Annotated in this window: 46 protein-coding genes; 31 read left to right on the top strand and 15 right to left on the bottom strand. The window is 40.3% G+C overall.

Annotated elements, in window-relative coordinates:
* The 3 genes from H5154_RS24195 to H5154_RS17605 all read left to right on the top strand — a co-directional run.
* On the top strand, positions 1-95 hold a 95-nt coding region (locus H5154_RS24195; protein ID WP_404936147.1), incomplete at its 5' end, for an IS3 family transposase.
* Positions 96-1,138: 1,043 nt separating this feature from the next.
* Positions 1,139-1,675 (top strand): hypothetical protein, encoded by a 537-nt coding sequence (locus H5154_RS17610; RefSeq protein WP_182719126.1) that lies wholly within the window; start codon positions 1,139-1,141, stop codon positions 1,673-1,675.
* A 142-nt stretch (positions 1,676-1,817) separates the two neighbouring features.
* Positions 1,818-2,366, top strand: a complete 549-nt coding sequence (locus tag H5154_RS17605) for an alpha/beta hydrolase (protein ID WP_182831132.1) — start codon at positions 1,818-1,820, stop codon at positions 2,364-2,366.
* Between the two features lie 243 nt (positions 2,367-2,609).
* On the opposite strand, the gene serA is transcribed toward H5154_RS17605, so the two are convergent.
* From serA to H5154_RS17580, 5 genes are all read right to left on the bottom strand, one after another.
* Positions 2,610-3,839, bottom strand: coding sequence for a phosphoglycerate dehydrogenase (gene serA / locus H5154_RS17600; protein WP_145241268.1), 1,230 nt, complete (start codon positions 3,837-3,839; stop codon positions 2,610-2,612).
* Positions 3,840-3,852: 13 nt separating this feature from the next.
* Positions 3,853-4,506 carry a ribose-5-phosphate isomerase RpiA gene (gene rpiA / locus H5154_RS17595; protein ID WP_145241270.1) on the bottom strand — a complete coding sequence of 218 codons (654 nt, stop codon included), beginning with the start codon at positions 4,504-4,506 and terminating at the stop codon, positions 3,853-3,855.
* A 53-nt stretch (positions 4,507-4,559) separates the two neighbouring features.
* Positions 4,560-5,156, bottom strand: a complete 597-nt coding sequence (locus H5154_RS17590) for a 5-formyltetrahydrofolate cyclo-ligase (RefSeq protein ID WP_182719125.1) — start codon at positions 5,154-5,156, stop codon at positions 4,560-4,562.
* 20 nt (positions 5,157-5,176) lie between these two features.
* Positions 5,177-5,734 (bottom strand): hypothetical protein, encoded by a 558-nt coding sequence (locus tag H5154_RS17585; RefSeq protein WP_182719124.1) that lies wholly within the window; start codon positions 5,732-5,734, stop codon positions 5,177-5,179.
* A gap of 107 nt (positions 5,735-5,841) precedes the next feature.
* Positions 5,842-7,359, bottom strand: coding sequence for a S10 family peptidase (locus H5154_RS17580; RefSeq protein ID WP_182719123.1), 1,518 nt, complete (start codon positions 7,357-7,359; stop codon positions 5,842-5,844).
* 265 nt (positions 7,360-7,624) lie between these two features.
* Between H5154_RS17580 and H5154_RS17575 the strand changes: the two genes are divergently transcribed.
* From H5154_RS17575 to H5154_RS17550, 6 genes are all read left to right on the top strand, one after another.
* Positions 7,625-8,857 (top strand): diguanylate cyclase, encoded by a 1,233-nt coding sequence (locus H5154_RS17575; protein ID WP_149982055.1) that lies wholly within the window; start codon positions 7,625-7,627, stop codon positions 8,855-8,857.
* A gap of 176 nt (positions 8,858-9,033) precedes the next feature.
* Positions 9,034-9,372 (top strand): P-II family nitrogen regulator, encoded by a 339-nt coding sequence (locus tag H5154_RS17570; protein ID WP_149982054.1) that lies wholly within the window; start codon positions 9,034-9,036, stop codon positions 9,370-9,372.
* A 9-nt stretch (positions 9,373-9,381) separates the two neighbouring features.
* The gene (locus H5154_RS17565) at positions 9,382-10,611 is read left to right on the top strand and encodes an ammonium transporter (protein WP_182719122.1); all 1,230 of its coding nucleotides are present in this window, start codon (positions 9,382-9,384) and stop codon (positions 10,609-10,611) included.
* Between the two features lie 176 nt (positions 10,612-10,787).
* A complete protein-coding gene (locus H5154_RS17560; RefSeq protein ID WP_145241282.1) occupies positions 10,788-10,949 on the top strand; it encodes a YqaE/Pmp3 family membrane protein in 162 nt (53 codons plus the stop codon).
* A gap of 411 nt (positions 10,950-11,360) precedes the next feature.
* Complete coding sequence (mrcB, locus tag H5154_RS17555; RefSeq protein ID WP_182719121.1) at positions 11,361-13,709, top strand: penicillin-binding protein 1B; 2,349 nt, start codon at positions 11,361-11,363, stop codon at positions 13,707-13,709.
* Between the two features lie 168 nt (positions 13,710-13,877).
* On the top strand, positions 13,878-14,138 hold the full coding sequence (locus tag H5154_RS17550; protein ID WP_182719120.1) for a hypothetical protein: 261 nt from the start codon (positions 13,878-13,880) through the stop codon (positions 14,136-14,138).
* A 399-nt stretch (positions 14,139-14,537) separates the two neighbouring features.
* On the opposite strand, the gene hemL is transcribed toward H5154_RS17550, so the two are convergent.
* The 4 genes from hemL to H5154_RS17530 form a co-directional block, all read right to left on the bottom strand.
* A complete protein-coding gene (hemL, locus tag H5154_RS17545; RefSeq protein ID WP_149982051.1) occupies positions 14,538-15,818 on the bottom strand; it encodes a glutamate-1-semialdehyde 2,1-aminomutase in 1,281 nt (426 codons plus the stop codon).
* 29 nt (positions 15,819-15,847) lie between these two features.
* Positions 15,848-16,864 (bottom strand): aspartate carbamoyltransferase, encoded by a 1,017-nt coding sequence (locus tag H5154_RS17540; protein ID WP_145241288.1) that lies wholly within the window; start codon positions 16,862-16,864, stop codon positions 15,848-15,850.
* Between the two features lie 136 nt (positions 16,865-17,000).
* Positions 17,001-17,435, bottom strand: coding sequence for a CopD family protein (locus tag H5154_RS17535; protein ID WP_145241290.1), 435 nt, complete (start codon positions 17,433-17,435; stop codon positions 17,001-17,003).
* Positions 17,436-17,454: 19 nt separating this feature from the next.
* Positions 17,455-19,137 carry a chloride channel protein gene (locus tag H5154_RS17530; protein WP_145241292.1) on the bottom strand — a complete coding sequence of 561 codons (1,683 nt, stop codon included), beginning with the start codon at positions 19,135-19,137 and terminating at the stop codon, positions 17,455-17,457.
* Positions 19,138-19,300: 163 nt separating this feature from the next.
* Here H5154_RS17530 and H5154_RS17525 point away from each other — a divergent pair, with 163 nt between their 5' ends.
* The 3 genes from H5154_RS17525 (at position 19,301) to H5154_RS17515 (ending at position 21,810) form a co-directional block, all read left to right on the top strand.
* Positions 19,301-20,395, top strand: a complete 1,095-nt coding sequence (locus H5154_RS17525) for a DKNYY domain-containing protein (protein WP_220493419.1) — start codon at positions 19,301-19,303, stop codon at positions 20,393-20,395.
* Between the two features lie 135 nt (positions 20,396-20,530).
* Positions 20,531-20,869 carry an iron-sulfur cluster insertion protein ErpA gene (gene erpA / locus H5154_RS17520; RefSeq protein WP_058560150.1) on the top strand — a complete coding sequence of 113 codons (339 nt, stop codon included), beginning with the start codon at positions 20,531-20,533 and terminating at the stop codon, positions 20,867-20,869.
* A gap of 701 nt (positions 20,870-21,570) precedes the next feature.
* A complete protein-coding gene (locus tag H5154_RS17515; protein WP_016708680.1) occupies positions 21,571-21,810 on the top strand; it encodes a helix-turn-helix domain-containing protein in 240 nt (79 codons plus the stop codon).
* Between the two features lie 66 nt (positions 21,811-21,876).
* Here the strand turns inward: H5154_RS17515 and H5154_RS17510 are convergent, their stop codons facing one another.
* The 4 genes from H5154_RS17510 to H5154_RS17495 are packed head-to-tail and all read right to left on the bottom strand — an operon-like array spanning position 21,877 to position 25,628.
* Positions 21,877-23,256, bottom strand: coding sequence for an AmpG family muropeptide MFS transporter (locus tag H5154_RS17510; protein ID WP_182719118.1), 1,380 nt, complete (start codon positions 23,254-23,256; stop codon positions 21,877-21,879).
* Between the two features lie 43 nt (positions 23,257-23,299).
* A complete protein-coding gene (locus tag H5154_RS17505) occupies positions 23,300-23,920 on the bottom strand; it encodes a peptidylprolyl isomerase (protein ID WP_182719117.1) in 621 nt (206 codons plus the stop codon).
* A gap of 2 nt (positions 23,921-23,922) precedes the next feature.
* Entirely contained in the window at positions 23,923-24,477 is a 555-nt protein-coding gene (locus H5154_RS17500; protein ID WP_182719116.1) for a YajG family lipoprotein, read from the bottom strand.
* 2 nt (positions 24,478-24,479) lie between these two features.
* Positions 24,480-25,628, bottom strand: a complete 1,149-nt coding sequence (locus H5154_RS17495; protein WP_182719115.1) for a methyltransferase — start codon at positions 25,626-25,628, stop codon at positions 24,480-24,482.
* A gap of 42 nt (positions 25,629-25,670) precedes the next feature.
* Between H5154_RS17495 and H5154_RS17490 the strand changes: the two genes are divergently transcribed.
* From H5154_RS17490 to H5154_RS17430, 13 genes are all read left to right on the top strand, one after another.
* Positions 25,671-26,264, top strand: a complete 594-nt coding sequence (locus H5154_RS17490) for an alpha-ketoglutarate-dependent dioxygenase AlkB (protein WP_182719114.1) — start codon at positions 25,671-25,673, stop codon at positions 26,262-26,264.
* Positions 26,265-26,337: 73 nt separating this feature from the next.
* Positions 26,338-26,649: a BolA family transcriptional regulator gene (locus H5154_RS17485; RefSeq protein ID WP_145241315.1), complete on the top strand. Its 312-nt coding sequence runs from the start codon at positions 26,338-26,340 to the stop codon at positions 26,647-26,649.
* 100 nt (positions 26,650-26,749) lie between these two features.
* On the top strand, positions 26,750-27,943 hold the full coding sequence (gene fabV / locus H5154_RS17480) for an enoyl-ACP reductase FabV (protein WP_145241317.1): 1,194 nt from the start codon (positions 26,750-26,752) through the stop codon (positions 27,941-27,943).
* Positions 27,944-28,319: 376 nt separating this feature from the next.
* Complete coding sequence (locus H5154_RS17475) at positions 28,320-29,663, top strand: Na(+)-translocating NADH-quinone reductase subunit A (RefSeq protein ID WP_145241319.1); 1,344 nt, start codon at positions 28,320-28,322, stop codon at positions 29,661-29,663.
* 4 nt (positions 29,664-29,667) lie between these two features.
* Positions 29,668-30,870, top strand: a complete 1,203-nt coding sequence (locus H5154_RS17470; RefSeq protein WP_145241321.1) for an NADH:ubiquinone reductase (Na(+)-transporting) subunit B — start codon at positions 29,668-29,670, stop codon at positions 30,868-30,870.
* Positions 30,863-31,627, top strand: coding sequence for a Na(+)-translocating NADH-quinone reductase subunit C (locus H5154_RS17465; protein WP_145241323.1), 765 nt, complete (start codon positions 30,863-30,865; stop codon positions 31,625-31,627). The genes H5154_RS17470 and H5154_RS17465 overlap by 8 nt, the downstream gene beginning before the upstream one ends.
* Complete coding sequence (locus tag H5154_RS17460) at positions 31,627-32,259, top strand: NADH:ubiquinone reductase (Na(+)-transporting) subunit D (RefSeq protein WP_145241325.1); 633 nt, start codon at positions 31,627-31,629, stop codon at positions 32,257-32,259. Before H5154_RS17465 ends, H5154_RS17460 begins: the two co-directional genes overlap by 1 nt.
* 10 nt (positions 32,260-32,269) lie before the next feature.
* On the top strand, positions 32,270-32,878 hold the full coding sequence (nqrE, locus tag H5154_RS17455; RefSeq protein ID WP_145241327.1) for an NADH:ubiquinone reductase (Na(+)-transporting) subunit E: 609 nt from the start codon (positions 32,270-32,272) through the stop codon (positions 32,876-32,878).
* A gap of 19 nt (positions 32,879-32,897) precedes the next feature.
* Complete coding sequence (nqrF, locus tag H5154_RS17450) at positions 32,898-34,127, top strand: NADH:ubiquinone reductase (Na(+)-transporting) subunit F (protein WP_145241329.1); 1,230 nt, start codon at positions 32,898-32,900, stop codon at positions 34,125-34,127.
* A gap of 97 nt (positions 34,128-34,224) precedes the next feature.
* Positions 34,225-35,256, top strand: coding sequence for an FAD:protein FMN transferase (locus H5154_RS17445; RefSeq protein WP_149982043.1), 1,032 nt, complete (start codon positions 34,225-34,227; stop codon positions 35,254-35,256).
* An 84-nt stretch (positions 35,257-35,340) separates the two neighbouring features.
* Entirely contained in the window at positions 35,341-35,553 is a 213-nt protein-coding gene (nqrM, locus tag H5154_RS17440; protein ID WP_149982042.1) for a (Na+)-NQR maturation NqrM, read from the top strand.
* A gap of 223 nt (positions 35,554-35,776) precedes the next feature.
* Positions 35,777-36,025: a TonB-dependent receptor gene (locus H5154_RS17435; RefSeq protein WP_182719113.1), complete on the top strand. Its 249-nt coding sequence runs from the start codon at positions 35,777-35,779 to the stop codon at positions 36,023-36,025.
* The gene (locus tag H5154_RS17430; RefSeq protein WP_182719112.1) at positions 36,025-37,164 is read left to right on the top strand and encodes a PepSY domain-containing protein; all 1,140 of its coding nucleotides are present in this window, start codon (positions 36,025-36,027) and stop codon (positions 37,162-37,164) included. Before H5154_RS17435 ends, H5154_RS17430 begins: the two co-directional genes overlap by 1 nt.
* A gap of 101 nt (positions 37,165-37,265) precedes the next feature.
* Here H5154_RS17430 and H5154_RS17425 read toward each other — a convergent pair whose 3' ends face one another.
* Complete coding sequence (locus H5154_RS17425) at positions 37,266-37,385, bottom strand: M14 family zinc carboxypeptidase (RefSeq protein ID WP_182719111.1); 120 nt, start codon at positions 37,383-37,385, stop codon at positions 37,266-37,268.
* Positions 37,364-37,726 (bottom strand): M14 family zinc carboxypeptidase, encoded by a 363-nt coding sequence (locus H5154_RS17420; protein ID WP_182719110.1) that lies wholly within the window; start codon positions 37,724-37,726, stop codon positions 37,364-37,366. The genes H5154_RS17425 and H5154_RS17420 overlap by 22 nt, the downstream gene beginning before the upstream one ends.
* Before the next feature lie 1,125 nt (positions 37,727-38,851).
* On the opposite strand from H5154_RS17420, the gene H5154_RS17415 reads away from it, so the two are divergent.
* The 6 genes from H5154_RS17415 (at position 38,852) to cyoE (ending at position 44,361) form a co-directional block, all read left to right on the top strand.
* Entirely contained in the window at positions 38,852-39,265 is a 414-nt protein-coding gene (locus H5154_RS17415) for a hypothetical protein (protein WP_182719109.1), read from the top strand.
* Positions 39,266-39,512: 247 nt separating this feature from the next.
* Positions 39,513-40,436 carry a ubiquinol oxidase subunit II gene (gene cyoA, locus H5154_RS17410; RefSeq protein ID WP_145241343.1) on the top strand — a complete coding sequence of 308 codons (924 nt, stop codon included), beginning with the start codon at positions 39,513-39,515 and terminating at the stop codon, positions 40,434-40,436.
* A 2-nt stretch (positions 40,437-40,438) separates the two neighbouring features.
* The gene (cyoB, locus tag H5154_RS17405) at positions 40,439-42,442 is read left to right on the top strand and encodes a cytochrome o ubiquinol oxidase subunit I (protein WP_149982038.1); all 2,004 of its coding nucleotides are present in this window, start codon (positions 40,439-40,441) and stop codon (positions 42,440-42,442) included.
* Positions 42,439-43,059, top strand: coding sequence for a cytochrome o ubiquinol oxidase subunit III (gene cyoC, locus H5154_RS17400; RefSeq protein WP_145241348.1), 621 nt, complete (start codon positions 42,439-42,441; stop codon positions 43,057-43,059). The genes cyoB and cyoC overlap by 4 nt, the downstream gene beginning before the upstream one ends.
* Positions 43,059-43,418: a cytochrome o ubiquinol oxidase subunit IV gene (gene cyoD / locus H5154_RS17395; RefSeq protein ID WP_149982037.1), complete on the top strand. Its 360-nt coding sequence runs from the start codon at positions 43,059-43,061 to the stop codon at positions 43,416-43,418. Before cyoC ends, cyoD begins: the two co-directional genes overlap by 1 nt.
* A gap of 46 nt (positions 43,419-43,464) precedes the next feature.
* The gene (gene cyoE / locus H5154_RS17390) at positions 43,465-44,361 is read left to right on the top strand and encodes a heme o synthase (RefSeq protein WP_182719108.1); all 897 of its coding nucleotides are present in this window, start codon (positions 43,465-43,467) and stop codon (positions 44,359-44,361) included.
* Positions 44,362-44,511: the final 150 nt, after the last annotated feature.

The following is a 44,511-nucleotide window of genomic DNA, read 5'->3' as shown; positions in this document are numbered from 1 at the left end:
ATTATATTCAGTTTTACAATTACAAACGTAGGCATTCTACGCTTAATTATATGACGCCACATCAGAAATATAATGAATTAAAAAATGCCGCTTAGAATCTCTACAGAATTTGTTGACCATTACAAGTATACCCAACCGCGTAAAGACTTCATGGATCTAGTATCAGTATTACTCTAAAGCGCAGCGTCTCTTAACCTCGTTTTGAATAATTCAATTAAAGAGCTTTTGCACAAAGAGCAGAGAAAGAGAAGTAAAAGAGGTTTAACTTGAAAACTAATTCGCACATGTAAAACACACTACATTAATAAGGGTAACCCTTTATCACCTCAAATAAGCCACTCAAACACCTGTCATACCTTTCAAAACGCCAATTAAAGCAACAGCAAATCCTCTTTTTATATTTTACGTAAAATAGAAGTAACCAATTGAATCAAAATAGGAACTCGGCTATGGTTAATACATCAATAAAAATAAATTAAAAACGAGTTATTCTACAGCCTCGTTAGCAGCCAAGTGGATAAAACTTTAGGAATTCAATTATTTTAGAACCGACAATCAGCACCTATTATGTCAGCAACATAGAAGGGCTAAACTCAGACCCCCTGTTTCTGGTTGGTTATATAATCGCCTCTGTAATTTTGTTTGTCGCGTTAAAATATACTCCTTTTATAAGTGCAATATCACAAGTCACAAAAGTTAAAGGCAAATACATCTTCCTATTTATTTCTCTGGTATTTGCGTTTGGTTTAATATCCACTTCTCTCAATTACATCGATTTATATACTGTTAAACTCGCTGTAGAAAATAATGAAGTTCAAAAAATTAAGGGTTGTATTGCTAATTATGAAGTCAACCAAAGTAATAGCCGTTCAGAGTCATTTTCTATTTCAGGTATTGCGTTTAAGTACAATGATTATGGCACTGAGAAGTATTTTTTTGCTAATAGGCAACACGATAGCTTTATAAAAAATGGTCGTTGTGTTGTTATTGCATTCATACCAAGCAGTTCAAATAACATTATAAAAATCGATAAGGTTTAAATATGCAGTTGGCTGCTAACAAACCAATCAATCCGACCTCAACTCGCTGTGCTCATTTCGTCGGCTTATCGGGGCGTTATATGCCAATAAGGAGAATTATGCTAAACCGCATTCTTGATAAAATAGCAATTCTCAGAGAGCATGAGGTTTACTATCAGCAGGTGCATGGTGTTAAGTACATTATGAAAGGGCTTGATTATCATTTTAAAAATTACATGCGTCTGCTATCAGAGGATGACGATATTCATTGGTTTCATGAGGTTGTTGCCTACCTAAACCGAATAGGCCAAATCTATTATTTCTTAAAATCAGATTTTATTGCTGCTCAAGATTCTGAGGTTCCTGCATTAAAGAGGGGGATTCCTTTCCGAATGAAGTACTCTGCCCACAGAAGTATTGATGCACCACGAAGAGATGATCTCCCACTCATGATGGATATTTCTATCCCAAACATGTATTACACAAAGCCAAGTGTAATAAATCCAGATGTTAACTCGAAAGCTATTGCCCTTCCTAAGCAAAATAGTGATGGCGAAAGAGAACCTTATGCCTTATTCATAGATGATGAGCATCGTAGTATCCTCACTGAAATAGACTCTGCTTTACTGAGGAAAATATCTGAACTTGGCATATAACACATATGAGCCTAAACTCTGTCAATAGGCACTAGTATTTTTTTGACCGTTTTTATACAGTGAGGGTCAATTCTAAATCAATAAACAAATTCGTTTACTTCGTCTGTCGATGTGGCTGTTAAGCAAGTAGCTTACGGCAGATATCAACGATGCGATTAAGTGGCTAAAACAACATCATAAATTATATATGATAGATACCAAAAAAATCGCGGTGTTAGGGGCGTCTTCTGGTGCTCATATGGCCACGTTATTCGGGGCCATGAGTACCAATCACGATACAAAATCGCCTTACGAAGCAGTGCAAGCAATCGTGAACATTGACGGCGTGGCTGATTTAACCTCAACAGCGGCTAGGATGTTTGAAGATAAACCTGGAAAGATTTCTTATGCAGCGCTTTGGTTAGGTGGGCGTTATGCACAAGAGCCAAAACGTTGGCATGCGGTTTCGCCGGTAGAATATTTAAGTAAACATACTCCAGCAACGTTATTTATTAACTCTTCCCATGACCGTTTTCATGTTGGCAGAGATGCTTTTGTAGCGCAGCTAATTAAAAACAACGTCCATCAACAAGTGTATACCATACCCGATACACCGCACACCTTTTGGTTGTTTCATCCTTGGGTAGACGAAATGCGCAGCGTACTTGCGTCGTTTCTCAATAAGGTTTTGGTAGAGGAAAACCCTAGCTAACGCCTCTATTGAGGCATTTAGTAATAGAGAAGTTTTTGACAGAGTTGTTGAAATATATACTTAAGAGTGAGCCGTTAAAGCAAATACAGTAAGATGTAACTTAAGTGAAGCTTGTTTAATACAGACAATAAAACTGGCAATATTTCATCGGCTAAGGTTGAAAAAACGTAGTATTCTTCATCCAAATAAAAGCCGTGCTTGATTTAACAAGCACGGCTTTTATTTTTTGACCGCTGACTGATATTAGTGAAGAATACGTGCTCTGATCGTGCCTTCTACTGCACTTAGTTCTTTTAGTGCTATTTCAGAGTGGTCGGTATCTACGTCTATTACTACATAACCAATCGCTTCGTCTGTTTGCAAGTATTGCGCGGCGATGTTGATGCCGTGCTGGGCAAACGCTTGGTTAATTTGGGTTAACACACCTGGGCGGTTGTGGTGTACGTGTAATAAACGGCTACGGTTAGCAAGCTCTGGCAGTGATACTTCAGGGAAATTAACAGCAGTAATAGTTGAGCCGTTATCTGAGTATTTTGCTAGTTTACCCGCTACTTCAATACCAATGTTTTCTTGCGCTTCTTGAGTTGAACCACCAATGTGTGGTGTTAAAATTACGTTGTCGAATTCGCGTAGTGGCGATACAAATTCTTCATCGTTTGATTTTGGCTCAACTGGGAATACGTCGATGGCAGCGCCGCTGATTTTTTTATCACGAAGTGCTTCTGCTAGGGCGTCAATATCAACTACAGTGCCGCGTGAGGCGTTGATCAAAATTGAACCTTGCTTCATCACTGAAATTTCCGCGCTACCAATCAGGTTTTTAGTCTGCGGTGTTTCAGGTACGTGTAAGCTAATAACATCAGCGCGTTGCAGTAGCTGCGTTAGGTTATGTACTTGTGTGGCATTACCTAGGGTTAGCTTGTCTTCAATATCGTAAAACTCAACGTTCATACCGATATTTTCAGCCATGATACCTAGCTGCGTACCAATGTGGCCATAACCAATAATACCTAGAGTTTTACCACGGGCTTCAAATGAGCCATTGGCGGTTTTTAACCAGCCGCCACGGTGAGCAATGGCATTACGCTCTGGAATACCACGGAACAATAGTAAAATTTCACCAAGTACTAACTCAGCAACAGAGCGGGTATTAGAAAACGGTGCGTTGAATACTGCAATACCGCGCTTGCGTGCGGCACTTAAATCAACTTGGTTAGTGCCGATACAAAAACAACCAACGGCAACCAGTTTTTCTGCCGCTTCAAGTACAGCTTCAGAAATATGAGTACGAGAACGAAGGCCTACAAAATGCACATCTTTAATGCGCTCAATTAGTTCGTCCTCAGGCAATGAGGTTTTTACATAATCGATATTGCTGTAGCCGTTACGTTTTAGCGTTTCTACAGCGCTTTGATGTACACCTTCAAGCAAAAGAATTTTAATTTTGTCTTTTGCTAACGATACCTTACTCATATCCTCATCCTATTTATCTAATTTGCGGCCCATTTTTGGTACCGATAATCACTTTATCTGCGCCACGGTGGGCAAATAAGCCGTTGGTTACTACGCCAACAATTTGGTTAATTGTCAGCTCTAAATCTTTTGCTTGGCTGATCGACAAGTTATGTACGTCTAAAATAACGTTACCATTATCTGTTACCACGCCATGGCGATAAACTGGATCGCCGCCTAGTTTAAGCAATTCACGAGCAACATAACTGCGTGCCATTGGAATAACTTCTACCGGCAGTGGAAATTCACCCAAGGTGTCCACTATTTTTGTTTCATCAACAATACATACAAATTGTTTTGCTACAGCTGCGACTATTTTTTCGCGGGTTAGTGCTGCGCCACCGCCTTTGATCATTTCGTTCAGCGCATTTATTTCATCTGCGCCATCAACGTACACGTCAAGGGCATCAACATCATTGAGTTCAAATACTTCAAGACCGAGTGCTTTTAGTTTTTCGGTTGAAGCGTCAGAACTTGATACCACACCGCGTATGGTGTCTTTTACTGAGCCTAATGCATCAATAAAATGGTTTACAGTTGAGCCTGTGCCAACACCCACAATGGTGTCTTTTTTTACAAATTCGAGTGCAGCCCAAGCAGCTGCTTTTTTTAATTCATCTTGTGTCATGATTATGTGCTCAATAGGTGAGAGGGATTGCCATTAGTATATAAATAAATTGCTTACCAATGGTAGATTTTCTGTGGTGTGATTATGTAATTTAATGGTACATCCCACGATTCAACCGGTAAACTTGGAACATGTTGGCATTGATGTGCAAGGCCAATCAGTTGTGGTTTATGCCAGTTTTCTTTTTCGTAGCGCGCCAAAGTTTTATCATAAAAGCCACCCCCCATCCCTAACCGGTTACCGTTATCATCAAATGCAACTAATGGCATTAGCAGATAATCAAGCTCAGCAAGTGGGCATATCTGACTACAATTTAACTTAGGCTCCAAGATACCATAGCGATTTGCCCTCATGGGTGAATTTTCTTCATAGCGCTGAAAGTATAAAGTAGTGCCGTTAAATGGGTGAATAACGGGTAGGTAAAGGGTGTGGTTTTTAGTCCAAAGGTCTTTTATTAACAATGAGGTATCTAGCTCTGCGTCATTGCTAAAATAAATGCCAATATGGGCGTTTTTAATAGTTTTTTGCTGTTTTAAGTGTTGAGTAAAATTCACTTTAAGCGATTCTGCGGCAATTTCTTGCTCAAATTTTGACAGTGAATTACGTGCTTTACGGATTTTTTGGCGGATCAGTGCTCTTTTTTCGCTCATATTTATTTTTGCTTTATCTGTTAATTATCCATAAAACTGAATAAATCAGGGAATGCAAACGACAATCCTAGTACTACAAGCAAGACAACAACCATAGCTATAAGTGAATACAGCAGCATGTTACTGCGTTTTTTGATCGGCGTTGTCAGCTCTTCATCTAGCAATAGGTCGTCAGTTTGCCACTCGTCGCCTTCATCAGGATCTGGTTGTTGGGTTGTGGCTGGTAAGCGTTGCTCTAGGTCGTCGAGTTTTTCTTCGATGCGAATTAAACTACTGGTGATGTAATCAAGGGCGTTAAAAATACGCTCATCTCGCTGGTTGGTTGTATCGCTGCTACTTACCGCTGGTGTGTTGTTGGTTATTGGTTGCAGTTTACTTTTGATGCCTACGCTGGCAAGTAGCTTTGCTTGCTTGAGTGCTTTTTCTTTTTCACAAGGCGCAAATAGGGGGTTGTTTTCAAAAAATGCAGCTACTTTACTTTCAGGGGCTTTGAGCTTTACAGCCAGTTGTTTAATTGCATTCGATTGCTCAATATCTTGAGCTAGACCTGCATACATAACACGGAAGTTTTCAGTCATCTGTGTTTTCCAAAAACGTAAAATCAATAGTTTGAGTATATCCGAATTATCGATAAACAAAAGCCCGTAAAAACGGGCTTTTTTAATCCAGTGGTTTTAAGCGCTGTTTAATACTTCGCAGCTTCACCTTCTTTTGGTAGTGACTGTAAAATAAAATCACGTAAATCGTTATTTGATGTTTCTAAATCTGCATGGCGTAAATACATCATGTGGCCACTGCGGTAGCCTTTAAAGCTTAGGCGATCACGCATTTTACTACTTGGATCTAGTTGCCATAAAGTGTATTTAGCATCAAAGTAGTTAGTGGCACCATCATAGTAGCCTGATTGGATCATCACATTGAGGTATGGGTTTTGCGCCATTGCTAAACGCAGATTTTCACCAGTGTTATTATTGCTGCGATCCCACGGGTGTACATTACCAAACAGGTTATATTTTACGTCAGTTTTATAGTTAAGCTCTTCACGTAAGTAGTGATTGATGGCTGGTGTAAATGAATGCAACCATGATGTTAGCTCAGCCCAGTAGTCTGGAGATTCGCCAGCGTCACGCTTGTCCATGCCTAAATAACGCGAATCTAGACGGCCTAACGTTTGACCGCGCTCACGTAGTAGTTCTTTCCAAAAAAAGTTGGTAGGAATATCAAGGTTGTTTTGCGCAACAAACTTTTCAGATACACCGGCATACAGTGCCATTTGTTTAATGATAGCGCGTTTTTCTTCATCATTAATAAAGCCACCTTTAGCAAGTGCAGGAATTAGCTTGTTAACGGTAAAGTCTTCAACTTCTGGTAGTAATTCATCTAAATCTTTAGCTTGCAATGCTGGGCTTAAAGCTTTGTGATACCACGCCGTTGCAGCAAAGTAAGGTAGACGGTTAGCTGCTTTTATCGGACCGTCGCGTTTAATACCAATGTCTGTTGGTGAAACCAGCACAACACCATTGATATACATCCATTGACTGTTTTGTAATTCATGGGCAAGCCCTGATACGCGGGTTGTGCCGTAGCTCTCACCAATTAAAAATTTAGGTGAGCGCCAGCGCTCAGTGCGATTTACAAAGGTGTTTAACCATTCTGCTAGGTATTTAATGTCGGCATTGACACCAAAAAACATGCTTTTTTGCGCTTCTTTACTTGGTAATTCACCCTTATCGTTTTCAAGAATACGCGAGTAGCCAGTGTTTACTGGGTTAACGTAAACAATATCAGCAACATCAAGCACTGAGTATGGGTTGTCTTTCACACCATACGGTTGAATAGGGTAGCCTTCGTCATCAATTTTTAATACCCGTGGTCCAGTATAGGCTAAGTGCATCCATACCGATGCAGAGCCAGGTCCGCCATTAAACGAAATTAACAATGGGCGTTTAGTGCGATCGTCAACTTTATCGCGTTCATAATAAGTGTATTGCAATGTTGCAACGGCATCGCCTTTGTCATCCCATACCGGTTGTGTGCCTGTGGTTGCGGTATATGAAAAACGCTCGCCATTGATGCGCGCTTTATGTTCGGTGACAACTTTACTATCGACATCGATACGACGTTGATTTTCTGCATAACTGGCTGTGCTTACACTCAAAGTAAGTATGGCCACAGAGACACTAATGATACTGATAAGCTTCATGGTGGATCCTTTAAACAATAGTTAACCTATTAAAGATAATTTTTTTGTAAATAACAAAGGGAATGAGACTAGACGACGATATTAATCGGTGAGCATTAGACATAAATATTATCAGTAACGTAAATACTCTATTTTATGCGTATATATTCAGCAATATATTTTGCTCAAGCTGATAATAAAGTATATTACTGCTTATTATGACTTTTAGTTTTTACTCGTAAAAAGTTTCCCCTCGCAATGTCCACCTGAAGTGTAGAGAAGATATATGCAAAGAGTTTTAGTTGTTGAAGATAGTAAAGTGGTCCAGCAGGTTTTGCGGCACTTATCAGCTCATTATCTTGATGTTGCTGTCGATTTTGCTTGGTCACTTGCCGAGACCAAAGAGTTCATTGCAAAACATCAGTATACGCTTGCTTTGGTCGATTTAACCCTGCCTGATGCGATGAATGGCGAAGTTGTTAAATATACTTTAGACCAAATGATCCCTACCGTAGTACTAACATCTACCATTGATGAATATAAACGCCAGCAAATATTAGAGCTTGGGGTAGTCGATTATGTAATAAAAGATAATCGTGATTCTTATCATTATGCGGTTAAATTAGTCGCTCAGCTATTACGTAACCAAGGTTGCAAAGCCTTAATTGCTGATGATTCTCGTTTAAGCCGTTCATTAATGAAACAAATGCTCGAAAAACAGCTATTTGATGTACAAGATGCGCATGATGGTGAGCAAGCTTTAAAAATACTGAAAAATGATCCAGAGATTAAATTATTACTAACTGATTATGCGATGCCGACAATGGATGGTTTTGAGCTTGTTAAAGCGGTGCGAAATTTTCGTGGTCGTGATGATTTAGCGATTATTGGCTTATCAGGTGCGGGTAAGCATGGTTTATCAGCACGGTTTATTAAATTCGGCGCGAATGATTTTTTAACCAAACCCTTTATGAATGAAGAGTTTCATTGTCGTGTATTACAGACTATGGAGCAGCTGTCACTGATCGCAGATATTAAAGAAAGTGCCTTTCGCGATGATTTAACCAACCTTTATAATCGCCGTTATTTTTATCAATTTGCTGAAAAACGGCTAAAAGAAACCTCGCGTAACAATAGTTTAGCATTACTTGATATTGATTTTTTCAAAGCAATCAATGATAAATTTGGCCATGAAGCTGGAGATCAGGCATTAAAGCAAGTGGCGTCTTTATTACGTAGTTCGTTTAAAGATTTTACCGTTGCACGCGTGGGGGGGGAAGAGTTTGCCATTGTATTAACTGATGTAGATTTAGATCAAGCTTACCAGTTACTTGAAGCGTTTAGAGTGCGGTTGTCTGAGTATGATTTTGTGATCAATGGTGATGCATTTACAATTACGGTGAGTATTGGTTTAACAAAATTTCAAAATGTTACGTTAACAAGTGCCATGCGCTTAGCTGATAAAGCTTTGTATCAAGCTAAAGAACAAAGTAGAGACTGTGTCGTCAGACAAAACTAGATTGCTGCACCAGTACAGTTAAGATGTTAAAAAAATGCACCTATATGGTGCATTTTTTATGCGGGTAATTTGTTTTTATTATGTAATTTGTTGTTTTTAAAACGTTAAAAATAGTGGCACAAAGGTTGGATTGTCTTAGCAAACAGGATAACAATAAGCGTCCGAAGGGGGCCACTATGAAAATGATTAGTGCAATAATAAAGCCATTCAAATTAGATGATGTGCGAGAAGCGCTAGCTGATTTAGGCATTGAGGGGATGACGGTTGTTGACGTCAAAGGTTTTGGTCGTCAACGCGGTCATACAGAGTTGTACCGTGGAGCTGAATATCAAGTTGATTTTATTCCTAAAATTAAACTGGAAATTGCTACTCGTACCGAAAATTGTCAACGGGTCGTTGAGACCATTACCAAAATTGCAGCAACAGGCAAAATTGGCGACGGCAAAATTTTCGTTTACGACTTAGATCAAATTGTCCGTATCCGTACGGGTGAATTAGATGAAGAAGCAATTTAAGGGGGCTTTATGGAAAACACGATCGTAGAACTCAAGTTTTCGTTAGATACATTTTATTTTTTAATGTCGGGTATTTTAGTAATGTGGATGGCAGCAGGTTTTGCCATGCTCGAAGCGGGCTTAGTGCGTTCAAAAAATACCACTGAAATTTTAACTAAGAACGTGGCGCTCTATGCCATCGCATGTACCATGTTCTTACTAGTTGGCTACAACATTATGTATGTAGACAACGCTGAAGGTGGCTTAATTCCATCTCTAGGTGGGCTTATTGGCACCCAAGCCGCTGATGCTAATCATTCTTTAGAATCTGACTTTTTCTTTCAAGTCGTATTTGTTGCAACCGCTATGTCGATTGTATCGGGTGCGGTTGCTGAACGCATGAAGTTGTGGGCTTTTCTAGCCTTTGCGGTAGTGTTAACTGGTTTTATCTACCCAGTTGAAGGTTACTGGACATGGGGTGGCGGTTTCTTATCTGAAATGGGTTTTGTTGATTTTGCAGGCTCAGCCATTGTTCACGGCACAGGTGCTGCTGCAGCACTTGCCGGTGTATTAATGCTCGGCGCTCGCAAAGGTAAATATGGTAAAAATGGTGAAATTTATCCAATTCCAGGCTCTAACTTACCATTGGCTACATTAGGTACATTTATTTTATGGATGGGTTGGTTTGGCTTTAATGGTGGTTCACAACTACTTATCTCTGATGCTGAAAACGCGACTGCAGTTGGTAAAATATTATTAAATACTAACGCTGCTGCGGCAACCGGTGCCATTGCTTCACTGTTTGTTTGTAAAGTGTTATGGGGTAAAGCAGATTTAACTATGGTACTTAATGGTGCGCTTGCTGGCTTGGTTGTTATCACCGCAGATCCATTATCACCGTCGCCTTTACTTGCTTGTTTACTGGGTATTTTAGGTGGTTCATTAGTGGTATTCAGCATTGTAGCACTAGACAAAGTTAAAATTGATGACCCTGTAGGTGCTATCTCAGTGCACGGTGTGTGCGGTATCTTGGGTATTATCTTAGTGCCAGTATCAAATACTGATGCAACCCTAGTTAACCAGTTAATTGGCTTAGTATGTATCTTAGGTTTTGTATTTATTGCTTCACTTATTGTGTGGACAATACTGAAGAAAACCATGGGGATCCGGGTAACAGAAGAAGAAGAACTAAACGGTATGGATCAACACGATTGTGGCATTGATGCTTACCCTGAGTTTGTTTCGGTACGCAGTAACTAAGTAAAAGTAAAAAGTTTTAAAATCATTGTGTGTTCAAAGCAAAGCCCTAATTTAGATTAGGGCTTTTTTTGTATATACGCAGAGGCTAAATTTTTTTAATTAAAGTTTATTAAAACAGCAAAAATCACAATAAGTAACTATGCTTAAAATCACTCCAACTACAAATAAGGTTAAGCATGGATAACAAACTATTACTGATTATTTTGTCTATATTTTTACCACCTGTTGCTGTGTTTTTGAAAGCGGGTGTGGGTAAAGATTTGATTATTAATATTGTCTTGTGCTTTATATTTTTTATACCGGCAATGATCCACTCATTGTGGTTGTGTACACGCTAAAATGAAGCCACCGCAACTGAGGTTAAAAAATTTAATGCCCAAAGTTCGGGGCAAGTAGTTTCAGTCAAGGTTAATTTTGCAGGTGTAATATACCCAAACCACCTCAAGAAGCGAGTTTCAGTTGGAATTAAAAGCGATTTAGGTAAGGCATTGATTGCAAGTAATAGTGGTTCTATTGCTAAAATCAATAACGCAGTATAAATCGCATTTAAACCAACCCCTTGGGCGTTTCACAGGAACTTACTCTCAGCGTTGTTACTTCTTAGAAGGGATTACCATTCTTGCAAAGTAACGCCTTGATATTAAGCCCCTGTGAAACGCTGAATTCTGCATCTTGAGGTGGCTTGGGTATATAGCTATATGCTAAGCTCGCACCTGTAAATTAAACTCTGGAAATAAATAGCAACGTCAATGGCTGATAAAAAAGACTCCCGCTCCACTAAAACTCCATCAAAACGCCCGGCAAAGAAAGCACCAAGCACAGCGTCTAAGTCGGTGAAAAAAACTTCGACTAAAAATACGTCTGCAGCGAATATAAAAAAACGTGGAATTGGTCGCAAAGTCTGGTCTATTTTTTGGAAACTAAGCTTAGCTGGCATTGTTGCGATGGGCTTATATTTAATTTATCTGGACGCCAAAATTACGCGTCAATTTGAAGGCAATAAATGGCAATTACCAGCACAAGTTTATGCACGAGCAATGGGTTTTTACCCAGGACAATTCTTATCTAGCCAAGAAGTGGTGTGGGAGCTTGATAGGCTAAACTATTCATCGGTCAATCAGTTAAGTCGAACTGGTCAGTATGTAAAAGCGGGCGATAGTATTAAAATCTTCCGTCGTGAATTTGAATTTTATGATGGCTTAGAGCAAGCACAGGTTATTGAGTTACGCTTTGCAGGACAAAAACTCGCGAGTATTAAAGATAAGTTTGGCAGGCGTTTAAACAATGCTCGATTAGAGCCAGTACAAATTGCGCGCATAGGCAATGATTCAAAACAAGATCGAGAGTTTGTGCCGTTGGATAAATTTCCGCCGATGCTTACCGATACTTTGCTAGTGGTTGAAGATCAGAACTTTTATCAGCACCACGGTGTATCCGTGTTTTCGATTATGCGGGCTTTATACAGCAATATTAAAGCAGGGCGTACAGTTCAAGGCGGTAGTACGTTAACCCAGCAGCTGGCAAAAAATATTTATTTAACCCGTGATCGTACGCTGGTCCGTAAATTTAACGAAGCGTTGATCGCGTTAATTTTAGATTATCGCTATTCAAAAGATCAAATTTTAGAAGCTTATCTAAACGAAGTATACCTTGGTCAATCGTATAACCAAGGTGTGCATGGCATGGGCTTAGCTTCTGAGTTTTACTTCTCTAAGCCTGTTGATGAGCTTGAATTCGATCAAATTGCACTACTCGTTGCGATGGTGAAAGGCCCTTCATATTATAATCCACGCCGTTATCCTGAACGCACTATGGAACGTCGTGATTTAGTGCTACGTTTGATGGTTGATAATAAATTAATTGATACCCGCGAATACCGTGCTGCATTAAAGCGGCCAATTGATATTGCACCTATGAAAGACAGCTTGCCTAAATCGTATCCTGGTTATTTAGAGCTGGTGGATCGTGAGCTGAAAAAATTACTACCGGACCAAGAAGTACTCGATGCGGGCGTGCGTGTATTCACTTATTTTGATCTCCAAAAACAAGCGGCAATGGAAGAGGCAATTGAAAAAAGCCTACCTTACCTTGAAAAACGCGCCACGACAGAGCAGCTTGAAGCGGCGATGATCTCAGTGAATGTAGAGAAAGGCGGTATATCTGCTTTAGTTGCGGGACGCGATCCGCGCTTTTTAGGTTTTAACCGCGTACTTGATACTAAGCGCAACATAGGCTCGTTAGTTAAACCTGCTGTGTATTTGACAGCTTTGGGTTTACCGCATTATAACTTAGCTACTTTGTTAGATGACTCGCCAGTACAAGTGACTAATGAGCAAGGCAAAGTATGGCAACCAGAGAATTTTGATCATCAATATCGCGGTATGCTGCCACTATATAAAGCGTTTAGTCAAAGTATCAATATTCCTGCGGTCAACTTGGGACTTGATGTCGGGGTTGATAAAGTCGCGAATACACTTAATAAACTCGGCGCTAAAGAGCAAATATCACATTATCCATCATTACTGCTTGGTGCCGTTGAAATGTCGAGCTTTGAAGTCGCACAGCTTTATACCACGTTGGCGGCTGATGGCGAATACCGTCAATTAACATCTATTTCGGCATTAACCGACTCTGTTGGGCGGGTGCTTTATCAGCACCAAGTTAGTTCTGAACCGCGTTTTGATAAAGCCGCTGTTTATATGACTAAATACGCGATGAAGCGAGTCACTAAAGATGGCACTGCTAAACGTTTAAATGCCCATTTCCCATCAATTCAGCTGGCTGGTAAAACGGGCACCAGTAATGATCTACGTGATAGTTGGTATGCAGGGTTTGATCAAAATACAGTAACCGTTGCTTGGCTTGGTCGTGATGATAATAAAAGTACAGGCTTAACGGGCAGTGTTGGTGCATTAGAAACGTATATTCGTTATCTTAAGCCGCTCAACCCTGAGGCAATAGCAGATACTCGTCCGCCTTCAATTCGCTGGGCTTTTATTAATGAATTAACGGGTAAGCAAGCGCCACCGGGCTGCGGTAAAGTAATTCAACTGCCACTTAGAGCCAGTGAATTTGAGCCAAGGCCAAGCTGTAACTAAGCTGCTCTTGATTACGATATTTAGGTTGTTTTAAATACATAACAAAGCAGGTGTTAAAACTAATTTGATTCTACTAGCACTGCAAAATTGAGTATTGACTAGTTTACGCTTTAAAGATATGTTCCTTAAACCTACACCGTGTAGGAATAAAACTTTTAGGGAAAAAAGATGAAAACGAGTATTTTACTTATCTTAGTAGCGTTAATTGCAGCTTGTGGTAGCACACCAAATAAGGCAGATAGCCAAAGTGCGAAAGAGCAAGAAATAGCAAGTACGAACAGTTACAAGTGTGATATGGAAGCTATCGCAGGTTCAAAGCTTAAAAGAAAACGCTGCACTACTGCAGCGCAACGAAAAAGAGAAAAAGAGCGAGCAGATGAACTTTTAAGAACGTCTGCTGCATCAGCAACGGGAATGAAGCAGCAATAACTTTCGCAGCTATTATCTTGCTATGATTTTAAATAGTTCATTGTTTTGGTGAATGTTTCTGACATTTCTTGGAGCTGTTTGACATTAATTAATATTGATTGCGCTGAGTTTTATGCTTGTTCTGCAAAGAGATTTACTTCTTTTAAATCACTTTTCGCTTCAAGTATAGATCCAGACTGTTACTTTAAAAGCTATGCAATACTTGTCTTTGGTTTGTAATATTTCTCATATGTTACTCTGCACTTTTTAAGATAGTATTTATTTCATGGGGTATGCCATTTTTAAACACTTGATCGCATATTATGAACTTAGGTCAAGCTGTCAGTAAAGTAATTACTGGAGCAGGTGTTTATTTTAGACATAAAAAAAGCCCTTGCGGGCTTTTCTATGTTTAATAGTTTAAAGCTTAGCAAAAGCTCTTTTTGCTGCTGCAATTGTATCGGCAATTTCTTGCTCAGAGTGTTCAGAGCAAACAAAACCAGCTTCAAATGCTGATGGTGCTAAATACACGCCTTCTTCAAGCATCAAGTGAAAGAACTTTTTAAAGCGTTCTAAATCGCACTGAGTTGCTTGTTGGTAAGTGGTTACTTTCTCTTGTTCAGTAAAGAAGAAACCATACATACCACCGGCATAGTTAGTTGTTAGGGCGATGCCTGCAGCTTTTGCTGCGGCTTCAAAACCTTCACAGATTGCTTTACTTTTTGCTTCAAGATCAGCATGTAGTCCTTCAACGCACAGTAACTCAAGCGATTTTAGACCCGCAGCCATAGCAATTGGGTTACCTGATAAAGTGCCTGCTTGGTAAACTGGGCCAACAGGAGCGATGTAATCCATGATCTCAGTTTTACCGCCGAACGCGCCTACTGGCATGCCGCCGCCAATCACTTTACCTAAACAGGTTAAGTCTGGAATGATGTTGTAATAGGCTTGTGCACCACCTAGGGCTACGCGAAAGCCGGTCATTACTTCATCAAAAATAAGCACTGATTTATATTCATCACATACCGCACGCAGGCCTTCTAAAAAGCCCGGTACTGGTGGAATACAATTCATGTTACCAGCAACTGGCTCTACGATAATACAGGCGATTTCGTCAGCGTATTTGGCAAAAATAGCTTTTACTTCATCAAGGTTATTAAACGAAACAGTTAATGTATGCTTGGCAAAATCTTCAGGGATACCTGGCGAGTTTGGTACGCCCATAGTCAATGCGCCAGAGCCCGCTTTCACTAATAATGAATCAGCATGTCCGTGGTAACAGCCTTCAAACTTTAAAATTTTATCGCGGCCAGTAAAGCCGCGAGCAAGGCGAATTGCACTCATGGTCGCTTCTGTGCCAGAGCTTACCATACGAACTTTTTCGATTGATGGTACTAGCTCTTTTACTTTTTCAGCCATTAGAATTTCAGCTTCTGTTGGCGCACCGTAACTTAGGCCATTTTCTACCGCATCAAGCACTGCTTGTTTGATAGCTGGGTGATTATGACCCATGATCATCGGGCCCCATGAGCCAACATAATCAATATAACGGTTGCCGTCAGCATCAAATGTAAATGGGCCTTGGGCTTTGGTAATAAATAGCGGTGTGCCGCCAACGCCATTAAATGCACGTACTGGAGAGTTAACGCCACCGGGAATCGATTGTTGTGCGCGGGCAAATAAATCTTGGCTAATTGTCATAAAAAATCCTATTAGTTGTCACGTTAAAATTAACTATCGCGTTTACGGCTAAACCAAGGCACAGCAACTTCGTATTGCTCTACTTTATCGGCAACATCGAGTGTCAATGCAAACAGCGCCATGCGAATTAACACGCCATTTTGTACTTGGCGGAAAATAGCTAAATTGTCATTAAGGTTTAAATCGTTATCAAGCTCATTGGCTTCTATACGACTATCGCGTGGTAATGGGTGCATTAACACGGAGTTTGGTTTGCAGTGGGTGTTATAAATTGATTGGCTAATTCTAAAACCACCACGGTATTTATTGGCTTCTTCTTGCGATGGGAAGCGTTCTTCTTGGATACGGGTTTGATAGACGATATCGGCGGCTAAGTTACCTTCCATTTTATCGACGATTTCAATTTTATGGCCCGCATTATCGACGGCATCAAGAATATAGCTAGGCATTTGTAAGCCATCAGGTGCCACCATCGAAAATTTTATATCTTTATAATGACATAATAATTTTGATAATGAATGCACGGTACGACCGTATTTTAAATCACCAACAAGGGCGATATGCATACCATCTATTTTTTGATCGAAGCGATGTAGTTCACGCTCAATTGTCAATAAATCAAGTAATGCTTGAGTTGGGTGCTCGTTAGGGCCATCGCCACCATTGATCACCGGCACTGAGCAGCCAGTAGCAAATTCAGCCACTGAGCCTGCATCAGGATGGCGCATAGCGACCGCATCGGCGTAAGCTGAAATAACGCGCGCGGTATCGTATAAAGACTCGCCTTTGGCTAATGCAGAGCTTTGCATCCCCGTTGTTTCACGAACCAAACCACCTAATAAATTAAAGGCTGTACCAAAGCTTACGCGGGTACGGGTACTTGGCTCAAAGAATAAGTTTGCTAAGATTGCGCCTTCTAATACATTGGTGCGTTTTTGCTTTTTAGCATACGGCTCCATTTTTTTGGCTACTGCAAAAATACGTTCAATACAGTCGCGATCGAGCTGATTGACAGAAAGAATATTTTCACCTTGGAAACTTAACATGGGGGCTGTTCCTATCACATTCAAAAGGGGCGCGATTAACCATCTTCGATGGGCACGCAATCGCGCAATATTATACCCAAACCACCTCAAGAAGCGAGTTTCTGCATCTTGAAGTGGTTTGGTTATATAGCAAATTTTACAAGCTGGGTTTAGTTATAGCTAAAAATACGATGACTAATAGCACTAATACCGGTAGTTCGTTAAAAATACGATAAAAGCGGTGGCTGCGAGTATTACGGTCGTGTTTAAAATCCGCCAGTAATTTAAAACAATAGCCATGGTAAATGTATAGCACGATCACTAATACTAATTTGTAGTGCATCCACATGCTGTATTTAAACCAGTCGCGGCCATATTCAACAATTGTCAGCACGCCAAACACCGCCGTTAGTACTGCAAATGGCGTCACAAAATACAGTAACCGTCGCTCCATCACTTTGAGCATGGAGTTACAGGACTTTTCTTCGCTCATAGCGTGATAAACAAAGAGGCGGGGTAAGTAAAATATGCCAGCAAACCAGGCAATCATAAAAAATACATGTAAGGCTTTGTAGATCAGTAGCGCGCTCATAATGTTCTCTTATTGTTAGTTACAGTAAGCTATTACGTATGGTAAGAATGTGGCGGATCTGATCCCAGCGCATTATTCCCATAATTTGTTGATTATCGAGTAAGTTATAAATATACACAGCTCCGCTGCGCTTATCTTTTAATACATCAAACACATCGGCCAAAGTAGCTTGACTGCTGATCCCTTGCAAGCTGATGTAGTTGATCGAAATATTTTGATCTGACATTAAACTTAAATCATATTCTGCAAGGCGATAACCATTTTCAGGATCATAAACAATTAACGGGGTTTGGCTATCAACAGCATTTAAGGTGCTTTCTATTTGTTCTTTATCATCTGAATAGAGTAGTTTGAAGTTTTCATCCATCTCGTCCATTACCCCGACTTTTTGCAGTGCTTCGGTGGCAGGGGAGACATGATAGGCTAAACCTTGAAAGTCGAGCTGCTGTAAAAATATCGACCGATTGCCAAATACTTGTAATGCGGTGACGTATGCCGCTGAGATAACTAACATGGCCGGCACGATTATTTCAGGACTTGAGGTTAACTCCATTACCGTAGTTAAAGCAGCCAGTGGAGCATGTAAGGTGGCTGCTAATAAGCCTGCCATGCCTAAGACGCTATAAGTACCAGAGATATCAACGCCGGGACTAATAAATTGTGCAAAAAAGGCCATTAAAGTGCCCATCAGTACGCCTAAACCAATCACTGGGCCAATGATCCCGCCGGGAATCCCCAAGCCAATTGCAAATAATGTCGCCAGTAATTTAGCAATTAAAATAGTGGTTAATAGTTGCACATCATCAGGGCTTTCTACGGCCAAAGTTATTGCACTCATACCAGAACCCATCGCTTGTGGCACCATATAAGCAATGCCGCCAGCAATCAGACCTGCCAGCAATAAACGTGGAAACATACTCAAAGGTTTGAAGGTACGAATGATCAACATTAGATTTTGGTTAAAAGCATAAGCAACCGCGCCCAAAGCCATACCAAACAGGATTAAAAATGGATAGTGCCAGCCACTTAATGCCGTCACTGTGATCAGTGCTAATTCTGATGCGTCACCAAATACAAACTGCGTCGCCAGTGCACCAGTGACTGCAGCGAGCATTATTGGCACAAATATATGTACTTTGTATTCCCTAAGCACCACTTCCATCACAAAAATAACAGCTGCAAGTGGTGTATTAAATGATGCGGCAATACCAGCTGCAACCCCGCAACCGCTGAGTGTCCGCATGGCGTTATGAGGCAAATGTAATTTATCGGCCAGCAAACTTGCACCGGTTGCGCCCATATGTACAGATGGCCCTTCACGGCCAACCGAGAAACCACTGATCAATGCCAGTGCACCACCGACAAATTGATTTACCGTGTTGTATAACGGCATTTGCCCGTAATGGCGTTTAATACGGTGAATAACAAAGGGAATACCTAATCGATAATGTTTAAAACCAGTCAAAGCAGCAAATAGCGCAATTAAGAAGGCAGCAATAATAGGCATTAACACCCGCTCAAGAGGCGGTAAGGTAGTAAAATCGTCAGGATTTTCAAGGAACAAACCTTGGAAAAATAGAATAGTTAAGCGAAATAGAATGATCAAAAACGCCGCAATGAGTCCAGCACTTACGCCGAGTAAGCACAATTGCACCGATGTTTTTGGCTTTGCCAAGCGACGCCTAAGCGTTTCAAGCCACATGCATATTTCCTCGCCACCTATTTCAGCGGGCAGTTTATCAAAATAGTTAATGGAAGTCCTTGAGATTTTTACTGGTATTTCACTTAAAGCAAATTGATATTTAGTAAGGCTTTGGGTAAGTTGCAAACTCATAGAAACGGATATTCAATTTTGGAAGGGTTTTATGCACCTACTATTAAGTATTATAACTACATTTGCATTAATGGCTTGGCCTTTAATGGTGATGATGTCACCGATGATGCTTGCAGCTCCTGGAGCTGTGGATAATAAAGCGGCAGTTTTGAGTGTAATGTTATTTTTGCTTTTCCCAGTAGGCATCTTCATTTTATTTGGGTTGTTTGGTATTAATTATTTAGGCATTAACAGTTTTTTATTAGCTAAAATAAGTGCCGTCGTTGTTTGCATTGTTTTTGTAGTTTTTGGGTATTCAAGTTTGTTTATTAACATGATTAAAGGGGTGCCAAATAGTGGCTATGCTGTTGTTAATAATACAGTGTATTTTAGTGGTACAGTGATTTCAGGTGCAGACCCTGATAGCTTCATTACTTATGATAGCAAAGACTATGAAAATGAACATTCAACGTCACTATATGCCAGCGACAATCATAGTTTTTATTATTTTGGGAAGCGGGTTTCTGATGTTGACCCTCGTAATATTAAAGGGCAATTAATCAGTCACAAATTATATTGGCTTAATGACACTCAAGTGGTCTTGAGAAATCAAATTATAGAAGCTGCAAATCCCCGAACATTTTCAAATTTTGATGATAACTTCCCACAATGGAATTATTCAGAAACAGAAGGGAAATATACAGTTTACTATGATGATGAAATATTGAAAGCTGTTGATTTCGACTCTTTTACACCGTTATTTAGCGGTTATGCCAAAGATAAAAACCACATTTTTTATGGCGAAAATATTATTGTACCGGAGGCCGACTTGCAGACGTTTGAAATACTCACTACAAGCTATGAGTTCGCTCGCGATAAAAGTAATATTTATTATTTATCTGGAAATGAAACCAGCGCAATAAACGGGCTTGATCCTGACTCTTTCGAGGAAATTGAGCGAAATTATATTAAGGATAAAAGTGGTGTATATCATTATAGCCAGTCTGATGGTGTTCAGCGCATCCATGATGCAGATGTCGAGAGCTTTGCAGTAACTGATTATGATGAAAATACAAATTCAGATGCGCTAGATAAAAAGCACTATTACATGCGAGGTGAAATTGTCAGCTCTAGAAGTGACTTTTGATCAAGCTTATTGAAGATGGATCGGTTTTCCTGATGACAACCTAGTTATAGAAGAAATTAGTAGTTGTTTACTATACTTGATTAAAACACTCGGGTATTAGATAATCAAAGCAATGTAGGTATAGAGGGTTATGGTATGTCAGAAGAATTACCCATTAAGTTCAGCGATGCAGCTGCTGTTCGTGTTAAACAGTTAATCGACGAAGAAGAAAATCCAGATCTAAAACTGCGTGTTTATGTAACAGGCGGAGGTTGTTCAGGTTTCCAATATGGTTTTACTTTTGATGAAAAAGCAAACCCAGGCGATTTAGAAATTGTAAAAAATGGCGTAACCTTAGTGGTTGACCCAATGAGTATTCAATATTTAGTTGATGGTGAGGTGGATTACACCGAAGGACTTGAAGGCGCACGCTTTTTTGTTTCCAATCCCAATGCAACTACCACCTGCGGGTGTGGCGCTAGTTTCAGCGTTTAAAGCAATTGATTAAAGCCGCAGCTAGCGGCTTTTTTATTACCTAAAAAATCTTCTTATCTAAAATTACTGCGTAGCTATTATTTCATTAACTGATGCTGTTGTTGCTGATCTGAGCTTTGTAACCTTGCTGACTTTAGCGCTTATTTTTTGTTTATAGATGCTAAGTGAACGTCAAATTGGCTTACTTTAGCTTAAGTCACTCATTTATGTAGGGTGAGTGACTTGGAGCATTAGAATAAAAAAACCTAACACTATTGCAGAAAACGCTAAAATATATATAAAGCCTTTCTTACCTTTTTTGATCGGTACGCCATTTGATTTAAGAAAAAAGTACCAAACTAAGCAGAGGATAATGGGTAGTAAAAACAATAATCTGAACATAAACGCTTGCTCCTAACAATAAAGGGACAGTTAATAATGTAACTATTTAATTTATAAGTCAAAAATAATTAATCATAAAAAAGGTTTATTTAAATTAATTATTTGTTACATTAAAAAGGAACTAATTATAGAACGTGCGTTTTGTTGTGAATTTAACAATAAAGCTACTCATCTATAATAGCTGATTCCTTAAATGGGTACTCGGCTGAAATTAGTTATTTCACATGAGTCTGAATAGTATATAATGTATCCAAGAGCGAGACGGGCAAATTTCACTCTTAATTAATTAACTTTAAATCATCTAGTAGGAGATGTTTTTTATGATGGGTAAAACAGTTTCTTCTGAAGAAAACTCAAAACTAACCAAGTGGCTTAAAACTAAGCGTCACGAGAAAGGTCACACAATGCGTAGCCTTGCTCAAGTACTTGGTACACCACATTCATTTATTGGCAAAATTGAAAACCAAGAGCGCCGTTTAGACGTAATTGAATTTTTACGTTATTGTGATGCATTAGAAGTCGACCCGTATGAAGGTTTAGGCTTATTAAAAGAAGACTAATATTTAGTTTCTTTTTGTAAGCGCAGGGAAGCGCTCTCATTGATGTGAAATGATTTCTTTCCCTTGTTAATTCCTACCGTGGTAACTATTTTCTAACTCATACAATTTATGCCGAATAAGATATAAAAATATCAGTGATGGTATTACCATCAAGGCAGTCAAAATAAAAAATAACGACCAATTCCCACCTAACCAATCATCAATCACCACACCACTGTAACTTGAAAGTAAGGTTCGTCCTAAATTCCCCAATGACGCTAATAAAGCATAATGTGTTGCGCTAAAAGCTCTGTCGCAAAGCATTGATATAAACGCTACCATAGCAACTAATGACCATGCTTGAGTAAAGCCATCGACGACAATTGCCATTGCGTACAAATGTTCTTGCGGGCCTGCGAGAGCGATCCAAGAAAACATTAAGTTAGATGCTGCCATTGCCACACCGCTAATAAACAAACCTTTAACGATGCCGTACTTGTGATTAAAAATACTGCCTAAAAATGCGAACACAATGGTGATAAGCCCCGTGCCGAGCTTTGAATAGTTTGCTATTTGAGTGTTTGAAAAGCCGATTTCTTTATAAAACACAATCGACATACGGGCCAGAAATGCTTCACCAATTTTAAATAAAAAGATAAAAGCGAGCAGCGCAAGTGCAGTCTTCACGCCATTACGAGCGAAGAATGTTTTAAAAGGATCAAGTACAGTAACAGCCAACCATGCTGCAACTTTAGTTAATTGTGTTTGCTTACCAAGCGCCAGCTTTTGCCGATAAATACGTTCTAGTTCTGCATGTACAACTTCGCGGTTAGATTCAGGTTCTTTTGCCCAAAATACACAACTCATAAGTAATAACATCACAATAGCTAAAAAGTAATACACTTGTGGCCAGTCAATACTTGGCATATCTGCCATATAAAACGGAATAGCACCTAGCAGAGCATAACCGCTCCACCAACCAGAAGTAGCCATCGCTGCTGCGGCGGTTGCTTTATGGCTTTCGTTTTCACTGAGGGTATCGATACGAAAAGCATCAATAGCAATATCTTGAGTCGCTGAGGCGATAGCAATTAATAAGCATAACGCAGCTGCGATGGCTAAATGCGCGGTGATATCTAATCCTGCCAGTAAAATAACTCCGAGCAAAATAAAGCATTGGCAAAATAGTATCCAACTACGGCGCTGGCCTAGCCAGTTATATAGCAACGGCAGCTGTATTCTATCGACTAAGGGTGACCATAAAAAATTAATGCTGTAAGCACCAAATACAATGCCAAATAAGCCAATCATGCTGCGACTGAGGCCTTCATCTTTTAGCCACGCAGACATCACGGAGCCTATGAGGACCCAAGGAAAACCGCTGCTCATACCAAAAATAAACACATTTATAAGTCGTTTATCTTTAAAGTACGAAAAATATTCTGATACCGACAAGCTTTTAGTCATAACGCCTTCATTGGCAATAGCGGTTTGGCCGCTATTTTTATTGTTATAGTGGGGTTGGCTCTAATACAGTTATATTTAAAATAACAACCGGGGTTTTTGGTACAAAGTCATAACCAATTTTTTCATTAAATCCCGTTTCAACTTGCATGATTTTATCAAGCGTTTCGTAGCCTTCCATTACCATACCGAACACGGCAAAGCCCCAGTCTTTACCTGGGTTTAGGTGGTCGTTATTGTCCATGTTAAAGAAAAACTGACGAGTACCAGAATGAGGTTGACGATCTTGATAGGCCATGGCGATACTGTACATATCGTTTTTTGAACCGTTACCGCTTTCATTAAAGATTGGATCGCCTTCATAAACGCCGTCGTAATTTCTATCGTAACCACCACCTTGAATGACAAAGTCTCGGTCGTTTTCTACATCACGTTCAACACGATGAAATACGGTGCCTTTATAGCTGCCATCCATCACGTAAGTTAAAAAATTATTGACGGTGATAGGGGCTTTTGAGCGATCCATCTCGACTATAATTTTCCCCATTGTGGTGGTTATTTCAACTCGTGGGAACATATTGTTTTTTTGCACAAAGCGTCCTTCGGTCGCTGCCATTACGGTTTGGCTAAGTTGCACTAATATAAATAATAAAAATAGACGTTTCATGGTTAACCTTCTAAAAATGCGAGTAATTCAGGATCTGATACCATGCGGGTAATTAACTGCTCAGTCAACTTATTGAGTTGTCCTTCAATTTTTGCTCTATCGTGACCTAGTGGTCCTTCAAGGCTTGCATTACCACGGTAAATTTTACTGAAGTTACTATCGCTGCGAATAACACGCACACCTAATTCAATCTTTGCATTGCTGGTATGCGACATCATTTTTTCAGTTACTACGGCTTGCAGTGTATGAATATCAACTTCAAAACGAGTAGTCGCAAGATTTGAAATGCTTGCACCGTTTCGGCTAAGAGCGCTATCAAGGGCACTTTTAATTGATTCAGTAAGGGCTTGGCTGGCAATTGTTTGGGTTTTGTCTGAGGTTATTAATTTTAATGTTGCTGGGTCACCTCTAAGATCAATAACACTGGTACTTAAACTTTGATTAATTGAGCTTAATTTGCCACCTTGATAGAGCGGATTTAAGATCAATTGATTAGGCTGACTACTGCAAGCCGACAGTGATAATAAAGCACAACAAGGTAAAACATATTTCATCATAGCTATAGCATTCCATTATTTTTAGTGGCACTTAATACTACAAACTTTTTATTTGAACCAAGTAATTCACAATTGCCAAACATACGTTTTAGTTTGTCATGGTAGTCCAGGTGGCGGTTACCAATAATACGTAATTCTCCGCCATTTTTTAATGTGTCTTTGGCTTGTTTAAACATTTGCCATGCAATGTGATCTGTCACGGCTTGTGCTTGGTGAAAAGGCGGATTACATAACACTACATCGACACTTTCACGTTCAAAGCCCGTTAAGCAATCATTTTCAATAAAGCGGCATTGCTCAAACTTATCTTCCATATTGAGCTCTACAGTTAATCGTGCTGATTCAACCGCCATATATGATTCGTCCACAAAGGTAACTTCAGCGTTAGGGCAGCGTGCGAGTGTCATCAAACCCACCACACCATTACCGCAACCTAGATCAATAATACTTTTTGCTTTATTGGTTTGTGGTAAAAAGTCAAAAAAGAACCGTGCACCAATGTCCAGAGAATCCCGCGAGAACACATTGGCGTGATTACTAATGGTAAAATCAGTGCCTTCAAGAGGCCAATTAACAGGAAAATCAGCAGCTTTATAACCACCTTCCGCTTGGCTAATAATTAGGCGAGATTTTTTCACTGCTAAACTAGTTTTAGTTTCACCAATAAATTGCTCGAATGCTTTAATTGTTGAATTATGTACATCTTTGGTTTTTGCTGCGCCAATAACCGGAGTGCCAGGTGCAAGTACTTCGCTGAGCTCAGATAATTGATATTGCAAGAAGCCCAATGTGCGTGGCACTTTTAAGATAACTAAATCAACGTGTTCAGGCAAAGCCGATAAGCTATCTAGCTGGCTAAATGCGGTGGTTGGTACTTTATTTTCTGCTAAGTTGTAAGCCGCCGCTTGGTGGCTAATATAAGAATCGTTTACTGAACAAACCGTTAATTGTTGTTTACTGAAATAACAAGACAAGGCTCCAAAACTATCATTTAAAATCAGCAAAGAGCGACAATCAGGATAATGTTCAGTAACATAGTCAATTAGGTACTCGTCTGCTGAATCCCAAGCTTGTAAGCTACGGTTTTTTTGATCCAATGGAAAACGTTCAAGAGTAAATGTTTTATCGCCGAACTGTGCTTGCGTGGTCATAATAGTTAGTGATCAGTAATCAAATGATAGGTAAATTCTAACATGCAACGGCAAAAGGCCAACCCCCATATGTTACCAAATGGCTTTTACTACCAAGCAAAAGCGTTAAGTGCGCAAAAAAGTCTCGATTTATTCTACTATTTACGCGACTCACTGACTTGGCAGCAACCAAAAACGACCGTGTTTGGGAAAACGAATCCCATTCCACGTATGCAATGTTTTATTGCTGATGCTGGTGTGCGTTACGGTTATTCTGGTTCGACATTAAATGTTGAACCATGGCCAGATGTATTAGATGCCATGCGACTACGATTAAATAAACAATTTGATGTTGGATTTAATGCCTTATTGGTTAACTTATACCGTGATGGGAATGATTGCATGGGCTGGCACGCCGATGATGAAGCAGAACTTGGCCATGAGCCTATTATTGTATCGATTTCATTAGGGGCTGAACGAGTATTTAAAATAAAACATAAAGTAACCAAGGAAGTCACTTCGCTTACGTTACACAGCGGGAGTTGCTTGGTTATGAATGGACTTAGCCAGCAACAATATCTACATGCGCTTCCTAAACAAACACGTTTGGCACACCCTCGAATCAACTTAACTTTTCGAACAATTTTTCAAAAATGAATATTTGTTGGCCTTTATAGTAGTGGCCTTGATATAGTAAGCACATAAATAACCAGTAAAATATGAGTGTTTTATGTCAATGCAACAACAGATTGAAAGCAAGTTAGCTGATGCGATTGCGTGTAAGCACCTTAATGTGGTGAACGAAAGCCATATGCATAGTCGTGGTAGCGATTCACACTTTAAAGTGATTGTAGTAAGTGAAGAGTTTAGCGGTAAACGTTTATTGCAACGCCATCGTCAAATTAATGAAGTGCTAAAAGATGAGTTAGCGAATCATATTCATGCATTGGCTATCCATACTTTTACTCCTGATGAATTTACAGAGCAAAGTGGTCAGGTTGCTGACTCACCGACTTGTTTAGGTGGCTCTAAATTAGATTAACGGCAAGGTCTGAGAGTACACAAAACTCATCAGACCTGTATTTTTACAATTAGCCTTTAAACTAGCGCTAATTTTTATTGAGATAAATATAGGATGATCAATGGTCATTAAGCCTAAAATTCGCGGTTTCATTTGTACTAACGCCCACCCAGTAGGTTGTGCAGAGCACGTACAAGAACAAATTAACTATGTAAAACAACAAGGCGCATTAAAAAATGCCCCTAAAAATGTATTAGTTATCGGTGCTTCAACTGGCTATGGCCTTGCATCTCGTATTACTGCTGCATTTGGTGGCGGTGCTAAAACTTTAGGTATTTTCTTCGAAAAAGAAGGTACTGAGCGTAAAACCGGTTCTGCAGGTTGGTATAATACTGCTGCATTTCAAGCGGCCGCAGACGCTGAAGGTTTATGGTCAAAAAATATTAATGGCGATGCGTTCTCTAACGAAATCAAACAAAAAGCGATTGATACAATTAAAGCGGATTTAGGCAAAGTAGACCTAGTTATATACAGCCTTGCATCGCCGCGTCGAACTGATCCAAATACCGGCGAAGTTTACTCATCAACGCTTAAGCCAATTGGTAACTCGGTTACGACTAAAAACTTAAACACCTCAAAACGTGAAATTGATGCTATTACCGTAGAAGCTGCAAACCAAGATGATATTGATAACACTATTAAAGTGATGGGCGGCGAAGACTGGGAAATGTGGATTGATGCATTAAAAGAGGCTGATGTACTAGCTGATAACTTTAAAACCAGTGCTTATACTTATATCGGTAAAGAACTAACATGGCCAATTTACGGTCACGCGACTATTGGTAAAGCGAAAGAAGATTTAGATCGCGCAACCGTAGCAATCAAAGAATCAACCAAAGCATTAAACGGTGAAGCTTATGTATCATCATTAAATGCAGTGGTTACCCAAGCAAGTTCTGCAATTCCTATTATGCCGCTTTATATTTCAGCGCTATTTAAAGTAATGAAAGCGGATGGGACCTATGAAGGCACGATCGAGCAAATTCACGCGTTATTTACTGAGAACCTTTATGGAGACTCACCACGCTTTGATGACGGCGGTCATTTATTCCAAAACTACAAAGAGCTGGAAGATGATGTACAAGCGCGTATTCAAACTGTGTGGGACAGCGTAACCACAGAAACAATAGACGAATTAACTGATTACGTGGGTTACCACAATGAGTTTTTACGTTTATTTGGGTTTGGTATTGATGCTGTTGATTATGAACAAGATGTCGATCCAGTTGCCGCTATAGCTAACATGATTGATTAATTCAGCCATGTTTATTTGAAAAGTCGCTATGGCGACTTTTTTTATTGATAAATTTTACTTTATCGTTATTTAGCGGATTAATTTCCATCCCACCTCGCAAGCAATAGCACTTTGGTCTATATTGAATTTTATTCAAATGCGGCTAATAGGTTAAATAACTGCTCCTGTCGTATAAATTTCATAATTACACTCGCATAGTGACCCTGATTGATGTTAAAATTCGGGCAATATATGTGAGGAATTTTACTGCGTTGCTTGTTTTGTAATTTAAACAGGCGGTTCTTCGTTATCTTGAATTTGGCTTAGGGTTATCAAGAAAAGCGACGTGGTCGGTACGATTTTTCAGTTTCTTTCCGTTAATGTAGTGCAAGTGCGTATGATCAACATAAAAAAAGGTCTGGACTTACCCATAGAGGGCGCGCCTCAGCAAGTTATTCATGATGGTTCTACCGTCAAACGTGTAGCTGTGCTAGGTGAAGAGTTTATTGGTATGCGTCCAACCATGCATGTTCGTGTGGATGACCAAGTTAAAAAAGGCCAGGTACTTTTTGAAGACAAAAAGAACCCAGGTGTATTATTTACTGCTCCAGCTGCTGGTACAGTAAAAGAAATTAATCGTGGTGCAAAACGTGTGCTGCAATCTGTCGTTATTGAAATAAACGGCAGTGAGCAAATCACCTTTGACGCTTTCTCGACTGAGCAACTTTCGAGTCTCGATCGTGAAAAAGCCAAAGAAGTACTGATCCAGTCAGGTCAATGGACAGCATTACGTGCTCGCCCATTCAGCAAAGTAGCAGCTGTGGATGCAAATCCTAGTTCGATCTTTGTGACGGCTATCGACACTAACCCTCTTGCTGCAGATCCTGCAGTGATTATTGCTGAAAATGTACAAGCATTTGAAGCAGGTTTAGCTGTGGTATCACGTCTGACTGATGGTAAGGTATTTGTTTGTAAACAAGCAGGTAGCCAAGTACCTAGCTCATCAATTCCTCAAGTAGAAGTACATGAGTTTGGTGGCGTACATCCGGCTGGCCTTGTTGGCACACATATCCATCACTTAGATCCAGTATCGGTAAGCAAGCAAGTTTGGCATATCGGTTACCAAGACGTTATTGCCTTTGGTCACTTATTCCTAACTGGTGAAATTAGCACAGACCGTGTGATTTCTCTTGCTGGTCCGCGTGTTAAAAACCCGCGTTTAGTGAAAACTCAACTGGGTGCTGCTTTAGATGATTTAGTTGCAGGCGAATTAGAAGACGGCGATAACCGTGTTATCTCTGGCTCTGTTTTAGCGGGCGCTACTTCACAAGGTCCTCAAGCATTCTTAGGTCGTTACCACATTCAAGTATCGGTATTACTTGAAGGTCGCGAAAAAGAGTTGTTTGGTTGGATTGCTCCAGGCACAGATAAATTCTCAGTAACACGTACTTTCTTATCACACCTTACACCGAGTCGTTTATTTAAAATGACAACGTCAACAGGTGGTTCAAAACGTGCCATGGTACCACTTGGTAGCTATGAGCGTGTTATGCCTTTAGATATTTTGCCAACGCCTTTATTACGTGACTTAATTGCCCGTGATTTGGATAGTGCAATTTCATTAGGGGCGCTTGAACTTGATGAAGAAGATTTAGCGTTATGTACCTTCGTTTGTCCAGGCAAATACGAGTATGGTTCAATCCTACGCGATTGCTTGACTACGATCGAGAAGGAAGGCTAGAGAGATGGGTTTAAAGAAATTTCTAGAAGATATCGAGCCGCATTTTGAAGCCGGTGGTAAACATGAAAAGTTTTATGCGCTGTATGAAGCAGCTGCAACTATTTTTTATACCCCTGGTCACGTAAATAAAGGCGCGACACACGTTCGTGATAACATCGACCTAAAACGCATGATGATTTTAGTGTGGATGGCGACGTTCCCTGCAATGTTTTTTGGTATGTTCAATATCGGTCATCAGGCCGCTGGTGCATTAGCACAAGGTTTTGAACTAGCAAATTCTTGGCAAGTTGGCCTGTTCCAGATATTTGGTGGTGAATTAACTGCTGAATCCGGCTGGGGCGCTAAAATGTTTTATGGCGCATGTTTCTTCCTACCTATTTACGCAGTTACATTTGCTGTAGGTGGTTTCTGGGAAGTTATATTTGCTTCAGTGCGTAAGCATGAAATTAACGAAGGTTTCTTCGTAACGTCTGTGTTATTCGCGCTTATCCTACCTGCAACCATTCCTTTATGGCAAGTTGCACTAGGTATTACATTCGGTGTAGTAATCGCTAAAGAAATCTTTGGTGGTACTGGTCGTAATTTCTTAAACCCTGCATTAGCGGGTCGTGCGTTTTTATTCTTCGCATACCCTGCACAAATTTCAGGTGACACAGTATGGACCGCAGTAGATTCATTCTCTGGTGCAACTATGCTAGGTCAAGCGTTTGTTGGTTCACTTGATTACAGCAACATGGCTCTTTGGTGGGATGCGTTTTATGGTTTCATTCAAGGTTCAGTAGGTGAGACATCTACACTTGCATTGCTAGTTGGTGGCTTATTCCTCATTTACGTACGTATTGCTTCATGGCGCATCGTGCTAGGTGTATTCTTGGGTATGGTGGCAACTGCATTCTTATTAAATGCTGTTGGTTCTGATACTAACCCAGTATTTGCAATGCCTTGGCATTGGCACTTTGTACTTGGTGGTTTTGCTTTTGGTATGTTCTTTATGGCGACAGACCCTGTGTCTGCAGCATTTACTGACAAAGCAAAGTTCGCATATGGCGCACTAATTGGTGTGATGGTAGTAATGATCCGTGTAATTAACCCTGCATTCCCTGAGGGTATGATGCTAGCAATCTTATTTGCTAACTTATTTGCACCATTGTTCGATCACTTCGTAGTGCAAGCTAATATCAAGCGGAGGTTGGCACGTAATGTCTAGTAATAACGAATCAATCGGCAAAACGCTAAGCGTTGTTGTAGCACTATGTTTAGTGTGTGCAATCATCGTATCGTTTGCTTCAGTTCAGCTTCGCCCTTTACAGCAAGCTAACAAAACGCAAGATATTCAAAAAAATATCTTGGCAGCTGCGGGCATTGATGTGTCTGGTTCTGTATCAGAAACTTTTAAAGCTAAGATCGAAACTCGCCTAGTTAATATGGAAACAGGTGAGTCTCAAACTGGCGAAGCAGTTCAGGCTAAAATCGACGCTTTCGATTTTGAAAAAAGCAAGTTTGATCAAAAAATTAGCTTTGCATTAAAAGCAGAGGGCATTAAGGATATCGCTGGTATTCAGCGTATGACTCATGAGTCTCCTGCATATATCTCGAAAAAAGCAGACGGTTCTACAGATGCTATCATTTTACCAATCCAAGGTTATGGCCTTTGGGGTATTATGTATGGTTTCTTAGCGCTTGAAAGCGATGGCGAGACAATTAAAGATATTAACTTTTATAAGCACGGTGAAACACCAGGTCTAGGTGGGGAAATTCAAAATCCACAATGGACTGCTAAATGGGGTGGCAAAGAGCTACCTATTGATGTAGTAAAAAGCGGCGCTAAAAATGATCATCAAATTGATGGTTTATCTGGTGCAACTTTAACTTCAAATGGTGTTGATCACACAGTTGACTTTTGGACTGGCGAAAACGGCTTTGGTCCTTTCCTTGCGAGAGTACGTGAAGGAGCGTTGAAATAATGGCTGATACTAAAGAAATGAAGTCGGTCCTATTTGGTCCGGTACTGGCAAACAACCCAATCGCATTACAAGTACTTGGTATTTGTTCTGCGCTTGCGGTAACGTCGAGCTTAAAAAATGCTTTAATCATGTCAATCGCATTGACCTTGGTAACAGCGTTCTCAAGCTTCTTTATCTCAATTATTCGTAACCAGATCCCGTCATCTGTACGTATTATCGTGCAAATGACCATTATTGCATCATTGGTAATCGTTGTTGACCAAGTATTACAAGCCTTCTCTTATGCTACGGCGAAAGAGTTGTCTGTATTCGTTGGTCTAATCATTACTAACTGTATCGTAATGGGTCGTGCAGAAGCATACGCAATGAAGTCGCCGCCAGTAATGTCGTTCCTTGATGGTATCGGTAATGGCTTAGGTTACTCAGTAGTGTTACTGACTGTTGGCTTTATTCGTGAACTATTTGGTAAAGGGTCATTATTTGGTGTTGAAATCATCCCTCTTGTACAAGATGGTGGTTGGTATCAACCTATGGGTCTATTGATTTTACCGCCTAGTGCATTCTTCATCATTGGTTTATTCATTTGGGTACTTCGTACTTATAAGAAAGACCAAGTAGAAGCGAAAGGGTAAGGGGCAGACTGTGGAACATTATATTAGTTTATTCGTAAAAGCAGTTTTCATTGAAAACTTAGCTTTGGCCTTCTTCCTAGGTATGTGTACTTTCCTTGCAGTATCAAAGAAAGTTACAACGTCTATCGGTCTAGGTGTGGCAGTTATCGTGGTATTGGGTATCTCAGTACCAGTTAACAACTTGGTTTATCATGCGGTTCTTGCACCTGGTGCACTTGAGTGGCTTGGTTATCCTGACGCGGATCTTAGCTTTTTACGTTTCTTGACGTTTATCGGTGTTATTGCGGCACTTGTACAAATTCTTGAAATGGCATTAGATAAGTTCTTCCCAGCACTTTATAACGCGTTAGGTATCTTCCTACCATTGATCACAGTTAACTGTGCAATCTTTGGTGCGGTATCTTTCATGGTTGAACGTAACTATAACTTCACTGAATCAGTGGTTTATGGTATCGGTTCTGGTGTGGGTTGGGCGCTAGCAATTACTTTGCTTGCTGGTATCCGTGAGAAAATGAAATATTCAGACGTGCCAGACGGCTTACGTGGTTTAGGTATTACCTTTATCACTGTTGGCTTGATGGGTCTTGGCTTTATGTCATTCTCTGGCATTTCACTTTAATAGGTAGCGAGGATAAATCATGAGTTATGAGATTTTCTTAGGCGTTGGTGTTTTCATCGCTATCGTTGTACTGCTAGTTTTAGTCATCATTGGTGCTAAATCTCAGTTAGTTGCAAGCGGTGACATCATCATTGGCGTAAATGGCGATCCAGACAAAGCCATTACAACATCTGCAGGTACCAAGCTTTTAGGCGCGTTATCTGAGTCAGGTATTTTCGTATCATCTGCATGTGGTGGCGGTGGCTCTTGTGGTCAGTGTCGTGTACACATTCATTCTGGTGGCGGCGATATCTTACCAACAGAACTTGATCACATCTCTAAAGGTGAAGCCCGTGAAGGCTGTCGTTTAGCGTGTCAGGTAAATGTTAAAAACGATATGGAAATTGAACTTGAAGAGTCAATTTTCGGTGTTAAAAAATGGGATTGTGAAGTTATCTCTAACGATAACAAAGCAACCTTCATTAAAGAACTTAAACTACAGATCCCTGATGGCGAGTCAGTACCGTTTCGTGCCGGTGGTTATATTCAGATTGAAGCCCCTGCGCATCACGTTAAATATGCTGATTTCGATGTACCAGAAGAGTATCGTGGCGATTGGAACCATTTTGGTTTCTTCAAGCTGGAGTCAAAAGTAGACGAAGAAACAATTCGTGCTTACTCAATGGCTAACTACCCAGAAGAAGAAGGCATCATCATGCTTAACGTGCGTATCGCTGCGCCGCCGCCAAGAGATTTAAGCTTACCTTGTGGTAAAATGTCATCGTACATTTGGTCACTTAAAGAAGGTGATAAAGTAACTATCTCTGGTCCATTTGGTGAGTTCTTTGCAAAAGATACTGATGCTGAAATGGTATTTGTAGGTGGTGGTGCTGGTATGGCACCTATGCGTTCACACATCTTTGACCAACTTAAGCGTTTGAACTCTAAGCGTAAGATGAGTTTCTGGTATGGTGCACGTTCTAAGCGTGAAATGTTCTATGTTGAAGATTTTGACGGCCTAGCGGCTGAAAATGATAACTTCGTATGGCATACCGCGCTTTCAGATCCACAACCAGAAGATAACTGGGAAGGCTATACTGGCTTTATCCATAACGTGCTATTTGAGAACTATCTTAAAGATCACGAAGCGCCAGAAGATTGTGAGTTCTACATGTGTGGTCCTCCAATGATGAACGCCGCTGTTATCACTATGTTGAAAGACTTAGGTGTTGAAGACGAAAATATCTTACTAGATGATTTCGGTGGCTAACACCCGTATCAAAACAGTTTAGTTTTGGTTAGAATATCAGCCTCGTAGCAATATATGTTACGGGGCTTTTTTATTTCCATTACTTAAGTAGGCTGCTATGAATAGAGTTTTTCACCGACAAGGCATGATTGCCATCTTTTTTCTTACCCTCACTTTACTCATTAGTGGCTGTGGCCAAAATGATGAGCCCCAAGAGTTATACCTTGAAGGTAAAACTATGGGTACTACTTACCATATTAAGGTCTTCGCCAAGCAACAAAAGCTGGATTCATTAAATTTATTACCAGAAGTAACTCTGTTGCTCAAAGATATAAATCAATCAATGTCGACTTATATTGATGATTCTGAAATCAACACTTTTAATCGTCTTCCCGCTGGTCAAGTTATGCCTATTAGCCGTGATTTTAGAGCAGTTGTAAGCGAGTCCATCCGCTTAGGAGAGTCTACTAAGACTCTTGATGTGACCATGGGACCACTGATTGATTTATGGGGTTTTGGTCCTGATAAAAAACCAACAAAACGTCCAACAGATGAAGAACTCGCAGCCATGGTTGCACAAATTGGGGTTGATAAACTAATACTGACTGAGCAAGGCCTAGCGAAAACAGTAGCGGGTTTAGAATTATCATTTTCTTCTACTGCAAAGGGGTATGGGATAGATAAAGTAGCTGAATTATTAGAAAGCCATGACTTAACTGATTATATGGTTGAGATTGGTGGTGAGTTACGTGTATCAGGTAAAAAACCGAATGATCAAGATTGGCGTATCGCTATTGAGCAACCGGATGCTGAGCCTGGTGTGCGTAAAGTGCACCGTGTATTAGCGCCGGGTAATAACGGCATTGCGACATCGGGTGATTATCGCATTTACTATGAGATGGATGGTATTACCTATAGCCATTTAATTGATCCAGCAACCGGTATGCCAAGTCGTCATGATCTAGTATCGGTTACTGTATTGCATCCATCAGCGATGACAGCTGACGGCCTTGCAACAGCACTGACTGTGATGGGGATGGATAAAGCCAAAGCCTATGCTGAAAAAAATGATTTACCGGTTTATCTGATCGGCAAATCAAAAGATGGCTTAGTGACTTATTCGAGCCCTGCATTTAAACCCTATTTGTAGCGCGGTTTAAATCAGTTTATAATAGCAACAGCTTGGTGATTATCATCAAGCATTATTTTATTGCTGATCAATAGGGGCTAAGCAATGTCACTTTTTCTTCTTACGTTTGGTTTACTGCTTTTAATTGTCGCAGCGATGGCTGTGGGCATGATAGTGCAAAAGAAATCTATGGCCAGCAGCTGTGGTGGTTTAGGCTCTGTAGGCATTGATAAAGCCTGTGATTGTGATGACCCATGCGACAAACGCAAAAAGCGTATGGCAAAAGAGCAAGTTTGGAAAGAAAACCAAATATTATAAGCTCTTGATAGCTATCAAATATACATTAAAAAGCGCCTCTTTAATAACAGGCGCTTTTTTAATGCCCACTTACGGCTAAAATGTGTCAAGTAATCGACCACTGCGACAATATGTCACACCCAGTGAAGCTCGTATGGACTGTATAATATGATGTATTCCTAATCGTTTATTCACTGCAGGCATTGATTATCAATTAACAACTTAATTAACAACCCAATTAAATTTGGCTGCAACACTGCGTACGCAATCTGATTACGAATTAACACCAAGTAATAGCCAAGGACGATATGGTGACTTTACTCAACTTGGGCTTAAAGCAAGTTATGACGTTAATTCGGCACTGATGTTAAGCGCGCAAGTTGATAACTTAACTGATGAGTATTATGAATATGTATGGTGGGATGGCTCGCAAACTCTGCATAGCCCAGCACAAGGTCGTGCTGTATCTGCTGCAATTAAGTTTAAGTATTAATGAGTAAGCAGTTACTCGCGTGGCGTAAGTTGGCAAGGCGACTTCATCTATGGTTGGGGTTAAGCCTTGGCATGTTTTTTGTGATCCTTTGCTTGTCAGGAGCTGCACTTGTTTATTATCCGCAAATAGATACCTGGTTGCATCCGGAATTAGCGAATGCAGCGCAGCAACCGTGTGATTACAACACTGCATTAAAAACATTACGCATGCAGTATCCAGATAAGCTGGGACCGTGGCGGTTTGAAGTGACCCCTGAACAACAATTCATTCCGGCGCGCTATTATAACCCTCAAGAGACTCAAGGGCAGGATTTTGCACCTATGATGGTGTGGTTGTCAGCTGATGGCAGCACCTTGCTCAGACAGTCATTTTGGGGCGATTACCTAGTAACTTGGCTGTATAACTTGCACTTTACTTTACTACTTGGCAGTACAGGGACAATTATTGTCGGTTACCTTGGAATTGGCAGCGCGCTCTTATTACTCACAGGTTTAGTTGCGTGGTGGCCTAAGTCAGGTTTTTGGTTGAGGCAATTGCGTTTTAAGCGCCGCGCTGCTTTATTAGGACGCATGTACGATTGGCATAAAACAATCGGTTTAGTGATGTTGTTACCCTTGTTTATTCTTACTAGTACCGGTGCGATGCTAGCCTTGCCCAAAGAGACCAATGGCTTGCTTGGCTTGGTACTGGGCGAAGTCGAAAGTGCTGCAAGACCAGCACCACAATTAACTTTTTCAAACCCGCAAATTAGTGTTACTCAGGCTGTGAAAATAGCACAAATACAACTGCCTAAAGCGCGACTTGCATGGATAGAAACTCCCAGCGTAAACCAAGGCTATTATCGGCTGCGCATGCAGGTAAGTGATGATAAATCGACACGCTTTCCAAACAGTTATATTGATATTAACCCACGCTCAGGTGAGGTAGTGAAGGTCTTCGATCTTAGGCAGCAAGGAACAAGTAACCAAATCAAAAACTGGCTACATCCCTTGCATAATGGCAGTGTAGGTGGGCTAAGCCTTAAAGTTCTGTGGATCATCGCCTCGTTGGCAAGCTTAGTGTTGGCTTGGCTAGGTTGGTATCGTTATTACCTACGTAAAAATACAGCCAAAAAGATCGCAAAAAATAACAAGCCCTGAGAACAGGGCTTACCTAACGTACTTAAATTTAAAGTTTTATAAGTTGACTACCTAATACGGCGTATTCGATGTGTTTATCGTTGCGTAGTAAAAAGTGTGCTTTAGCTCCACACTTTAGCATCGCGGTTTAAATCTATTCCTTGCGCATTAAAACGGGTTTGCAGCTGTGCGCCATCGGGATTGACCATAGGAATGATCATCAGTGATAGTTTTTTTGCCAATTTTCTCGCCATGCATCATTTTTTGTTTCGATTGCATAGCTTAAAAAATCCGTTAATGCGGCACTTGCCGTATTTTCATCACCATGCATTTGGCTCCACATCATAACTTTGATTGGCCCCGAGCCAATATAAAATGCATCAATTGATTTACCTAAGAATGATTGACCTAAATTTTTTCGCTCTATGCTGGGGTGAGCAGCTAACGTATCTAGTAAAGGAGCAAGATCAGCGTGTGTAATCGCTGCTTTGTTTAATCCTTTAATTTGGTGCATTGCGATTGGTGCGGCAGTTAAGCTAAATGAGTAACTAAGTAAGCTAACTAGTATGGTTTTGCGAATCATATTAATATCCTGTTATTCTTATTTTGCAATTTTTTAAGAATATAATATTAATATGGATCGGTCCAAAATTATCTTCACTTTAAGTGAAATCATTTCTCATAACTGTGATGCTTTACGGGCTTTATTTTCAATTGATTGTTTATTATAAAATAATATCTTTTGATAAAGTTTTTTGTGAACATTTAAGTTGATTTTAGGGCTAAAATTTAGACTAAAGTCTATGGGTTAATTTTTTTCATCTATCAGATTTATTTTTATCAGTTGTAAGCTTTGAGCTATTACACTAAATTTAGTTTCAAGGAAGCGAAATGAACAAGCCGCTTACAAAGAATCTTTATAATTGTGTGTGAAGATGTTGTCAAAGGCGGTTCAAGTTTAGTACAAACTGGGCTTGAACTGTTTTTATTTTACTGCCACATGATTAGACGAACTGAAAGTTTGTCACTGAATTACAGTGTTTATTGAACAACGCTAAAACTGAATCTTTATAATTGTGTGTGAAGATGTTGTCAAAAAGACAGTTCAAGTTTAGTTAACCTGAGCTTGAACTGCTTTTATTTACTGCCACGCGATTAAATGAACTTATTGTTCATCAGTGAATCTACAATACGTATTGAAAAATATTAGAACCGAATCTTTATAATTGTGTGTGAAGATGTTGTCAAAAAGACGACTCAAGTTAGGGGATAACTTGGCTTGAGTTGCTTTTTATTTTAACCGACATGCAGTTAGATGGCGAAGCAGCCAATACCAAATTCAATAGCGAATACGCTATTAAACGAATCTTTATAATTGTGTGTGAAGATGTTGTCAAAAAGACGACTCAAGTTAGGGGATAACTTAGCTTGAGTTGCTTTTTATTTTCTAAAAGCCGCCAATTATCATTTAAGTTATTTTTAAAGCGCCAGTATGGCGCTTTTTTTATAGCTGTAATTCAACATATTAATAAAAAGTTAGCCCGCTATGTTGTTTTATACTTGTAGCTTGTGTTGACTTTGTTATAATCCTCCCGAAATTTCAGTAATTACTGAAACTTTATTGATGAAGATCATAACAACGAAGTGGAAAATAGCGTAAAGCCAGTCGCTTTACTTCGTAATATATAACCAATAAGGCCATATACGTTTGAATTCGCAAAATTGTCCGCCAGCAAAAACGCACTCTACGCTTAGTAGATGGCAGTTGCGTGCGCGTGCACTTTTTGCCGGACGAGAGCTGCTTTCTGTATTAGTTATTTTATTAATTAATTCAGCCATGCTGGTAAATGGTAGTATTGAAGATGCGACAGAGCTAAAAAGCTTATTAACTGAAGGGGCTGTATATGAGTCATCTTTAATTAATGTATTGGGCTTTTTGGCATATCCAGTTGTGTCGTGCCAGTTACTCATTGGTTTATGTTGGTTGATTTTTCACTTTTTCCCAGCGCGTCGTGCTGGGGTTATTTTACGCAAAGCAGCCTTTGCTTTTCGTCAAACAAAAACATCTTTAGTAGTACACAGCGCTCATGGTTGTCGTGCTCCACCTCTTGTTAATGGTTGAACGCTACTCGTTATAGATAGTTTGGCTTTTTAACTAATCTGCTGATTCTGTCCGCTGTAATAACGCTTAGCCGCAGTGTACCTGCGATTCAACCAACACCCTCAAATTCCTTTATTGCTTTTTTGATGCTTAGTATTTTTTATGGCGCTAAAAAGTTACCTGAGGAATATTCAAACCGTTGTTTTTACGCTTTTATTTAGAGTTGTAGGGGCAGCACATATCAAATTTTAGGTTGTAGGATAGTCCTTTGTTAATTCGAAACCTCTGTAATATTGCTCTGGGCACAACTGTGCTCGCACTGACTGGCTGTAAAGGCGGGGTGCTTGATCCAAAAGGGCAAGTTGGGATAGATGAAAAAAATCTGATCATCATTGCCACTGTGCTGATGTTAATTGTGGTTATTCCTGTGATTGTGATGACCTTGTACTTTGCGTGGAAATATCGTGATGGCCAAGAGCAGCAAATTTATGCGCCAAAATGGGCACACTCAGGAAAAATTGAAGCCGCAGTCTGGGCCATTCCTATTGTGATAGTGATTGTACTGGGTGTCATTACTTGGCAATCAACGCAACAGCTTGACCCTTATAAACCGCTTGAAGGTAAAGGCAAACACTTAACAGTTGAAGTGGTATCACTGAATTGGAAATGGCTGTTTATTTATCCTGAGCAAGGTATTGCTACGGTTAATGAATTGGTATTTCCAGCCAATGTACCAGTGGAATATAAAATCACCTCAGAAAGTACCATGAACTCATTTTTCATCCCACAACTAGGTAGTCAAATCTACTCGATGGCGGGCATGGAAACTAAGTTGCATTTAATTGCTAATGAACCGGGTACGTTTAAAGGCTTTTCTGCTAACTACAGCGGTGCAGGTTTTACTGGTATGAAATTTAATGCCATAGCTACGCCAACGCAAGCTGACTTTGATACGTGGGTAAACAAGGTGAAAAGCCAAGCTAATACGCTCACTAAAGCGAATTATGATGCACTGGCATTACCGAGTGAAAACAACCCAGTGACTTATTTTGCTGATGTTGATGATGGCTTGTTCCACACCATCATTATGAAATATATGCAAGCACATGGTGATATGAACAAGATGCACAGTGCAATGCCTGAGCACAGCGGTCATGAAAATCACACAATGCACAGCGAGGGCGAGGAATAATTATGTCGTTATTTGGAAAATTATCGTTAGATGCCATTCCGTTCCATGAACCTATTTTGATGGTGACAATGGCGGTAGTAGTGATTGCAGGGGCATTGATTGCAGCTTTAGTCACAAAATATAAAAAATGGGGGGTGTTATGGCACGACTGGATCACCTCAATCGATCATAAACGCTTAGGCGTGATGTACATTATCCTTGCCTTGATCATGCTGTTTCGTGGTTTCTCTGATGCCATTATGATGCGGGCACAATTGGCGCTTGCTACAGGTGGTGCTACAGGCTATTTACCGCCAGAGCATTATGACCAAATATTCACCGCGCATGGGGTGATCATGATCATCTTTATGGCGATGCCATTTATGATTGGTCTGATGAACATTGTATTGCCACTGCAAATTGGTGCGCGCGATGTAGCATTTCCGTTTTTAAATAATTTAAGTTTTTGGCTTACTGCCGGTGGTGCAATATTAATTAATATTTCATTGTTCTGTGGTGAATTTGCAAAAACTGGTTGGGTGGCTTATCCGCCGCTATCGGAGATGTCTTTTAGCCCTGGAGTCGGGGTCGATTATTATATTTGGGCACTGCAAATATCAGGTATTGGTACACTATTAACGGCAGTAAACTTTTTAGTAACAGTGTTTAAAATGCGTGCCCCTGGTATGCGTTTAATGCAAATGCCAATTTTTACCTGGACATGTACATGGGCAAATATCTTAATTGCTGCGTCATTCCCAATCTTAACTGCGGTGTTGACTATGTTAACGCTAGACCGTTATTTAGATTTCCACTTCTTTACTAATGAAGCTGGCGGTAACGCCATGATGTACATCAACCTGTTCTGGGCTTGGGGTCATCCTGAAGTGTATATTTTGATTTTACCTGCGTTTGGTATTTTCTCAGAAATTATTTCCACTTTTACCGGTAAACGTTTATTTGGTTATAAATCTATGGTTTATGCCAGCGGTGCAATTTCTATCTTAGGTTTTATTGTTTGGTTACACCATTTCTTCACTATGGGGTCCAGTGCTAATGTTAATGCCTTCTTTGGCGTAATGACCATGGTCATTGCGGTGCCCACCGGAGTGAAACTGTTTAACTGGTTATTTACTATTTATCGTGGTCGTTTACGCATCACAGTTCCTGTACTTTGGACACTTGGCTTTATGGTGACCTTTACCATCGGCGGGATGACAGGGGTACTACTAGCAATCCCAGGTGCTGATTATGTATTACACAACAGCCTATTCCTGATTGCACATTTTCATAACACCATCATCGGTGGTGCGGTATTTGGATACTTGGCTGGTTTCGCATTTTGGTTCCCAAAAGCAATGGGCTTTAAACTTCATGAAGGTTGGGGGAAGGCGTCTTTCTGGTGTTGGTTAATTGGTTTCTTTGTTGCATTTATGCCGCTATACGTACTTGGTTTCTTAGGTATGACACGTCGCTTAAACCACACCAATAACCCAGATTGGAATATCTGGTTGTACATTGCCTTTGTCGGTGCGGTGATCATTATGTTTGGTATTTTGTTCCAAGTTGTACAGCTTATTGTGAGCTTTAAAAATCGCGAAGCATTAAAAGATACAACCGGCGATCCGTGGAATGGTCACACGCTTGAGTGGTCAACATCGTCACCACCACAGTATTACAACTTTGCTACTATCCCACATGTGCATGACATTGATACTTGGACTGATATGAAAGAAAAAGGCCAAGCGTATCAACAACAAGCAAGCTATGCGCCTATTCATATGCCAAAAAATACTTCGGCAGGGGTGATGATGAGTGCGTGTTTTACCACATTCTGTTTTGCCATGATTTGGCATATTTGGTGGTTGGCAATTGTCGGTGTTATTGCTGGCATCACGGTATTCTTTAAGCGCTGTTACACCAGTGATGTTGATTACTACGTGCAACCAGAAGAAATTCTTGAAATTGAAAGTGCACATAATAAAAGTGCAACAACATTTAACCAAGGTAAGGAGTTCAGCGCATGAGTGCTACCTCTGCAGATATAAATATCATCAATCATGATGCCCATGCTCACGAGCATCATGATACTGGTGGCGATACGGTATTTGGTTTTTGGCTTTACTTAATGACCGACTGCTTATTGTTTGCCTCATTTTTTGCAACCTACGCTGTGCTTTATATGAATACAGCGGGTGGCGTATCTGGCAAAGATATTTTTGAACTGGACTTTGTAGCGGTTGAAACTGCTGCATTGCTACTAAGTAGTATCACTTTTGGTTTTGCGATGATCTCAGCTCATGCGCAAAAGAAGGCCGCTACATTAACGTGGCTGGCAATTACTTTTGCTTTTGGTGCTGTGTTTATTGGTATGGAAATTTATGAATTTCATCATTTAATTGCCCATGGTAATGGCCCGCAGCGCAGCGCATTTTTAACCTCGTTCTTCTCTTTAGTAGGCTTACACGGTATGCACGTAACCGCTGGTCTGATTTGGATGGCGACGATGATGTTCGAAGTGTCACGTCGTGGTTTAAACCCAGCAACCGTTACACGTTTAAGTTGCTTAAGTTTGTTTTGGCACTTTTTAGATGTGGTATGGATCTGCGTATTTACCGTTGTTTACTTAATGGGAGTGATGTAATGAGCCACAGTGAATCACATGTATTAAATGAGCTACATACACAAAGCCATAGTGATGCTTCACATGGCAGTGTTAAAGACTATTTAATAGGTTTTGTTTTATCAATCATTCTAACGGCCATTCCATTTTGGGCGGTGATGAGCGGTACATTGTCAAAACCAACCACATTTGCCTGTGTTGTCGTAATGGCCATTGTGCAAATTTGGGTGCATTTAAAATACTTCTTGCACCTGAACTTTACCACCGAAGACGGTAAAGCCAGTTCGTTATCGTTTATCTTCAGTGCGCTGATCATCGTCATGGTGGTTGGCCTGTCTGTATGGATCATCTACGAATCGAACGCCATGATGATGTACTAGCCCCAGCTAGTACGTTTTCGTAAAGCAAAGAATAGGGGAACTGCAGATGTTTCGTCGTTATTTAAAGGTCACTAAGCCCGGTATTATCATGGGTAATTTGATCTCGGTTGCGGGTGGGTTTTTACTCGCCTCGCGTGGTGATATTGATGGCTGGCTAATGCTTGCTACATTAGTTGGCTTATCGCTGGTGGTAGCCTCAGGTTGTGTGATCAATAATGTGATCGACCGTGATATTGATATTCGCATGGCGCGCACGCGAACACGGGTAACCGTTACCGGTGAAATGTCTGCAACCACGGCTTTGCTGCATGGCACAGTACTTGGCTTACTAGGCTTTGCTTTACTAATGGTTTTTACTAACTGGATTGCGGTATTTTTTGCTGTGTTTGGTTATGTCATATACGTGGGTGTTTACAGCTTATATATGAAGCGTCGCTCAGTGTATGGCACGTTTATCGGTAGTTTATCAGGAGCAGTACCACCAGTGGTAGGGTACTGCGCTGTTTCAGCACAGTTTGATGTTGGCGCGTTGATCTTATTAGTAATGTTTAGTTTGTGGCAGATGCCGCACTCTTATGCGATTGCTATTTTTCGTTATAAAGACTATCAAGCTGCGCGTATTCCGGTATTACCGGTAGCGCAAGGTATTGATAAAGCTAAACATCATATTGTGTTGTATATCGCGGTATATGCGTTAGTGGTAATGTTATTAACCATTGGCGGTTATACCGGTATGGCTTTTTTAGCTGTTGCTTGCACTACTAGTTTTTGGTGGTTATTAATGGCGCTGCGAGGTTATCGTCGTAATATTGATATTAGTGGTTGGGCACGCCAAGTATTTGCGTTTTCAATTGTGAATATCACTGCACTGAGTATCGCCATGGCAGTTGATTACCAAAGTCTTACACCACAATTACTTGCTATATACCCAAACTGCCTCTAGATGCAGAATTCAGCGTTTCACAGGTGCTTAATATCAAGGCGTTACTTTGCAAGAATGGCAGTCCCTTTTAAGAAGTAACAACGATGAGAGTAAGTGCCTGTGAAACGCCCAACGGGTTGGTTTAAAAGCGATTTATACTGCGTTATTGAT

The organism is Pseudoalteromonas sp. SR44-5 (genome assembly GCF_014163675.1).
In the GTDB taxonomy this organism is placed as follows: Bacteria; Pseudomonadota; Gammaproteobacteria; order Enterobacterales; family Alteromonadaceae; genus Pseudoalteromonas; species Pseudoalteromonas rhizosphaerae.
Note: the sequence above shows the minus strand (reverse complement) of the source record. Positions and strands in the feature narration are given on the sequence as shown.

Bases quoted from the DNA above. Each gene is read 5' to 3' on its own strand.
- fabV (WP_145241317.1), top strand. From the start codon at position 26,750: ATGGTCATTAAGCCTAAAATTCGCGGTTTCATTTGTACTAACGCCCAC.
- H5154_RS17475 (WP_145241319.1), top strand. From the start codon at position 28,320: ATGATCAACATAAAAAAAGGTCTGGACTTACCCATAGAGGGCGCGCCT.
- H5154_RS17540 (WP_145241288.1), bottom strand. From the start codon at position 16,864: ATGTTAAGTTTCCAAGGTGAAAATATTCTTTCTGTCAATCAGCTCGAT.
- nqrM (WP_149982042.1), top strand. From the start codon at position 35,341: ATGTCACTTTTTCTTCTTACGTTTGGTTTACTGCTTTTAATTGTCGCA.
- H5154_RS17485 (WP_145241315.1), top strand. From the start codon at position 26,338: ATGTCAATGCAACAACAGATTGAAAGCAAGTTAGCTGATGCGATTGCG.
- H5154_RS17490 (WP_182719114.1), top strand. From the start codon at position 25,671: ATGCAACGGCAAAAGGCCAACCCCCATATGTTACCAAATGGCTTTTAC.
- H5154_RS17505 (WP_182719117.1), bottom strand. From the start codon at position 23,920: ATGAAACGTCTATTTTTATTATTTATATTAGTGCAACTTAGCCAAACC.
- cyoC (WP_145241348.1), top strand. From the start codon at position 42,439: ATGAGTGCTACCTCTGCAGATATAAATATCATCAATCATGATGCCCAT.
- H5154_RS17575 (WP_149982055.1), top strand. From the start codon at position 7,625: ATGCAAAGAGTTTTAGTTGTTGAAGATAGTAAAGTGGTCCAGCAGGTT.
- nqrF (WP_145241329.1), top strand. From the start codon at position 32,898: ATGAGTTATGAGATTTTCTTAGGCGTTGGTGTTTTCATCGCTATCGTT.
- H5154_RS17515 (WP_016708680.1), top strand. From the start codon at position 21,571: ATGATGGGTAAAACAGTTTCTTCTGAAGAAAACTCAAAACTAACCAAG.
- H5154_RS17510 (WP_182719118.1), bottom strand. From the start codon at position 23,256: ATGACTAAAAGCTTGTCGGTATCAGAATATTTTTCGTACTTTAAAGAT.
- serA (WP_145241268.1), bottom strand. From the start codon at position 3,839: ATGAGTAAGGTATCGTTAGCAAAAGACAAAATTAAAATTCTTTTGCTT.
- H5154_RS17535 (WP_145241290.1), bottom strand. From the start codon at position 17,435: ATGAGCGCGCTACTGATCTACAAAGCCTTACATGTATTTTTTATGATT.
- H5154_RS17470 (WP_145241321.1), top strand. From the start codon at position 29,668: ATGGGTTTAAAGAAATTTCTAGAAGATATCGAGCCGCATTTTGAAGCC.
- cyoE (WP_182719108.1), top strand. From the start codon at position 43,465: ATGTTTCGTCGTTATTTAAAGGTCACTAAGCCCGGTATTATCATGGGT.
- H5154_RS17460 (WP_145241325.1), top strand. From the start codon at position 31,627: ATGGCTGATACTAAAGAAATGAAGTCGGTCCTATTTGGTCCGGTACTG.
- H5154_RS17590 (WP_182719125.1), bottom strand. From the start codon at position 5,156: ATGAGCGAAAAAAGAGCACTGATCCGCCAAAAAATCCGTAAAGCACGT.
- cyoD (WP_149982037.1), top strand. From the start codon at position 43,059: ATGAGCCACAGTGAATCACATGTATTAAATGAGCTACATACACAAAGC.
- H5154_RS17500 (WP_182719116.1), bottom strand. From the start codon at position 24,477: ATGATGAAATATGTTTTACCTTGTTGTGCTTTATTATCACTGTCGGCT.
- mrcB (WP_182719121.1), top strand. From the start codon at position 11,361: ATGGCTGATAAAAAAGACTCCCGCTCCACTAAAACTCCATCAAAACGC.
- erpA (WP_058560150.1), top strand. From the start codon at position 20,531: ATGTCAGAAGAATTACCCATTAAGTTCAGCGATGCAGCTGCTGTTCGT.
- H5154_RS17420 (WP_182719110.1), bottom strand. From the start codon at position 37,726: ATGATTCGCAAAACCATACTAGTTAGCTTACTTAGTTACTCATTTAGC.
- H5154_RS17465 (WP_145241323.1), top strand. From the start codon at position 30,863: ATGTCTAGTAATAACGAATCAATCGGCAAAACGCTAAGCGTTGTTGTA.
- cyoB (WP_149982038.1), top strand. From the start codon at position 40,439: ATGTCGTTATTTGGAAAATTATCGTTAGATGCCATTCCGTTCCATGAA.
- H5154_RS17585 (WP_182719124.1), bottom strand. From the start codon at position 5,734: ATGACTGAAAACTTCCGTGTTATGTATGCAGGTCTAGCTCAAGATATT.
- H5154_RS17565 (WP_182719122.1), top strand. From the start codon at position 9,382: ATGGAAAACACGATCGTAGAACTCAAGTTTTCGTTAGATACATTTTAT.
- H5154_RS17610 (WP_182719126.1), top strand. From the start codon at position 1,139: ATGCTAAACCGCATTCTTGATAAAATAGCAATTCTCAGAGAGCATGAG.
- rpiA (WP_145241270.1), bottom strand. From the start codon at position 4,506: ATGACACAAGATGAATTAAAAAAAGCAGCTGCTTGGGCTGCACTCGAA.
- H5154_RS17430 (WP_182719112.1), top strand. From the start codon at position 36,025: ATGAGTAAGCAGTTACTCGCGTGGCGTAAGTTGGCAAGGCGACTTCAT.
- H5154_RS17495 (WP_182719115.1), bottom strand. From the start codon at position 25,628: ATGACCACGCAAGCACAGTTCGGCGATAAAACATTTACTCTTGAACGT.
- H5154_RS17560 (WP_145241282.1), top strand. From the start codon at position 10,788: ATGGATAACAAACTATTACTGATTATTTTGTCTATATTTTTACCACCT.
- H5154_RS17445 (WP_149982043.1), top strand. From the start codon at position 34,225: ATGAATAGAGTTTTTCACCGACAAGGCATGATTGCCATCTTTTTTCTT.
- H5154_RS17525 (WP_220493419.1), top strand. From the start codon at position 19,301: ATGCACCTACTATTAAGTATTATAACTACATTTGCATTAATGGCTTGG.
- H5154_RS17580 (WP_182719123.1), bottom strand. From the start codon at position 7,359: ATGAAGCTTATCAGTATCATTAGTGTCTCTGTGGCCATACTTACTTTG.
- H5154_RS17530 (WP_145241292.1), bottom strand. From the start codon at position 19,137: ATGTGGCTTGAAACGCTTAGGCGTCGCTTGGCAAAGCCAAAAACATCG.
- H5154_RS17550 (WP_182719120.1), top strand. From the start codon at position 13,878: ATGAAAACGAGTATTTTACTTATCTTAGTAGCGTTAATTGCAGCTTGT.
- H5154_RS17570 (WP_149982054.1), top strand. From the start codon at position 9,034: ATGAAAATGATTAGTGCAATAATAAAGCCATTCAAATTAGATGATGTG.
- hemL (WP_149982051.1), bottom strand. From the start codon at position 15,818: ATGACAATTAGCCAAGATTTATTTGCCCGCGCACAACAATCGATTCCC.